The sequence below is a fragment of the Methylobacterium sp. Gmos3 genome, from assembly GCF_056430985.1.
Map to the genome: position 1 here is coordinate 333,533 of NZ_JBWJYL010000003.1, position 56,981 is coordinate 390,513.

The following is a 56,981-nucleotide window of genomic DNA, read 5'->3' on the forward strand; positions in this document are numbered from 1 at the left end:
GGCACACCTTGTGCGCCTCCTGCACCAGACGCTCGGCGTCGGCCTTGTCGAGGCCCGGCAGGCTGACCTTGAGGTCGGTGGTGATGCCGAAGCCGCCCTCGGAGCGCGGACCGATGCCGACATTGGCCGTGACGGTCGTGTCGGCCGGAACCTTCAGCGAGAGCTGCGGCGCCACGAACTTCATCGCCCCGAGGAAACAGGCGGAATAGCCAGCCGCGAACAGCTGCTCGGGATTGTTGCCCTCGCCGCCGGCGCCGCCCAGCTCCTTCGGGGTGGAGAGCTTCACGGAGAGCGAACCGTCCTCGGTCTTCGCGGCGCCGTCGCGGCCCCCGGTGGCGGTGGCGGTGGTGCGGTACTTCACATCAACGGACATTGTCATCTCCCCAGCGCAATGGCGGTGCGCCTTAGATGGCGGACGTTTGCGAGATAGCCAGAATATAGATTGTGCGCAATCGAAAATCGCGCAGCCCCGCCATGCACGGCTCACGCATCGACCAGGGCGAAACGATCCACATCCACCAGGCCCCGATCCGTGATCTTGAGGTGCGGAATCACGGGCAGCGGCAGGAAGGCGACCTGCAGGAACGGCTCCGGCAGCACTACACCGAGTCCCTTCGCGGCCTCGCGCAGGCGGCGCAACGAGGCGGCGATGGCGGGATGGGCGTCGAGGCTCATCAGCCCGGCGAGCGGCAGGGCGATCTCGGCGAGCACCCGCCCGCCCTCGGCCACGACGAAGCCGCCCTCGATCTCCGCGAGGCGGTTCACGGCCACCGCCATGTCGGCCTCGTCGGCGCCGACGACGGTGATGTTGTGGCAATCGTGCCCGACCGAGGAGGCGATGGCCCCGCGCTTCAGCCCGAACCCCTTCACGAAGGCGACGCCGATGCCCCGTTCCCCCGGTCGGCTGCGCCCATGGCGCTCCACCACGGCGACCTTCACCGCGTCCTGGCCGAGGTCGATCCGCCGTTCGCCGCCCGAATAGGGCAGGGTGAGGTCGTGACGGAGGGTGATGATCTTGCCCGGTACCACGCCGATGACCGGCGTCGAGGGGCCGGAGCCCGGCGCGGCGAAGTCGGAAGCCGTCACCCGCCGGTTGCGGATGCTGGCCCGGCCGATGGGCGCCACCTGGGCACGGCTCGCGAAGAGCGAATCGTCCACCACGCGCCCGGCGCTGATCACACCCGAGACCGCGCAATCGAGCAGGTCGTCGAGGATCACGAGGTCGGCGCGCTGGCCGGGGGCGACGAGGCCCCGGTCGCGCAGGCCGAAGGCCCGCGCCGCCGACCACGAGATCGCGCGGTAGACCGCGAGCGGAGGACAGCCGAGGCGGATCGCCGTGCGCACCACGTAGTCGAGATGCCCCTCCTCGGCGATGTCGAGGGGGTTCCGGTCATCGGTGCAGAAGGCGAGGAACGGCGCGGTGCGGTCATCGAGGATCGGCGCCAGGGCGTGCAGGTCCTTTGAGACCGAGCCCTCTCGGATCAAGACGGTCATGCCCTTGGAGAGCTTCTCCATCGCCTCCTCGGGCGTGGTCGCTTCGTGCTCGGTGCGGATGCCGGCGGCGATGTAGCCGTTGAGCGCCGCGCCCCGCAGCAGTGGCGCGTGCCCGTCGATGGGGCGGCCCTGGAAGGCTGCGAGCTTGGCGAGCGCGCCCTCGTCCCCGGCCAGCACGCCGGGGAAGTTCATGAACTCCGCGAGGCCGAGCACCTTCGGGTGATTGGCGAAGGGCATCAAGTCGGCGGCCTCGATGCAGGCGCCCGAGGTTTCGAGATGCGCCGCCGCCGGCACGCAGGAGGACAATTGCACCCGCAGGTCCATCACCGTCGCCTCGGCGGAATCGAGGAACCACGTGAAGGCCGGCGTGCCCAGCACGTTCGCCATCTCGTGCGGATCGCAGATGCCGGTGGTGACGCCGCGCGGCAGAACGCAGCGCTCAAAGGCGAGCGGGGTCATCAGCGACGACTCGACGTGGAAATGCGTGTCGATGAAGCCCGGCACCACCATTCGGCCGGCGATGTCGATCTCCCGCGCGCCGCGATACTGGCCGTAGGTGCCCACGATCCTGTCGCCGCAGAGGGCGATGTCCGAGGCGACGAGGTCGCCGGTCACGAGGTCGAGGAACCGCCCGTTCTTGAGCACGAGGTCGGCTTCGCCGCGCCCGGCCCCCTGTAGGATCGCCCGCCTGAGGAAGTCCGTGGTCATGTGAATGCCTCCCGTACCGTCATTGCGAGTGAAGCGAAGCAATCCAGGGACCCGCGACGACTGGCAACGTCCCGCGGCCTTGGATCGCTTCGCGTCGCTCGCGATGACGAACTTGGTGCTCGCTGCCGCACCGGAGATTTTGCCCCTTGCGCGCCGTGAAATCGGCGGGCACTGTCAAGCAATGTTGACACTCGCGGCCAGACCGGAGTCGAGGGACACGAGCGATCCACGGCCGCACGCCGTGGTGATTGGCTCGGGCTTCGGTGGGCTGGCCGCTGCCGTGCGGCTCGGCGCGCGGGGCTACCGGGTGACGGTGCTGGAACGGCTGGAGCAGCCCGGCGGACGCGCCCGCGTCCACCGCCGCGACGGCTTCACCTTCGATGCCGGGCCGACCATCGTCACCGCGCCGTTCCTGTTCGAGGAGCTGTGGCAGCTCGCGGGCAAGCGCATCGCCGACGACGTGACTATGGTGCCGATGGACCCGTTCTACCGGATCCGCTTCAGCGACGGCGCGACCTTCGATTACAGCGGCGACCCGGAGCGGATGCGCGCCGAGGTCGCCCGGTTCTCCCCCGACGACGTGGCGGGCTACGAGCGCTTCATGGCCCATGCCCGCAAGGTCTGCGCGCTGGGCTTCGAACAACTCGGGGATGTCCCCTTCGGCTCGGTGCGGGCGATGCTGAAGATCGCGCCGGATCTCCTGCGCCTCTCCGGCCACCGGAGTGTGCATGCGGTGGTGTCGCGCTTCATCCGCGATGATCGGCTGCGCACGGTGTTCAGTTTCCACCCCCTGCTCATCGGCGGAAACCCGTTCAAGGCGAGCGGGGTCTATTGCCTGATCGCCGATCTCGAACGGCGCTGGGGCGTGCATTTCGTCATGGGCGGCACCGGCAAGCTCGTGGACGGGCTGGTGCGGCTGATCCGGGGGCAGGGCGGCCGGGTACGCCTCGGCGCCGACGTGGCCGAGATCGTCGTGGAGGGCGGCGCGGCACGGGGCGTGCGCCTCGCGGGCGGCGAGACGATCCCCGCCGACGTCGTCGTGTCCAACGCCGATTCGGCGATCACCCAGGGCAAGCTCCTGCCCAAGGCCCTGCGCTGGAGCCCCGGCCGCATGAAGCGGGCGCGCTCCTCCATGGGGCTATTCGTCTGGTATTTCGGCACCCGTCGCCGCTACCCGGACGTCGCCCACCACACGATCCTGCTCGGGCCGCGCTACCGCGAATTGCTGGCCGACATCTTCGACCGGAAGGTGCTCGCGGAGGATGCGAGCCTCTACCTCCACCGGCCGACCGCCACCGACGACAGCCTCGCCCCGCCGGGCCAGGATTGCTTCTACGTGCTGGCCCCCGTGCCGAACCTCGCGGGCGGGCAGGATTGGGCGGCGCTGGGGGAAACCTATCGCCGCCGGATCGAGGCGATGCTGGAGGAGAGCGTGCTGCCGGGGCTTGGCGCCGAACTCGTCACCAGCTTCTTCACGACGCCGCAGGACTTCCAGGACGACTTCCTGAGCTATCGTGGCTCCGGCTTCGGCTTGGAGCCGGTGCTGACGCAATCCGCGTGGTTCCGGCCGCACAATCGCTCCTCGGTGCAAAATCTCTATCTCGTCGGTGCCGGCACCCATCCGGGGGCCGGGCTGCCCGGCGTGCTCTCCTCCGCCCGTATTCTCGACCGCGTGGTGCCGGATGCCCGTGTCACGGCCTGAACCGATCCGCCTGGACGATTGCGCCGCCTGCGCGACGGCGATTCGCGCCGGCTCGAAGAGCTTCCACGCCGCCGGCCTGCTGCTGCCGCAGGCGGTGCGGGAGCCCGCGCACGCGCTCTACGCCTTCTGCCGGCTGGCGGACGATCTCGTGGACGAAGCCGGTGGCGCGCGCGACCGGCATCTCGCCGTCGCCCGTCTGCGCGAGCGCATCCGCCTCGCCTATGCCGGCCAGCCCACGGATCATCCGGCCGACCGCGCCTTCGCCGCCACGGTCACGGCCCACGCCATCCCCGATGCGCTGCCCCTCGCCCTGGTCGAGGGGCTGGAATGGGATGCGCAGGGGCGGTTCTACGCCGACCTGGGCGAACTGCACGCCTACGCCGCCCGCGTCGCCGGGTCGGTGGGCGCGATGATGGCGCTCATCATGGGCGTGCGCGATGCGGATGCGCTGGCCCGCGCCTGCGATCTCGGTGCCGCGATGCAGCTCACCAACATCGCCCGCGACGTGGGTGAGGACGCGCGGATGGGGCGCCTCTACCTGCCCCTCGATTGGATGGCGGAAGCCGGTCTCGACGCGGATGAGTTCCTCGCCGATCCGCGCCCATCGCCGGCCCTGGCGCAGGTCGTGGAGCGCTTGCTCGCCGAGGCCGATGGCCTTTACGCCCGCGCCGAATCCGGTATCGCCGCCCTGCCGCCGCGCTGTCGTCCGGCGATCCGTGCCGCCTCGCGGATCTATGCGCAGATCGGCTTCGCCGTGCGCCGTAACGGGCATGACAGCGTGACCCGCCGGGCGCGGATCGGTGGCTTGGCCAAGCTCGGTCACGCCCTGAATGCCGCGCTGCCGCGCTCGATGGGGCCGGGTCTCGCCCTGCCGCCCCTGGCGCAGACGGCGTTCCTCGTGGCGGCGGTGGAAGCCCATCCGGCGCCGCGCAAACCGCGCGGCCTCCCCTCGTGGTGGGACCTGCGCGGCCGTGTGCTCCACGTCCTCGACCTGATCGAGCGCCTGCGCGAGCGCGAGGCCTTCGCCCGCGCCGCGCAATCGGAGATCGCGCGGTAAGTCTCACCTTCGTCTTCGAGAGCGAAGCGATCCAGGGCAGCGTGGCGCTGCTGGATTGCTTCACTGCGTTCGCAATGACGGTGGGATGGCCTCTATTTCAGGTGCTTCGTGTAGGTGTCACCGGCCTGCGCCTTCAGCGCGGCGCCGGCCTCGCGGCCGATGCGCTCGGCCTCTTCCACCGGCCCCTCGCCGGAGGCGGCCCAGTGCCGGCTCCCGTCCGGCAGGAACAGCAGCCCGTCCAAACGCAGGCGCCCGCCGTCGATCCGCGCCAGGGCGGCGATGGGCGTGCGGCAGGACCCGTCGAGCTCGGCGAGCAGCGCCCGCTCTGCGGCGACGGCAGTGGTCGTGGTCTTGCAGGCGATGGGGGCGAGCAGCGCGCGGATGTCCGCATCGTCCGCCCGGCACTCGATGCCCAGCGCGCCCTGGGCCACGGCGGGCAGCATGGTTTCCACCGGGAGGATACTGCGGGCCATGGCTTCGAGGCTGAGGCGCTGAAGCCCGGCCAGCGCCAGGAGCGTCGCATCGCACTCGCCGGATTCGAGCTTGCGCATCCGGGTATTCGCGTTGCCGCGTAGGGGCACGACCTTCAGGTCCGGCCGGTGCATCAGCACCTGCGCCGCCCGGCGCAGCGACGAGGTGCCGACCCGCGCGCCCTCTGGCAGGTCCATCAGCGTCTCGGCATGGGGGGAGAGGAAGGCGTCGCGCGGGTCGTCGCGCTCGAGGATGCAGGCGATGGCGAGGCCCTCGGGCAGCCACGTCTCCACGTCCTTCATCGAGTGGACGGCGACATCCACCTCGTTGGCGTAGAGCGCCTGTTCCAGTTCCTTGGTGAACAGGCCCTTGCCGCCGATCTCGGAGAGCGGCCGGTCGAGGATCTTGTCGGCCACGGTGGTGACGACGACCAGTTCGGTCTCCAGGCCGGGATTGGCGGCGACGATGCGGTCGCGGACCATGCCCGTCTGGGCCAGGGCCATCGGGCTGCCGCGGGTGCCGATGCGCAGGGGGCGGTTCAGCATGGGTCTGATGTGTCGCTTCTCACGGACGGGGCGGCGGCAAGACCTTACAGAAGCCCACGCCACGCTTCCATCACCTTGAGCGATCCGGTTCAGCCGCCGTCAACCGAAGGCCGTGTATGGAAACGGGTCATCGCAAGGGAGACGCGCACCCCATGGGACGGGACGGACAGCTGTCATGGTGATCCTGCCGAGCCGGCGTCAGGTTCTCACCGGTCTCGGTGCGACCGCCGGCCTCATCGGCGCGACGGGCGTCTACGGGTTCGGAATCGAGCCGCTGCACCGCCTCGTGGTGACGCGCTACGCGCCGAACCTGCCCAATTGGAAGGACGGCCCGGCGCTGCGCATCGCCGTGCTGGCGGATTTTCACGTCTGCGAGCCGTTCATGCCCTTCGACCGGGTGGCGGAGATCGTGGATACGACCAACGCGCTGCGCCCCGACCTCATCCTGATGCTGGGCGATTACCCAGCCGGGAAGGTCGCGTGGCAGAAGCTCCCCCTCTCGGACTTCGCCAAGCTCGTGGAGGGCCTGCGCGCGCCGCTCGGCACCTATTCGATCCTCGGGAATCACGATTGGTGGGAGGATCCCACGGTCCAGTCGGATCTCCGCGGTACGCCCCGCGTCCGCAAGATTCTCGAAGCGCGGGGTCTTCCCGTTCTCGAAAACGATGTGCTGCGCCTGACGAAGGACGGCAAGTCGTTCTGGCTTGCCGGCCTCGGCGATCAGGAGCCGTTCGAAGGCCTCTACCACCTGCGCGCGGACGACCTTACCGGCACGCTCGCCAAGGTCACGGACGACGCGCCCGTCCTGTTGATGGCGCATGAGCCGAACATCTTCCACCGGGTGCCTTCGCGAGTGGCGCTGACCCTGTCGGGCCACACCCATGGCGGACAGATCCGCCTGTTCGGCCGCTCACCGGCCATCCGCCGGGTGCATGGACACGACTTGGCCTATGGCCACCGCGTCATCGATGGGCGCCACATCATCGTCTCGGGCGGGTTCGGCGTGAGCCGCATCCCGGTGCGCATCGGCGTGCCGCCGGAAATCGTACTGCTCGAACTGGGACAATCCGCGCCGGAGCCGGGCACCGCTTAGGGGCGCCGAGGCGATCCCCTTTTCGCGGGCGTGCGCTAGATTGAGCCGATGCGCACGCTCCTTCTCCTTCCGATCCTCTGCCTCGCGGCCGGGTCCGCGCGGGCAGACGAATGCGACACCCTGGTCGGCAAGGTGACGACCGAGACCGGCGCGAAGACCGACCAGAAGCAAACTGATTACGCGACCTTCACGGTCACTCCGGACATGACGCTGACGCTCGCCTGCGGTGCTCCGGCGCTCTCCTCGGTGGGCGCGCAGTATCGCGGGGCGAACCCGCCGGAGGAGTATTTCACCACCTTCGGCAAGGCGGGCCACGCCGTCACCGGCATCGATGCGAAAACGATCACCGAGGCGGCGCACAAGGCCAAGGACACGGCGAGCCGCATGCGCCACAGCAACGTCGACCTCGGCGGGGCGCTCGTCACCTGTTCGGCGATGGTCTCCCCCGACAAGGGACCCCTGACGCTGTGCGCGGTGATCGAGCACAGCGACAGAAGTTGATCGCACACCTCTGACCGGAACCCTGCTCCTAACCCTCGCCCTCATCTTGAGGTACTCGCCTTGGCGGGCCTCGAAGGAGGAGGGTGGAAGGCGCTCCGCTTACAGCGGGATGTTGTCGTGCTTCTTCCAGGGCTGCTCCATTTTCTTCGTACGGAGCATGCCGAGCGCGCGGGCGATCCGGCGGCGGGTGGAGTGGGGCATGATCACCTCGTCGATGTAGCCGCGCTCGGCGGCCACGAACGGCGAGAGGAAGCGGTCCTCGTATTCCTTGGTGCGCTCGGCGATCTTGTCCGGGTCGCCGATCTCGTTGCGGAAGATGATCTCCACCGCGCCCTTGGCGCCCATCACCGCGATCTGCGCCGTCGGCCACGCGTAGTTCACGTCCGCGCCCACATGCTTCGAGGCCATGACGTCATAGGCGCCGCCGAAGGCCTTGCGGGTGATGATCGTCACCAGCGGCACCGTCGCCTGGTTGTAGGCGAAGAGCAGCTTGGCGCCGTGCTTGATGAGGCCGCCGTATTCCTGGGCGGTGCCCGGCAGGAAGCCCGGCACGTCCACGAAGGTCACGATCGGGATCGAGAAGGCGTTGCAGTAGCGCACGAAGCGCGCGGCCTTCCGCGAGGCGTCCGAATCGAGCACGCCCGCCAGCACCAGCGGCTGGTTCGCCACGAAGCCGACCGTGCGGCCCTCGACGCGGCCGAAGCCGGTGATGATGTTGCGGGCGTAGGCCGCCTGGATCTCGAAGAAATCGCCCTCGTCGACCACCCGGCGGATCAACTCGCCCATGTCGTAGGGCTTGTTCGGGTTGTCGGGGATCAGCGTATCGAGCGACATGTCGAGACGGTTCACGTCGTCGAAGGACTCGATCTCCGGCACGCCGTCGGTGTTGTTGGCGGGGAGGAAGTCGAGGAGGCGGCGGATCTGGAGGATCGCCTCGACATCGTTCTCGAACGCGCCGTCCGCGATGGACGACTTGGTGGTGTGGACCTTGGCGCCGCCGAGTTCTTCGGCGGTGACGACCTCGTTGGTCACGGTCTTCACCACGTCCGGGCCGGTCACGAACATGTAGCTCGTGTCGCGGACCATGAAGATAAAGTCGGTCATGGCCGGCGAGTAGACGTCGCCGCCCGCGCAGGGGCCCATGATCACCGAGATCTGCGGGATCACGCCCGAGGCCATGACGTTGCGGCGGAACACCTCGCCGTAGCCGCCGAGCGCGGCCACGCCCTCCTGGATGCGGGCGCCGCCGGCATCGAAGATGCCGATGATCGGGGCGCGCATCTTCAGCGCCATGTCCTGCACCTTCACGATCTTGGCGGCGTGCGTCTCCGAGAGGGAGCCGCCGAACACCGTGAAGTCCTTCGAGAACAGGAAGACGGTGCGGCCGTTGATGGTGCCCCAGCCGGTGACGACGCCGTCGCCGGGGACCTTCTGCTTCTCCATGCCGAAATCGGTGGAGCGGTGCTGCACGAACATGTCGAACTCTTCGAACGACCCGTGGTCGAGCAGGAGTTCGATGCGCTCGCGCGCCGTGAGCTTGCCGCGATTGTGCTGGGCCTCGACACGCTTCTCGCCACCGCCGAGGCGCGCCTGGTCCCGGCGCTCGGCGAGTTTGTCGAGGATGTCCTTCATGGTCGTCGTCCGCCCCTGGCTTGCCCAGCCGCCCGGTAGTCCCGGATCGATCTCGAGCGTTTGCTGTCGAGCCGGCTCTAGCACGCGTCTACGGCGTGGCAAACAGATCCGAAATCGGTCTTACGGGGGAGAGGAAAGTGGTGGACGGTGCAGGGATCGAACCTGCGACCTTTCCCGTGTGAAGGGAACGCACTACCGCTGTGCTAACCGTCCGTTCCGCAGCCCGTGAACACGGACGCTGCGCGGAGGCGGGGGCCAGGGGCCTCCCGCGACCGGGTGAGCGGCTTCTAGGGTGCTCGCCCCCGCTCCGTCAAGCCGGGATCCGCCGATTGCCGGCCGTGGTTGACTTTCGTCGCCGGCGCGTGCGCTGTGGAACCATGGATCAGGGTCAAGCGGGTCCGGTGCCAGGGGAGGGCGCCACTGAGCGTGTGACGCGTCGGCCGCGCGTGGCCATCACCTATTGTGTCCAGTGCAATTGGCTCCTCCGCTCCGCGTGGATGGCGCAGGAACTCCTCTCCACCTTCAAGGACGACCTGTCCGAGGTCGCGCTCCTCCCCGGGCGGGGCGGCGTGTTCCGCATCGAGGTCGATGGCGATCTTCTGTGGGAACGCGTGCAGGACGGTGGGTTTCCGGACGTGAAGGCCCTCAAGCAGCGAGTACGCGACCGGCTCGACCCGGATCGCGATCTCGGCCATATCGACAGGTGATGATGGTTCCGCACGCGCAACGGCGCCTTGGCCGCCGGAGGCCGGGAGCGCGCGGCTGGTGAGCCCGCGACACGACCGGGAACTCACTTCGCCGGCAGCCCCGCCTCCGCGGCGCGGCTCCTGGGTCGCCCGTCGACTCCACCGGTTCGGCCGGAACGGGTTCTCCACCCAGGTCTATCTGGTGGCGCTCGTCGTCGCGCTGATCGGACCCGGCCTGCTGTTCACCGCCATCCTGCTCATGCGCTACGCCTCCGCCGAGCGGGCGCGGTTCGAGCAGGACGCGCGCGAGAACGTGCGCGGCATCAGCCTCTCCCTCGACAGGGACACGGCGGGCCTCGTCTCCGTGCTTCAGACGCTGGCCACCTCGCCGCGCCTGAAGGACGGCGATTTCTCCGCCTTCGATGCGCAGGCGCGGCTCGTGCGCAGCTCCCTCGACCTCGACGTGCTCCTGCGCCGGCCCAACGGGCAGGAAGTGGTGAACACCGGGGTTCCGCGCGGCGCTCCCCTCCCCGTGGCACCCCTGCCGATCGACGGGGAACTCACCAAGGGGCAGGTCCGCGCGCTGGTGAGCGGCTACGTCCCGGCGGTGATCGCGGAGGATGCGAGCTACGCGGTCGGCGTGCCGGTGAACGTGGATGGCGAGGTCGCCTACATCCTGAGCTTCACCGTGCCGCTCTCGCGGCTCCAGGGCATCCTGGCGCGCGAGGTGGTCCAGGGCTGGACGACAGGCATCTCGGACCGCAACGGGACCGTGCTGGCGCGCCTGCCGGATCCGACCTCGGTGGTGGGCAAGCCCCGCCTCGCCACCCTCCGGCAGACCCAAACCGGCACGTCCGGCGTCTGGGAGGGCCAGGACAGGCAGCGGCGGCCGGTCGTGGTGATCGAGGCGCGCTCACGCCTCACCGGCTGGACGGTGGCAACCAGCATCCCGCAGACCATCGTGGATGCACGGGTGCGGCGCTGGGTGTGGGCCTTCGCCGGTTTCGGTCTTCTCGTATTGGCGACCTCCTCGGTGCTGGCGGTGAGCCTGTGGTCACGAGTGACGCGACCCCTGCGCCATCTCGCGGCCTCCGGCCCGGCGCTGGCGCGCGGCGAGGCGATCCCGCGCGTCGCCTCGCCCGTCCACGAGATCCAGCGCCTCGCGACGGTTCTCTCGGATGCGTCCCTGCGCATCCGCACGCGTGAGGAGGAGCGCGACCGCGCCCTCGAAGAGACGCGGCGCGGTCTCTCCGCCCTTAAGGAGAGCGAGGCGCGGTTCCGGCACATGGCGGATTCGGCCCCGGCCCTGATCTGGATGACCGACGAGACCGGCGAGGTCAGCTTCGCCAACCTGCATTTCGACCATCTGTTCGGGATGCCAGCGGCCGCGCTCGCCGATGCAGGCTGGGAACGGATCATCCACCCGGACGACCTCGACGTGTTCCGGGCGGGCTTCCAGGACGCCTTCGCGGCGCGCGGGCCGTTCCGCATGGAGACGCGCATCATCGACCGGACCGGCGCCGTCCGCTGGCTGCGCTGCGAGGGCGTGCCGCGCCTCGACGACGCACAGCGTTTCCTCGGCTACACCGGCTGCAACGTCGACATCACCGACGCCAAGTCGGCGGAGGAGCACCTGCTCCTGCTGATCCACGAATTGAATCACCGGGTGAAGAATACGCTCGCGACGGTGCAATCCATCGCGACGCAATCCCTGCGCGGCCTCGACGGGCCGGAGGCCGAGACCGCCCGCGCCGCCTTCGAGGCGCGGCTGCTGGCGCTCGCCCGCGTCCACGACGTGCTCACCAAGGAAAGCTGGGACGGCGCCGAACTCTCGGCGGTGGTGGCGGACGCGATCCGCCCCCTCGACGGAGGCGGCACCGGGCCGTCGCGCTTCAAGGTCCAGGGTCCGCCGCTCCGCCTGCCGCCGCGGCTCGCCCTGTCCATCGCCATGGCCCTGCACGAACTCGGCACCAATGCGGTGAAGTACGGCGCGCTCTCGAACGATGCCGGCACCATCGCCATCGAGTGGGCCGTGCGGCGCGGCGAGGAGACCATGCTCCTCCTGTGCTGGCGCGAGAGCGGCGGTCCGGCCGTGAAGAAGCCGACCCGGACCGGCTTCGGTTCACGGCTCATCGAGCGCAGCCTTGCCCGCGAGCTCGCCGGGGAGGTCCATCTCTCCTTCGAGCCGGGCGGCGTCGTCTGCACCATCGAGGCGCCCGTCCCGCCGCCGGGACTCGTGGAGCGCAAGAATGTCGCCGCGCCGACGCGGATCGCACCGCTGCCGCTGGCTGGGTGAAGTGAAGGGAGCGAATAGGGAGTAGCGAATAGCGAATAGTTTGCCGTTGCAGGTGCCTGCGACGCGTGAAACGCTATTCGCTATTCGCTATTCGCTATTCGCTATTCGCTCAATTATACGGATCGGCGGCGTCGCGCAGGCCGTCGCCGACGAAGTTGAAGGCCAGCACCGTCACCAGCACCGGCACCACCGGCAGGAGCAGCCACGGGTAGAGCTGCACCGCCGCGAGATTCTGCGCCTCGTTGAGGAGCACGCCCCAGCTCGTCACGGGCGGGCGCAGGCCGAGGCCGAGGAAGGACAGGGCGGTCTCGCCGAGGATCATCGTCGGGATCGAGAGGGTCGCCGAGGCGATAAGGTGGCTCATGAAATTCGGGATCAGGTGCCGGCCGATGAGCCGGGCGGGCGAGGCCCCCATCAGTTCGGCCGCCTGGACGAAATCCTCCTCGCGCAGCGCCAGCAGCTTGCCGCGCACCGCGCGGGCGAGGCCCGGCCAGTCGAGCAGGCCGAGGATCACCGTGATGCCGAAGAAGATGAGGAGCGGGCTCCAATTCGCGGGGAGTGCCGCCGAGAGGGCGAGCCAGAGCGGCAATTCGGGAATCGAGCGGACGATCTCGATCAGCCTTTGCACGGCGGCGTCGGCGAGGCCGCCGAAATAGCCGGCAATGCCCCCGAAGAAGAGGCCGAGCACGAACGAGATCGCCACGCCCACGAGGCCGATCGTGAGCGAGACGCGGGTGCCGTAGACGATCCGCGAGAACAGGTCCCGCCCGAGCCGGTCGGTGCCGAGCAGGAACAGGGTCCCACCCTCCGGCGCGCAGGCGAGGTGGAAATCGGAGCGGACGAGCCCGAACCAATCGTAGCCGTCGCCCCGGCACAGGAAGCGCAGGGGCTGCGGCTTGGCCGCGTCGCTCACGTAGTCCCGGCGGAAGGTGTCCGGGTCGAGGTGCGAGCGGTACGGGTAGACGAACGGACCGACGAAGCGTCCCTCGTGAAACAGGTGCACCCCCTGCGGCGGCGCGTAGAGGAAATCGCCGTCCCGCCGCGCCTGCCCATAGGGCGCGATCATCTCCACGAAGGGGATCAGCGCGTAGAGCACGAGCAGGATCAGCGCGAAGAACACCGCCAGCCGGTGGCGCAGGAATTTGCGCGCGATGAGCCGCCATGCGGAGGCCGAGCCGGCGGGCGTCTCGGCCCGCTCGTCGGGGGCGAAGGGCGCCGGATCGACGAAGTGAGTGGGTTGCAGGGCGCCGCTCATCGCAGGCCCATGCGGATGCGGGGGTCGAGCCAGACCAGGGCGAGGTCGGAGATCAGCATCCCCACGAGGGTCAGCGCCGCCACGAACATCAGGATGAAGCCCGCCATGAACTGGTCCTGGTTGCGCAGGCTCTCCAACAGCAACGGCCCGACGGTCGGCAGGCTCAGCACCAGCGAGACCAGCACCGAACCCGAGACCAGATGCGGCAGCAGGTTGCCGATATCCGCGACGAACGGGTTCAGGGACATGCGGAACGGATATTTCAGCAGCGCCCGCGTCGGCGGGAGACCCTTGGCGCGGGCCGTCACTGTGTAGGGCTTGGCGAGTTCGTCCAAGAGGTTCGCCCGCATCCGGCGGATCATCGCCGCCGTGCCCCCGAGGCCGATCACCAGGGTCGGCACGATGAGGTGGGCGGCGAGCGAGCGGATCTTCTCCCCGTCCCAGGGCCGGTTGGTGAGGGCGGCGTCGTAGAGCCCGCCGATGGAGAGGCCGAACCAGCGGTTGGCATAAAACAGCAGGATCAGCGCCAGCAGGAAGCCCGGCATCGCGAGGCCGACATAGCCGAGTATGGTGACGACGGAATCGCCCCAGGTGTAGCGCCGCGTCGCCGAGTAGATTGCCGCCGGGATCGCCACGAGATGGACGAAGATCACGGCGGTGACGTTCACGAGCAGCGTCAGCCACAGGGCGTCGCCGACCACGTCGGCCACCGGCTTGTCGTATTCGAACGACCAGCCCCAATCGCCCTGCAGCAGGCCGGAAAAGCCGGCGGGGCCCGGCATCAGCCCGACCCAGATCAGGTATTGCTCCCAGACCGGCCGGTCGAGCCCGTATTGACGGATCAACAGTTCCGCCTTGGCCACGGAGCCCGCCTCGCCGGTGGCGCGCAACTCCATGATGCGGTTCGTCAGGTAATCCCCCGGCGGGAGCTTGATGACGAAGAAGACAAGGGCGGAGATGACGAGCAGCGTCACCGCCATGGTCAGGAGCCGCCGGAGGATGACGCCGATCATCGCGCCTCGACCCGCTTGTCCGTGGCCTCGTCCCAGAACACCTCGTCCAGGCGCTGCACGCCGATCATCGCGGTGGGCTCCCAGGAATAGAGCGCCTTGGCCGGCAGGTTCACCAGCCTGTCGGCGGTGACGACCGGTTGCAGCGCCCCGGCCACCGTGCCGATGACCCAGGTGTTGCGCGCGTGGTTCATCAGCATCTCGCGCCAGATCGCCGCCTGCCGGGCCGCATCGTCCGTCTGGCGCCATTCCCGGTCGAGATCGATGAGGCGCTGCACCTCCGGCACGTCGCAGGCTTCGCCGCTGCGGCCCCGGCTTTCGAGGTTCATCGACCAGCGCGGCCAGGAATAATGGTCGGGCTGGGCCGGGCTCAGTTCGGTCGGCGGCATGATCGCGGTGGGCACCGCGAGGTCGAGCCCCTGCGCCGCCACCATCACCGTCAGGCCGCCGATGGAGCGGCGGCGCAGGTTGGTGCGCTCCTGCGGCTTGGTGACGAGGCGGATGCCGACCTCCCGCCAGAACTCCGCGATGAGGGTGAGGGCGTCGAGGATCTCGCCGGCCTCCCCGTCGCTCTCCACCACGATCTCCAGCGGGCGCCCGTCCGAGAGGAGCCGGATGCCCGACCCGTCGCGACGGTCGAGCCCGGCCTCGTCCAGAAGCCGGTTCGCCTGGGCGGGATCGTAGCCCGCGTTCAAGGTCCGCATCTCCGGTGCGTAGAGGGGCGAATCGGGGATGATGGTGTCGTTGCCCTCGGTGCCGAGGCCGAAGAGCAGGGTGTTGTTGAGCGTGCGCCGGTCGGTCGCCAGCGAGAGCGCGTGGCGGTAGCGGATGTCGCGGTTGAGGGCGCGCCAGACCGGATCGACCGTCGTCAGGTTCGGGTAGAGGGCGATCTCCGAGCCCCGGGCCACCGGCCAGAGATTGGTGCGGTAATGGTGGGCCTTCTCGCCCTCCTTGAGGCTCGGGATGTCCGGCATCATCAGGCCGCGGAACATCAGGTCGGCCTCGCCTGCGTTGGTCTTGGCGACGAGCAGGCCGGAGGAGGCCACGTCCATCACGATGCGGTCGACATAGGGCAATTGCGTGCCGGCCGTGTCGACCCGGTGATAGGAGCGGTTGCGTTCGAAGGCGAAGCGCGTCGCCGGGGATCGGGTGAGCGGCACCCAGGCCTGCAAGGTCGGGCAATCCGGGTTCATCAGCTCGTAATTGTCGTCGAGCCGGTTGTGCAGGGCGGCCCAGCCGCGCAGCTTCAGGGCCTTCGCCTTGGCCTCGGCCGCCTCCTTGCCGACATAGCGCGGGTGATACGGCTTCAGGTAATGCGCCGGCCGGTAGATCAGCGGATCGCGGGGGGCGGCCAGCGCCGGCAGGAACATCGGGTTCGGCCGGGGCCAGGTGTAGCGGACGGTCCGTGCGTCCGGGAACTCGACCTGCGGCGGCTGGCCGTCCACCAGGAAGAAGACAGGCGGCCCCTCGGGGCTCAGCTCCTTCTGGTTGGCGACGTCTTCCCAGTAATAGCGAAAGTCCTCGCTGGTGAAGGGATGTCCGTCCGACCAGCGATGCCCATCCCGCAGGGTGAAGGTGAAGCGCCCGCCCTGGACATCGACCCGCTCCAGCACGTCGGGCCGGAGCGTGAGAGCGGCATCGTAGCCGACGAGGCGGGTGTAGCCGTAGACCGACAGGTAGCGCACATCCCGCGCCTTCGCGATCAGGGTGCGGATCGTCCCCCCCTGCTTGCCGAGACGCCTTCCCTTGGCGGCGAGGTCCGCGACGAAGGGTTTGGCGGGCGGGGCCGGGGCGTCCTCGGCGAGGGCGCGGCGGGGGAGGAGCGCGGCGCCGGCGAGGGCCGCCATCACGGCGCGGCGTGAGATTCCCGCCGATCCGATCCATTCCCTCATCCTGAGGTGCGGCGAAGCCGCGTCGAAGGAGGGCTCCAGGGTTCGCGGCGATGTCTGAAGGGATCCTTCGAGGCCCGCCGAGGCGGGCACCTCAGGATGAGGGACAGGGTTGGAGAAGGCTGGCTTTCTTCCCGTCACGGCCCGCCTCCGTGCAGTTCCACGTAGGTCAGCCGGGCCGGCGAGTAGCCGGTGGCGCGGTGCATGTCGTCGAAGGCATGGGCGCGGCGGATCAGGTCGCCGGCCTGCCGCGCCTCCGCGTCCCCGGCGGGCTGCTCGAAGGGGCGGCCGTTGCGGGTCCAGCGGATCGGCTCCGGGTTCGCGTCCAGGGCGGTGATCATCGCGATGGTCGGATGGGCCGGGCCGCCATGGGCGTGGATGCGGTGCGCCGCCACGTCGTCGTCGAACAGCAGGCGGGTCAGGCCGCGCACATGCGCCTCTACCACCCGGCGGGCCTGCGAGACGTGATCGTCGAAGAAGGCTACCGTCCGCGCCGGATCGAGGATCGACCAATCGGCGCGGGACCAATCCTCGCGGCTGTAGCGCGCCCCGGCGTCACGGTATTGCAGGCCCGACAGGTCGGGGTCGTGGCAGAAGATCCGCGCCTCGGGGCAGGCCTGCCGGATCACCCAGGTGGTCAGGCCCCGGAACACGCCGGATTCGATCACGAAAGCCGGCCGCAGGACCCTCATCGCCACGTAGAGCTGAAGCGCCCCGTTGAACCCGCTGCCGCCGCGCCGCTGGCGCACGGGCGCTTCGGGGATCAGGTGCCAGAACCGTTCCACGAGGGCGCGGACATCCTCGTCCGGCTTCAGGCCGGAGGCGCGCAGATCGCCGTGCAGGATCTCCGCCGCCGCGTCGAGAAGCCGGGCGACCTCGCGGGGAGAGGTCGGGCGGTGGGTCCAATCGGGGGCGGCGGGCACGAGGTCGTAGCCGAGGCGATCGAACAGCGGGCCGAGGACCTTGCGGCGCAGGCGTTCGAGAACGATGGGCGGACGCGGCTGCATCAGGCGGCATTCCGCTCGTCGAGGGACCGGTAACGGGCGAAATGCCCGGGTTCCACTTCCATCATGATCCCGAATTCATGGGGAGCAAGGGCGAAGGATTCCGGCCAGCGGGCGGGGTCGGAGGCCTCCCCCGTCACCTTCGCGAAATCGAGGGGATGGTCGAGGCTCGGGTCGGGAACCGCCGCAAGCAGCGCCTTCGTGTAGGGATGGACCGGATCGCGGAACAGGGTGGCCCTGTCGGCTTCTTCGACGATGCGTCCCCGGCACATCACGCTGATCGTGTCGGCCATGTAGTCCACCACCGCGAGGTTGTGAGACACGATGAGGTAGGACAGGCCGAGCGCCTGCTGCAGATCCTTCAGCAGGTTCAGGATCTGCGCCTGCACCGAGACGTCCAGCGCCGAGACCGGCTCGTCCAGCACGAGGAGGCGCGGTTCGAGGCTGAGCGCGCGGGCGATGCCGATGCGCTGGCGCTGGCCGCCGGAAAAGGCGTGTGGGTAGCGGCCGAGGGCGGAATCCTCCAGGCCGACCATCGCCATCAGCTCGCGGCACCGCTCCCGCCGCCGGGTCTGGGGCACGCCGTGGATCTCCATCGGCTCGGAGAGGATCTGCCGCACAGTCATGCGCGGATCGAGGGAGGCGTAGGGGTCCTGGAAGACGAACTGGACGTTGCGGCGGTAGGCGAACAGCGCGTCGCCCTTCAGCTTGTGCACGTCCTTCGGGCCGTCGCCGCCGTCGAACAGGATGCGCCCGCCATCCGGCGGCATGGCCCGCATGACCATCTTGGCGACGGTGGTCTTGCCCGAGCCGGATTCGCCCACGAGCCCGAGGGTCTGGCCGCCGTTCAGGGCGAGGGACACGTCCGCCACCGCCCGCACCGTGCGCGGGCTCGCGAAGAGGCGGCCGGCGCGCAGGGTGAAGGTCTTGCTGACCTTCTCCACCTGAAGAACGGGGCCGGCGAGGCGCGGCGCCTCCCGCGCGGGCGGGATCGTCGCGCGGGCGGGGCGGATCGGGGTCAGGCGCTCGCCCGGCGCCATGTCGAAGCGCGGCACCGCCTCGATCAGCGCCTTGAGGTAGGCATGGCCGGGCCGGCGCATCACCTCTTCCTTGGGGCCTGCCTCGACCAGCCGGCCCCGGTAGAGCACGGCCACGTCGTGGGCGATGTTGGCCACCACTCCGAGATCGTGGGTGATGAGCAGGATCGCCATGCCGGTCTCGTCCTGCAACCGGCCGAGCAGGGCGAGGATCTGCGCCTGGGTCGTGACGTCCAGCGCGGTGGTCGGCTCGTCCGCCACGAGGAGCGCCGGGCGCATGATGAGCGCCATGGCGATCATCGCACGCTGGCGCAGGCCGCCGGACAGCTCGAACGGATAGGTCTTCAACGCCCGCTTCGGATCGGGGAAGCCGACCTTCGCCAGCGCTTCCTCGGTGCGCGCATCCGCTTCCCGCCGGTCGGCGCCGGTATGGACGCGCAGCGCCTCGCCGATCTGGTCGCCGACCGTGTGGAGTGGCGACAGGCAGGTCATCGGCTCCTGAAAGATCATCGCGATCTGCCGGCCCCGGATGTCCCGGATCGCCGCGCCGTCCGCCGGCAGCCGCGCGAGGTCGACCGTGTCGTCGCCCCTGGCGAACAGCATCTGACCGCGTGAGATTTCGGCGGCGCGGGGCAGGATGCGCAGGATCGCCTGCGCCGTCACCGACTTGCCGGAGCCGGATTCGCCCACCAGCGCGAGGGTCTTGCCCCGGGCAATGTCGAGCGACAGGCCGTGAAGAGCCTCGAACCGGCCCGTATCGGTGTGAAAGGCGACAGCGAGGTCGCGGATCGACAGGAGCACGCTCACCCGGTCCTCGGCCGTTCGCCAGCACTGCACATAGGCGCGCGAATCGGCGCGTCCACAGGGGAATGGAACAGGTCGCGCGGATCGCACCAGCACATTGCCGGGTGGTCGAGGCAGGCGATCAATTCGGCGAGGAAATCCCAGACCGCCTCGTCATGGGCGAGGTGGTGGGTGAGGAGGCCGAGCGGTTCCGTGCTCCCGCTCTCGACATGGGCGATAATGCTCTCGAGCAGCGCGACGGGCTCGCGCAGCGAACGGGTGCCGCGCCAGTCGATCACGTCGAGCGAGGCGCCGTGGCTTCCCTTCGCGGTCGAGAGGCCGAGATAGCCGAGCGCCGGCAGCTCGGCCGCGAGGGCCGGATCGATCCGGTTCCAGGGCGGCACGAAGACCGGCAACAGGCGCCCGCCCGGCACCCTCTCCCGCGCGAGGGTGAGGGCGCGCCTCGCTTCGTCCCGGAGGACGGCGAGCGGCCGGTGCGGACCGAACTCGGCGGGCTTCGCCTCCGGCGGCGCATGGTTGTCGTGGGCGAGGCCATGCACGCCGATGCTGACGTTGGGCGCGGGGCTCAGGCTGCGCGCGAGCGATGGCTCGATCCGCGCCGGGATGGCGGCGATCAGGATCGGGCGCGGCCCCGCGAGGGCGAGCAACCGGTCGAGCGCCGGGGTCGCCGCCACGGCGTCGTCGTCGCGCCACCAGAAGCGGACATCGCCCGCCCCATCGAGGGCTTTGCGCAGGAGGGCGAAGGCGCGCTCGCGGCGCATCCGTTCCACCAGGGCGACCGTGCGGGCGGCGCCATCGAGGGCGGGAGGCGGCCCCGTGGGGGGCGGTGGCGCATCCATCACCGCCGCCAGCAACGTCTCCGGCGAAAGGGCATCCTCCGGCACGATCCGGGCACGGCCCATGCCGGCGAGTCGTTCGGCGCGCAGGCGCTGCTCGGTCTCGCGGCCCGCCTCGAAGGGCACGAGCACGGCGGGTGTGCCCGTCACCATGAGGTCCACGGCGGTGTTGTAGCCGCACTGGCTCACCGAGACGCGCGCGCCTGCCAGCAGCGCCCGGTAATCGGCCCGCGCCCGCATCACTGTGCCGGGGGCTAATCCGTCCGAGAGCGAGGCGAGCGTCGCGTCGGGGATGCCGTGCCCCACGAGGAGGCGCCAGCCGAGATCGGGCCGCTTCCGCGCCGCGCCGATGGCCGCGCGGAACAGGCCGAGCCCCGCCGCGCTCGACCCTGCGGCGACGGCGATGCCCTCGCGCTGGTCCGCCGGCGGGATCGGAGCGCCCTCGTCCACGTATCCGGTGTAGCGGAGCGTGGAGCGGATCGCGTCATCGACGGGCCAGGAGGCGTCGAGGGGCGCCATCGCTTCGTCGCCGTGGACCAGCACCGCGTCGTAGAGGGTGGCCACGCGGGCGTGAGCCTCCGCGACTTTGGCCGGACGGTCTGGCGGCACGAGGATGTCGCGCACCGAGGCGAGGATCAGCGGCGGCCGGGCGAGGGCGCGGGCCGCTTTAACCAGGGCGAGGAATTCGGGCGCGAGCCCCCGCCGTCCGAAGGGGAAGAGTTCCGTGATGACCGCATCCGGCGCCGTCTCGTGGAGGGTCGCGAGCAGGGCTTTGCGCCGCGCGGCGAAGATCTCTTCGCCGGCCGGCAGGCCATCCGGGCCGATGAGCCGGCCGAAATCGAAGCCCTCGATCCGCAGCGGTGGCAACTGCACGAGGCGCACGCCGTCGAGCCGCACCAGGGGCGCCGGGCTCCCGCCCGAGACCAGCACGGTCTCGTGCCCGGCTTCGGCGAAAGCGCGGGCGAGGGCGGCGGCGCGGGTGAGATGCCCCGCCCCGAGGAGATGCGTGACCGCGATGAGGATCCTCACGCGGCTTCCTCGCGGTGGGGCAGGGCGATCCCGGCCGAGCGGGAGAGCGCTTCGGCGATGAGGGCGATACCCGCATCCTCGGAGAAGTCCTGCACCAGCCTCGCCCGCGCCGCGCGGCCGAGGCGCCGCCGTCGCTCGGGATCGGCGAAGAGGGTGCGCATCGCCTCCGCGAGGGCATCGGGCTCGCCCGGTGGGACGAGGATCCCGTGGATGCCGTCGGTGAGGAATTCGGGCGTTCCGGCGAAGGCGCTGGCCAGGATCGGCAGTTCCTGGCTGGCGGCTTCCATCAGGACGTTCGGCAGCCCGTCGCGGTCTCCCCCGGCGGCCGGTTTCGTCGGCAGCACGAACAGGTCCGACTCGCGCATCGCCGTGATGATGGCCGGCTGCGGCAGGGCGCCCCGGAACGCGACGCGCCCCTGAAGCCCGCGCTCCATGGCGAGCCGTTCGAGTTCGGCGCGCAACTCGCCGCCGCCGATCAGGTCGAGCCGCCAGTGCAGATCGGCGGGAAGGGCAGCGAGCGCCGCGAACAGGTCGTCGTGGCCCTTCTTCGCGACGAGGCGCCCGACGCAGAGCAGCCGCACCGGCGCCTCTGGGTCGCGCCCGTCGCGGGCGGGCCGGGGCGGGGGCGGGGCGGGAAAGCGCGTCAGGTCGAGCCCGTGATAGGCGAGCCGCGTGCGGCCGGGGCCGAGGGCATCGAGGCGCGCGAGCCCGTCGCGGGTGCAGGTGACGCCCCATGCGGCGTCCGCGAGCTTCTCGGACAGCTCCCAATCCGGCGTGGTCCAGATGTCCTTGGCGTGGGCCGAGAAGCTCCAGCGACGCCCGGTCAGCAGGGCAGCGTAGCGGGCGACGCTGCCGGGCGTGTGCAGGAAGTGGACATGAAGATGCGCCACCTCCGGCCCGACCTCGCGGGCGAGGACCAGAGCCTGCCCGAGCCGCCGCAGCCGTGAGGCGGTCGGGTCCCGCCGCAGGTCGCGGAGGACTATCCCGACGAGCTTCGGAAAGGCCCGCTGGCGGCAGGCCCAGGCCAGTGCGCGCAGCACCCGGCGCGGATCGTCGCGAAGATACTCGGGCAGGTAGGCCACGGGCGCGCGGATCGCGTCATGCATTGGGTGCCGGAAGCGGTCGGTGGGCCTGCGCAGGGACCAGATGTCGAGGGCAAGGCCCCGCTTTTCGAGAGCCAGGATTTCCTGCGCGATGAAGGTCTCGGAGAGGCGCGGATAGCCCTTCAGCACCACCGCGATACGCGGGCCGCTCACGAGATCGCCCGGTACGGCGTGGCGGTTTCCTCGAGCGCGAGGCCGTGCAGGCGGCTCACCACCGCGTCGAGCCCGTCGAGAAGGCCGGGCACGACGACCCGCGAAGGTTCGGGCTGGGCGGGCAAGGCGCGCAGCGCCGCCGCCATCCGGTGAGGCGCGCGCCCATCCTCTTCCATCAGCACCCGGACGAGGCCGAGCCGTTCGGCGGCCAGGGCGCGGATCGCCTGTTCCCGCCGCGGTTCGGTGCGCGGCACCAGCACGGCCGGGCGGTCGAAGGAGAGGATCTCGCAGAAGGTGTTGTAGCCGCCCATGGCGACGACGCCCGCCGCCTTGCGCATCAGGAACTCGATCTCGCTGTCGAAAGTGATGGCCGAGACCTTGCCGCCGAGGGCGGCGATGCGCCGGTCGAATCCCTCGCGAATGTCGCTCGCCAGGAACGGCCCAAACGCGACGAGGCAGGGCAGGGGAAGGCCGGGATCGGCCTCGTAGGCCGCGATGACCCAGTCGATCAGCCCCGCGCCGTCGCCCCCGCCGCCGGGCGTCACGAGGAGGAAGGGGCCAGCCGCCATCGCCGGTTCGCGGCGGCCCGCCCGCGTCTCCGGCAGATCGCGGCGCAGGTAGCCGGTATAGACGAGGCGGCTCTCGATCCGCCGCGCGAGATCCGGCGCCAGGGCGAGCCCGGCCAGGGGCTCATGGATGCGTCCGAGCCCGTAGACCCAGATCTCGTCGTAGAAACGGTCCATCGCCTCGACGGCGCCCTTGCGCTCCCATTCGGGGGCGAGCCGGTCGGCCTCGTCGAGGACGTCGCGCAGGCCCAGAACTAGCTTGGTGCCGCGCGCCGCCTCACGCTCCAGGACGGGCAGCATCTCGCCATGGAAGCCGGAGGGCTCCTTGTCGACGATCACCACATGGGGCTGGAACGCCTCGGCGGTGCGCGCCAGGGCTGCCGTGCGAGCTTCCACCGTATGGGCGAGGGTCGTGGGGCCGGCGCTGGCATAGCTGCCGTCCGACAACTTCGTCACCGGGGGCAGGCGGACGGTGCGCACCCCGCGGGCGAAAGCGTAGCGGTCCACCACGGGCGAGCCGGACACGATCACCGCCCGCGCGTCCGGGGAGGCGGCGACGAGGGCATGGGCAATCGCCCGCGAGCGCCGCAGGTGGCCAAGGCCGAACGTGTCGTGGCTGTAGATCAGGACGCGCAAGGCGGACGATGACCTCATTCCCCTGCCCGTCGGCACGCGCCCCAACCCACACTGTGTCAGACCATCGCAGCCACAACCATGCTGCACAAGTGTGACGGTGCCCGGATTCCCATCGTTAACGGCCCCGGAACGGTTCTCGTCCTACGCTCGCGGCCCCGCCTTTCCGATCGCCCGTTCCCGGGACTGACCATGCACGCCAGCGCTCCGCATTCCGGTCGGGCCATCCTCGGCGGCCTGCGCGCGGACATGGCGGATCTCATTTTCAACGACGCGCGGTTCCTGGCCTTCGGGCGGCTGGCCGCGATCTTCCTCCTGCCGATCACCGCCGCGATCATCATCGTGCTGTTCGGCTCGGGACCGGAGCCCCGCCGCAATTGGTACGGCGAAATCCTCGGCAACGATTTCACACAGGTATGGGTGGCCGGTCGCGCCGCCCTGGAGGGACGCGCCGCCGAATCCTACGACCTCGCACGCCACCTCGCGAACCTGCGGGAGGCGTTCGGGCCGGATTGCCGTTTCGCATGGCACTACCCGCCGATCTTCCTGATGCCGGCGGCGGGGCTGGCGTGGATGGACCCACGGGCGGCCTACCTCGCGTGGTGCGCCCTTTCGGCCGCGTTCTTCTTCCTCGTCCTGCGGCGGGCGGCCGGGCGCACAGACATCGCCCTGATCGCCTTCGCCCACCCCCTGGTGTTCTGCAACCTCTCCTACGGGCAGAACGGGCTGTTCACCGCCGGGCTGATGACGCTGGGCCTCTTCATCCTCGACAGGCGCCCGCGCCTCGCCGGCCTGTGCTTCGGCCTCCTCGCCTTCAAGCCGCATTTCGCACTACTGGCGCCGCTGCTGCTCATCGCCACCGGACGCTGGCCCCCGCTCCTCGCCTGCGCGGCGACGGTGCTCGCCTCCTGTCTCGCCTCGGTGGCCCTGTTCGGCATCGAGCCGTGGATCGGCTTCATCCACTCGCTCTCCAGCACCAACCGCATCATCCTTCAGGAGGCGGCGGCGGGGCTCGACCTCAACGCCAGCGCTTTCGGCGCGGTGCGCCTGCTCGGCGGCTCCGTCGCCCTGTCCTGGATAGTCCAGGGTGCGGTCGCCCTGGCGGCCCTCGCCTTCGTCCTGCGGGTCTGGCGCTCGGAAACCCCGCCGGAATTGCGTGCCGCCGCGTGTCTCTGCGTGACGCCGCTGCTCTCGCCCTACGTGCCGGTCTACGACCTCGTGCCGCTGCTGCCCGCGACCCTGTTCCTCGGGCTCGCCGCCGTGAAGGAGGGTGGGCTCGTCGCCCATGAGCGGATGCTGATCGCCCTCAGCCCCCTCACGGCCCTGATCAGGATCGCGGCCGGCGAGACCGGCTTCTCCTTCGGCCTCGCGCTCGCGCTGGCGACCTTGGCCTGCGTCGCGTGGCGCATCGGGCTGAAGGCGCTCATACCGCAGGGCGGCTTCGCCTTCACCCGCCGAGCGGTCGCGGGATCCTGAAGGGCAGCATCAGCTGCACCAGCGGATTGCGGAACCGGTCGAGGGACAGGCTCTCGTGGACCGCCCGCACCGGCTCCCCCGCCAGCGTCGAGGCCAGCAGCGAGCGCGAATAGAACGGCGTGTCCTCGAAGGTGGTGATCACCCGCGCGCGGCCGTCGTCGCTGCGGGTCTCGCGCGGCATCCGCCAGAACCCGGTGGGCGGCAGCTTGGCGGGGAGCGGCGGGCGTATGTCCCGCCGCGTGCCGTCGAAGGCGAAGCCCAGCGAGAGGTTGCGCCCGCCGCCGTCGCGGTGCGCCACGTCGTAGAGGATCGCCGCCCCGTCCGGCAGTTCGGCCCGGCACCAGGTCCAGCGGGTGAAGGCGTCGGCCAGCGGCTCGTCGCCGTCGTTGGTGTCGAAATAGCCGCTGCCCTGCCAGGACAGGCCGGGCTCGGCGAGCGAGACCTCCACCCGCGAGGCCGGCGCCATCGGCCACCAGCGGTGCCGCCCGGCCGGATCGAGGTGGAACGGCCCCGCCGTGATGCCGGAGGGCCGCAGGCGTACCGTGCCCCGGATGCGCCGGGGCAGCGGCGCCCCGCGCTCGTCGATGCGCACGGTGAGTTCGGTGCCGTCCCATTCCATGGCGCTCGGGCCGATGGCGATGTGGTCCGCCCCACGGGAGAGGGCGGCCTCCTTCCGCTCGGTCATGGCGAAGCGGCTCGGGCGGCCGTAGAGCACGACGTTCATCGCGCAATGGTCGAAGGGGTTCTTGTCCCGGCTCCAGCCGTAATAGGGCGAGAACACGCTGCCGATGAAGGCGATGATGGTGAGGCCCTGGGTGCCGTCGTCGCTCACCGCATCGACGTACCACCAGACATAGCCGTTGCGCCCGACCGGCCCGTCGAACCGAGGTCGGCGAGGATCGCTGCCGCCGCGAGCCTCCCCGATTGCGCCGCCATCGGCACGCCCGGCCCCGGATGGACCGAGCCCCCCGCGAGGTAGAGCCCCGCCACCTTGGTCCGCGCCCCCGGGCGCTTGAACGTCGCCGCCCACCCCTGCGACGCCCGTCCGTACAGGGCGCCCTGGCTCCCCGGGAACAGGCCCGCGAACGCCTCCGGCGTCGTCACCGTGGCCGCCGATTCCCGCGTCAGGGACAAGCCGCAGGCGTGCAGCCGCGCCTTCAGGTTGGTCTCGCATCGGGCGATCTCCGTGGCAGGCAGGGGGCGCTCCGTGCCATCGGCCGGGGCGTTGACGAGCATCAGCAGCCGCTCCGGCCCGCCCGCGAAGGCGCCCTCGGCGCTGCGGTCCTGGGCGCAGATGTAGACCGTGGGGTCGGTGGGCAGGCGGCGGTCGCGCAGGATCGTGTCGAACTCGGCGCGGTAGTCGCGGGAGAAGAACACCGTGTGGTGGGCCAGCGGAAAGCCGGCCGTCTCGGCGCGCGCACAGAATGTCACTGCGGACAGCGAGCGCTCGGCACGAGCGATCCGGTCGCCGGCCGGCGCCGCCGCGCGGCCCAGCAGCCCCGCGCCCAAGGCCGCCACGTCGCCGTTGCAGACCACGACATCCGCCGGGATGCGCCCGCCCCCCTTCAGCCGCACGCCCGTCACCTTGCCGGCGGCGATGTCGATCTCCTCGACATGGGCGCCGTAGCGGAACTCCGCGCCGTTCTCGACGGCGAGGCCGGCGATGGAAGCGGCGAGCGCGCTCAAGCCCCCCTGAACCGTCCAGACGCCCGCCTGCTCCACATGCGCCACCAGCATCAGCGTCGCCGGGGCGGTGAAGGGCGAGGCGCCGCAATAGGTGGCGTAGCGCCCGAACAGCTGCAGCAGGCGCGGATCGCGGAAATACTCCTTCAGCGCAGACCATAGGGTCGCGAAGGGCTGGATGCGCCACAGGTCGCCGATCCCCGAGATCCCGACCCTTTTCGCGAGCCCCGTCGGCCCCGTCCGGCCGGAGCGGATGAAGGGGCCTTCCAGCGTGCGGTAGACTTCCGCCGCGCGGGCGCAGAAGCGCCGGTAGCCCTCCGCCTCGCCTGCTCCCGCGAAGGCCTGGATCGCCGCCGCCGAGGCATCGATGTCGGCGAAGAGGTCGAGACGTTCGTCGCGGCTCCATGCGTGGCGGGCGAGCAGGCTCGCGTCCCGCAAGGTGACGCGCTCGGCGAGGCTGGCGCCGCACTCGGCCAGAAGCTCATCGAACACCCAGCGCATGGTGAAGACGGTCGGCCCCGCCTCGATGCGGGTGCCGTCCACCGGCACCGCGCGCATCTTCCCGCCGGGTGCCTCGGCCCGCTCCACGACCGTGACCGACAGGCCGGCACGGGCGAGCCTGAGGGCGGCGGCGAGCCCGCCGATCCCAGCTCCGATCACGACGACGCGTGTGGCCGACACGGTTGCGGAGCCTCCCGGTTCGGGATTGATCTTCTCGTCCGTGAGTGTCAATTATAAGTGACACATGGCGATGGCAACCCGCCATGACAGGGAGGGCGGCATGGAGCCCGGCTCGCGGATCGAAACGGCTCTCGACAGGGCTGTCGCCTACTCCGAGGCGCCCGGTGCGCCGCCCCGTCTGGCGGAGGCCATGCGCTACGCCGTCTTCCCCGGCGGGCATCGCATCCGGCCCCGGCTCTGCCTCTCCGTGGCGCGGGCCTGCGGCGACGACGATCCCAACGGCGCCGATTCGGCGGCGGCGGCGATCGAGCTTCTGCACTGCGCCTCCCTCGTCCACGACGATCTGCCCTGTTTCGACGACGCGCCGATGCGCCGCCAGAAGGACACGGTCCACATCGCCTTCGGCACGCCGATCGCCGTGCTGACCGGGGACGCGCTGATCGTACTGGCCTTCGAGACCCTGGCGCGGGGCGCGTGGCGGCATCCGCGCCGGCTCGCGCGGCTCGTGAGCCTCCTTGGCCGGGCGGCGGGCTCGCCCTGCGGCATCGCAGCCGGTCAGGCCTGGGAATCCGAGGAGCATGTGGACCTGAGCGCCTACCAGCAGGCCAAGACCGGCGCGCTCTTCGCGGCGGCGACGGTGGCCGGCGCGGCGGCGGCGGGGGCCGAGCCGGAACCGTGGCGGCGCCTCGGCGAAGCCCTGGGCGAGGCCTATCAGGTGGCCGACGATCTGCGCGACGTCGCCTGCCGCCAGGAGGAGATCGGCAAGCCCGCCGGGCGCGACGCGACCCTCGGGCGGCCCAATGCGGCGACGCTGCTCGGCACGGGCGGCGCCCTCGACAGGCTGAAGCGCCTCACCCGCGAGGCCATCGCGGCGGTGCCGGATTGCCCCGGCGCGAAGGGGCTGACGGCGGAGATCGAGGCGCAGGCCCGGCTGTTCCTGCCGGCGAGCCTGCGGGCGGTGTCGGCCTGAGCCGGGGCGCGGCCCTGTCGGACCCTCCGGTGGCGCGCCCGCGCCCGCTCTCCGAGCGCTGGCTGGCGCTGCGCAACCGCCTCGTGGCGAGCCCGCGCTTCCAGCGCTGGGCGGCGGGTTTTCCGCTGACGCGGCGCATCGCGCAAGGAAACACGCGAACGCTCTTCGATCTCTGTGCCGGCTTCGTCTACGCGCAGGTGCTCACGGCCTGCATCCGGCTCGACCTGTTCGACATCCTGGCCGAGGGGCCGATGACGGGCGACGCCCTTGCCGTGCGCCTCGGCCTGTCGCCGGAGAAGGCGCGGACGCTGCTCCTCGCCGCCCGCTCCCTCGACCTGATTCGCGCCCTGCCGGACGGGCGCTTCGCCCTGGCCGATCTCGGCGCTGCCGTCACCGGCAATCCCGGCATCGCCGCGATGGTCGAGCACCACGCCCTGCTCTACGCCGACCTCGCCGATCCGGTCGCCCTGCTGCAGGGCCGCACCGAGCGCACGCGGCTTTCCTCCTACTGGCCCTATGCCGAGGGCGGCGCCGTCGCGCCGGGCGAGGCCGCGCCCTACGGCGCGCTGATGGGCACGTCCCAGGCGATGATCGCGCAGGACATCATCGAGGCCTGCGACCTGCGGGGCATCCGCCACTGGATGGATGTCGGCGGCGGGGAGGGGGCCTTCCTCGAAGCCGCCGCGCCGCATCTGCCGGGGCGACGACTCACCCTGTTCGACCTGCCCGCCGTGGCGGAACGGGCCGGCGCGCGCCTCGGCCGGGCCGGGCTCGGCGATCGGATCGCGTGCGTCGGCGGCGACTTCCATACCGGCCTGCCGGCGGGCGCCGACGCGATCTCCCTCGTGCGCGTCCTCCACGACCATGACGATGCGCCGGTGCGGGCGCTCCTGCGCGCCGTCCACGCGGCGCTCTCTCCCGGAGGCCGGCTCGTCATCGCCGAACCGATGGCGGGGACGCCCGGCGCGGAGCCGGTGGGGGACGCCTATTTCGGCTTCTACCTGCTGGCCATGGGCTCCGGGCGTCCTCGTACGGCAGACGAACTGTCACGTCTGGCCCAGGAAGCCGGATTCGCGGCGGTGAAAGAGCGCAAAACCCGTCGTCCGCTGCTCGCTCGCGTGCTGGTCGCACACAAAACTGGCAGCTGACTGTTAAGACAGGTTGACGCGAGAAAGTGTCTATCTAGAATGACACTCCGGCGACCCGCCCCTGCGGTGTCACCTTTGAGTCGGGCGGAAATTCCAGTCATGGACGCTCTCGCCGTTATCCTCGAACAACCGGAAAGGCTGGCGCTGCGGCGGCTGACCCTGACGGGCGCGGGTGCGGGCGACGCGGTGGTGGATGTCGCCTGGAGCGGCATCAGCACCGGCACCGAGCGCCTGCTGTGGTCCGGCCGGATGCCGGCCTTCCCCGGCATGGGCTATCCGCTGGTGCCGGGCTACGAGACCGTTGGCCAAGTCGCTGAGGCCGCCGCCGACGCCCCCGTCCGCGTGGGGCAATGGGTGTTCGTCCCCGGTGCGCGCTGCTTCGGTCCCGTGCGCGGCCTGTTCGGCGGCGCCGCCTCCCGCCTCGTCGCCCCCGCCGACAAGCTGCTTCCCGTCGATGGGGCGCTGGGCGAGCGCGCCTGCCTGCTGGCTTTGGCCGCCACCGCCCACCGCGCGGCCGGCGGTATCGCGGAGGGCGAGCGTCCCCTGATCGTCGGGCACGGCGTGCTCGGCCGGTTGCTGGCCCGCGTCGCCGTGGCGATGGGGGCCGAGCCGACCGCGTGGGAGACGAACCCCGCCCGCCGGGACGGCGCCGAGGGCTATGCCATCCTGGCCCCCGAGGACGATGCGCGACGCGACTACACCCGCATCCTCGACGTGAGCGGCGATTCCGCCGGCCTCGACGGGCTGATCGGGCGCCTCGCTCCCGGCGGCGAGATCGTGCTCGCGGGTTTCTACGAGGCGCCGCTCTCCTTCGCCTTCCCGCCCGCCTTCATGCGGGAGGCGCGCCTGCGCATCTCCGCCGAGTTCCGGCCGGGCGACCTCGCCGCCGTCACCCGCCTCATCGAGGCGGGGCGGCTGTCCCTCGACGGCCTGATCACCCACCGCGTGCCCGCCGCGCGGGCCGAGGAGGCTTACCGGACGGCCTTCGCCGATCCGGCCTGCCTCAAGATGGTCCTGGATTGGAGGGACGCCGCATGAACGTTCAACTGAACAAGGCGGCCCTGGCCCAGGCGACGCAGCTGCGCGACGAAGCCGCCATCGAGCCCGATCCCGTCTCCACCGCCCCGGCGAAGAAAGAGACGCAGATCATCGCGATCTACGGCAAGGGCGGCATCGGCAAGTCGTTCACGCTGGCGAACCTCAGCTACATGATGGCCCAGCAGGGCAAGAAGGTGCTGCTCATCGGCTGCGATCCGAAGAGCGACACCACCTCCCTTCTGTTCGGCGGCAAGGCCTGCCCGACCATCATCGAGACCTCCACGAAGAAGAAGCTCGCGGGCGAGCAGGTCGCCATCGGCGATGTCTGCTTCAAGCGGGATGGCGTCTACGCGATGGAGCTCGGCGGGCCGGAGGTCGGGCGCGGCTGCGGCGGGCGCGGGATCATCCACGGCTTCGAGCTTCTGGAGAAGCTCGGCTTCCACGAGTGGGGCTTCGATTTCGTCCTGCTCGACTTCCTCGGCGATGTGGTCTGCGGCGGCTTCGGCCTGCCGATCGCCCGCGACATGTGCCAGAAGGTCATCGTCGTCGGCTCGAACGACCTGCAATCGCTCTACGTCGCCAACAACGTCTGCTCAGCGGTCGAATACTTCCGCAAGATGGGCGGCAACGTCGGCGTCGGCGGGCTCGTCATCAACAAGGATGACGGCACCGGCGAGGCGCAGGCCTTCGCGGAGGCCGCCGGCATCCCGGTGCTCGCCTCGATCCCGGCCGACGACGACATCCGCAAGAAGAGCGCGAATTACGAGATCATCGGCAAGCCGGACGGCCGCTGGGGCGACCTGTTCTCCGAACTCGCCGCCAACGTGGCCGGCGCGGCGCCGCACCGCCCGACGCCCCTGACCCAGGACGGCTTGCTCGGCCTGTTTTCCAGCGAGACCACCGGCCGCGACGTGGTGCTCGTCCCCGCGACGCAAGAGGACATGTGCGGGGTCGCCGAGGTGACCAAGCCGTCCCTCGAAGTCGTGTACGACGAGGTCTGACGCGCATGGCCGTCTCCCTCGACATCGCCGAACTGCGGGCCCGCAAGGCGGCCCCCGCCATCGACCTCGCCGCCACCAAGGGCGACGGGCTCGGCTGCCACGCCGGCAAGGACGCGATGCGGGAGGCCGCCGAGGCGGCGGGGATGTCCGAGACCCTGGCGCAGCTGCGCGAGGATTACCCGCAGGGTCCGCACGACCAGCCGCAGAGCATGTGCCCGGCCTTCGGGTCGCTCCGCGTCGGCCTGCGGATGCGTCGCACCGCGACGATCCTGTCGGGTTCGGCCTGCTGCGTCTACGGCCTGACCTTTACCTCGCATTTCTACGGTGCCCGCCGCAGCGTCGGCTACGTGCCGTTCAACTCCGAGACGCTCGTCACCGGCAAGCTGTTCGAGGACATTCGCGAGGCGGTCCACGCCACCGCGAAGCCTGAGGATTACGACGCCGTCGTCGTCATCAACCTCTGCGTTCCCACGGCGTCGGGCGTGCCGCTGCGGCTGCTGCCGAAGGAGATCGACGGGGTCCGCGTCATCGGCATCGACGTGCCGGGCTTCGGCGTGCCGACCCATGCCGAGGCCAAGGACGTGCTCGCCGGTGCCATGCTGAAGGTCGCCCGCGCCGAGGCCGAGCAGGGTCCGGTCCAGGCGCCGAAGGGCGGCCGCTCCGAGCGCCCGACCGTGGCGCTGCTCGGCGAGATGTTCCCCGCCGACCCGATGGTGATCGGCGGCCTGCTGGCGCCCCTCGGCCTCGCCGCCGGGCCGGTGGTGCCGACGCGCGAATGGCGCGAATTGTACGGCGCCCTCGACTGTTCGGTCGTGGCCGCGATCCACCCGTTCTACACGGCGAGCATCCGCGAGTTCGAGGCGGCCGGGCGGCCCATCGTCGGGTCGGCCCCCGTGGGCGTCGAGGGCACGGCCGCATGGCTGGAGCGGATCGGCGCCGCCTGCAACGTTTCCGCCGAGACCATCGATGCGGCCAAGGCCGGCATCCTCGCCGGCATTCGCGGCGCGCTCTCGGCCTCGCCGATCAAGGGCCGGATCACGCTCTCCGGTTACGAGGGCTCGGAGCTTCTGGTCGCCCGCCTGCTCATCGAGAGCGGCGCCGAGGTGCCCTATGTCGGCACGGCCTGCCCGCGCACGCCGTGGTCCGAGGCGGATCGCGACTGGCTCGAAGCCCATGGCTGCGAGGTCCGCTACCGGGCCTCCCTCGAAGACGACCTCTACGCCTTCCACCACTTCCGGCCGGACCTCGCCATCGGCACGACGCCCGTGGTGCAGAAGGCCAAGGAGGCCGCGACGCCGGCCCTCTACTTCACGAACCTCATTTCGGCCCGCCCGCTGATGGGCGCGGCCGGCGCCGGCTCGCTGGCGACGGTGGTGAACGCGGCACTCGCCAACAAGCCGCGCTTCGATGCGATGCGCGACTTCTTCGAGGGCGTCGGCACCGGTCATGCGGCCGGCGTCTGGCAGGAAATTCCGCAGAAGAAGCTCTCTCCGAAGGCCGAAGGCCCGAAGAAGCCGATTGGGGAGATGGCATAATGCTGATCCTCGATCACGACAGGGCCGGCGGATACTGGGGCGCGGTCTACGTCTTCACGGCGATCAAGGGGCTGCAGGTGGTCATCGATGGCCCGGTGGGCTGCGAGAACCTGCCCGTCACCTCGGTGCTGCACTACACCGACGCCCTGCCGCCGCACGAACTCCCCATCGTGGTGACGGGTCTGGCCGAGGAAGAACTCGGCCGCCACGGCACCGAGGGCGCGATGAAGCGCGCCCATTCGACCCTCGATCCGGGGCTGCCCAGCGTCGTCGTCACCGGCTCCATCGCGGAGATGATCGGCGGCGGCGTCACCCCGGAGGGCACCGGCCTCCAGCGGTTCCTGCCGCGCACCATCGACGAGGACCAATGGCAGGCCGCCGACCGGGCGATCACCTGGCTCTGGCAGGAATACGGGGCGCGCAAGTTCGCCAAGAAGGGCATCCCGGCCCGGCCCGCCCGCAAGGAGGGCGAGAAGCCCCGCGTCAACCTGATCGGCCCGGCCTACGGCACCTTCAACATGCCGAGCGACCTCGCCGAGATCCGGCGGCTGGTGGAAGGCATCGGCGCCGAGGTGAACTTGACCTTCCCGCTGGGCTCGCACCTCGCGGACGTGCCGAAGCTCGTCAACGCCGACGCCAATATCTGCCTCTATCGGGAATTCGGCCGGGGGCTCTGCGAGGCGCTGGAGCGCCCGTATCTGCAAGCGCCCATCGGCGTGCTCTCGACCACCAAGTTCCTGCGGGCGCTGGGCGAGATTCTGGGCGTCGATCCCGAGCCGTTCATCGAGCGCGAGCGCCACACCACGATCAAGCCGGTCTGGGACCTGTGGCGGTCGGTGACGCAGGACTTCTTCGGCACGGCGAGCTTCGGCATCGTCGCCACTGAGACCTATGCACGGGGCGTCCGCCATTTCCTCGAGGAGGAGATGGGCCTGCCCTGCCACTTCGCCTTCGGCCGGTCCGCCGGGCTCAAGCCCGACAACGCCAAGGTGCGGGACGCCATCGCCAAGAACCCGCCGCTGGTGCTGTTCGGCTCGTTCAACGAGCGGATGTACCTCGCGGAGGCCGGCGGCCGGGCGACCTACGTGCCCGCCTCGTTCCCCGGCGCGATCATCCGGCGGCACACCGGCACGCCGTTCATGGGCTACGCGGGCGCGACCTACCTCGTGCAGGAAGTCTGCAACGCCCTGTTCGACACGCTCTTCCACATCCTGCCGCTCGCCCGCGACATGGACAAGGTCGAGCCGACCCCGGCCCGCACCCACCGCGAGCTGCCCTGGGATGCCGAGGCGCTGTCCGCCCTCGACCGCGCCGTGGAGGCGCAGCCCGTCCTCGCCCGAATCTCCGCCGCCAAGCGCCTGCGCGACGCGGCCGAGCGCGCCGCCCGCACGGCCGGCGCCGACACCGTTGCCGCCGGTCACGTGACCGGCGCGCGCTCCACACTCAGCGCGGGAATCCCCGCATGAGCCGCCTTCCACGAGAGGAGACCTGAGGATGCGTACGATGGCCCCGACCGCGCGCCTGCATCAGGAGGAACTCCAGTTCCGGCTGATCCTGGCCGCGACCTACCCCTTCTTCCTCGCCGCCGCCGCCCTCGGCCGGATGTCGCCCGCCCGCAAGCCCGTCCATGCGGGCCTGCCGACGCCGCACCGTTCGGTCTTCGGCGAGGCCCGGGCGATGGCCGTCCAGGCCATTCCCTTCGCCTTCATGGGCTGAGCGTTCGCGCTTCAGCCCAAACACGAGACGCTTCCGTCCGGTCACGCGGGGGAAGTGAGGCCGCGCCACACGCGGCAGCACCCGTCGCGCCTCGCAAGGGACGCGGCCAACACACGGAGGTCTTAAACCATGGCTGGTGGACCCATCACGACTGAAAGACCGAGCAGCCTGTCCGGGCTGACGGAACCGGAGGCCAAGGAGTTCCACGCGATCTTCCTGACGAGCTTCCTCATCTTCACGGCGATCGCCGTGGTCGCCCACATCCTCGTCTGGCTGTGGCGCCCGTGGCTTCCTGGACCGCAGGGCTACGCCTCGCTCGAAGGCGTGACCGACACGGCCCGCGCCCTCGTTTCCATGATCGGCTGAGGAGGATCGGATGCACAAGGTTTGGTTGCTTTTCGATCCGCGGCGCACGCTGGTGGCTTTGTTCACCTTCCTCTTCATCCTGGCGCTGCTGATCCACTTCATCCTGCTCTCGACCGACCGGTTCAACTGGCTGGAAGGTCCGAAGGCGAACAAGGCCGCGAACGCCATCACGCTCGCGCTGCCGGAAATGCCGGCCTGACAACAATGCGCGGAGGGGCGGACCTCGCCGCCCGCCCCTCCGAATGACGAACGGGAGGTCTTCGCCATGGCGATGCTGAGCTACGAGCGCAAATACCGGGTCCGCGGCGGCACCTTGCTCGGCGGCGACCTCTTCGATTTCTGGATCGGCCCCTATTTCGTCGGGTTCTTCGGCGTGACGGGGATCTTCTTCACCGTGCTGGGCACGGCCCTGGTGATCTACGGCGCGGCCCTCGGCCCGACCTGGAACATCTGGCAGATCAACATCGCCCCGCCGGACATCAGCTACGGCCTGAAGCTCGCGCCCCTGAAGGAGGGCGGGCTTTGGCAGATCATCACCATGTGCGCGCTGGGCTCGTTCGTGTCCTGGGCGCTGCGCGAGGTCGAGATCTGCCGCAAGCTCGGCATCGGCTACCATGTGCCGATCGCCTTCGGCATGGCGATCTTCGCCTATTTCACCCTGGTGGTGATCCGCCCGTTCCTGATGGGCGCCTGGGGCTACGGCTTCCCCTACGGCATCCTCTCGCACCTCGATTGGGTGTCGAACACGGGATACCAGTATCTCCACTTCCACTATAACCCGGCGCACATGCTCGCGGTGACGTTCTTCTTTACCACGACGCTGGCGCTCGCCATGCACGGCGGCCTGATCCTGTCCTCCACCAATCCGCCGAAGGGCGAGGTGGTGAAGACCCCCGAGCACGAGGACACCTTCTTCCGCGATACGATCGGCTACTCGATCGGCACCCTCGGCGTGCACCGGCTCGGCTGGTACCTGGCGCTGTCCGCCGGGTTCTGGAGCGCGGTCTGCATCGTGATCAGCGGTCCGTTCTGGACCCAGGGCTGGCCCGAATGGTGGGGCTGGTGGCTCAACCTGCCCGTGTGGCGCTGATTAATATCCCGCAGTCCGCGCGGGGCGTGTCGCGGACGCTGCGAGCCGGGTCGGGTCGACCGACCGGCCTCCTGGGGATCGGACGATGGCCTATTACCAGAATTTCTTCACGCAGGTTCAGGTCCGGCCCCTTGAGCCGGAAATGGGCATCCCCGTCGCGGTCAACGACCGCGTCGGCAAGCCGTTCAACAGTTACCTGTTCGGCCTCATCGGCAACAGCCAGGTCGGGCCGATCTATATCGGCTACATCGCGGCCCTCTCGATGGTCTGCGGGCTGATCGCCTTCGAGATCATTGGCCTCAACATGTGGGCCTCGGTGAACTGGGATCCGGTGCAGTTCGTGCGCCAGCTGCCCTGGCTCGCCCTGGAGCCGCCGCTGCCGAAATACGGCCTGCGCATCCTGCCGCCGCTGGCGGAAGGCGGCTGGTGGCTGATCGCCGGCTTCTTCCTGACCACCTCGATCCTGCTTTGGTGGGTCCACCTGTATCGCCGCGCCAAGGCGCTGGGTCTCGGCACGCACGTGCCGTGGGCTTTCGCCAGCGCCATCTGGCTCTATCTCGTGCTCGGCTTCATCCGGCCGATCATGATGGGCTCGTGGTCCGAGGCGGTGCCCTTCGGCATCTTCCCGCACCTCGATTGGACGGCGGCGTTCTCGCTCCGCTACGGCAACCTGTTCTACAACCCGTTCCACATGCTCTCGATCACCTTCCTCTACGGGTCGGTGCTGCTCTTCGCGATGCATGGCGGGACGATCCTGGCCTGCTCGCGCTACGGGGCGGATCGCGAGATCGACCAGATCGTGGATCGCGGCACGGCGACCGAGCGCGCCGCCCTGTTCTGGCGCTGGACCATGGGCTTCAACGCCACGATGGAATCGATCCACCGCTGGGCGTGGTGGTTCGCGGTGCTCACCACCCTCACGGGCGGCATCGGCATCCTCCTCACCGGCACGGTGGTGGACAACTGGTACCTCTGGGCGGTCAAGCACGGCGTCGCGCCGTCCTACCCGCAAGTCTACGGGCCGATCGTCGATCCGGCCCATCTCAGCCCCGTCGTGAAGCCGTGAGGAGGGCGCCATGAAAACCGTTCTCTCCGTGGCGGGGGCCGCCCTGGCCCTCTTCCTCACCATCGCGATGTTCGGCGGGGCGGGCTGGACCCACCCCCCGATGGCCAACAAGCAGACCGGCTTCCGCGGCACCGGCATGGACCTCATCCGCACGAGGGCGGGCAACGAGGAACTGGCCGACGCCAACCGGGCACCGGCTCCGGCCGACCCCGCCGACGCCTCCGGCGACAAGGCGTCGGCCGTCTACGAGAACGTGCAGGTGCTGGGCGATCTCTCCGCCGAGCAGTTCAACCGGGTGATGGTGTCGATCACGGAATGGGTCGCGCCGCAGCAGGGCTGCACCTACTGCCACAGCACCGAGAACATGGCCTCCGACGAGCTCTACCAGAAGCGCGTCGCCCGCCGCATGTTGCAGATGACCCAGTACATCAACTCGACGTGGAAGGAGAAGCACGTCCACGAGGCGGGTGTGACCTGCTACACCTGCCACCGGGGCAATCCCGTGCCGGCCAACGTCTGGTTCGACACGCCCCCGCCCTCGGCCGGCGCCAAGTTCATCCCGCGCAACAACGGCCAGAACCGCGCCTCGGCCAATGTCGGCCTGACCTCGCTGCCCTACGCCGTTTTCGACGAGTATTACGCCAAGAAGGACCTGCCGGAATCCTTCGTGCGGGTGAACGCGACGACGGCCCTGCCCGAATCGAAGAGCAAGCCGATCCAGGACGCGGAGCGCACCTTCGCGATCATGATCACGATGTCCCAGGCGCTGGGGGTGAATTGCACCTTCTGCCACAACACCCGCTCGGTGGCGCAATGGGAGACCAGCACCCCGAACCGGGTCCAGGCGTGGTACGGCGTGCACATGGTTCGCGAGCTGAACCAGGACTTCATGCACCCGCTGACCACGACGTTCCCCGAGGCGCGCCTCGGGCCGACCAACGACGTCGCCAAGATCAGCTGCGCCACTTGCCACAACGGCGCGAACAAGCCGCTGAACGGCGCCAAGGTGATCGAGCCCTACCCGGAACTCGCCCACCCGACGACTCAGGTGAGCCTGCCCACCGGCGAGGCCAAGGACCCGATCCCGGGGACCACGACGCCGGCGGTGAAGCCGCCGATGTAGAGGCGGGATGACGTCGCTGATGGTGAGGATGAAGGAGGGCGGTGCCCTCCTTTTTCTGTTTTGCACTGCGGAACCCGTCGCCGCTGCACGACGTCTCTCGGAGACGGCCGAGCTTCACCGGAGGGTTGATCATGACCATCACGATCTCGCACCTGCAGCCGATCATCGCCATCGTGGCCGGCATCCTGATCCTCGTGATGCCGCGCCTGCTGAATTACATCGTGGCGATCTATCTCATCGCGGTCGGCGTCATCGGGCTTGGCCTGTTCCGCGGCCTGTCCTGAGTCGGGCCGGACGCGGCGCCTCCAGGGGCCGTCTCCCCCCACCTTTCAGGGAATGGACTTCAAGGTTCCGATTTCGTCACAGAAGCCTGACGTGACCCGCTGCGCGTTCATCTTGCGTTGCGGTGCCGAATGGTTCACCCCGCCGTGAAGGGCTTTCACGGCCCAACGGCGAGCGACGAGCGGTATAGAGATGGCTGGCGACGCGAAGTGGGTCTACGCCTTCGGTGACGGCAAGGCCGAAGGCAAATCGCAGATGCGCGATCTGCTGGGCGGCAAGGGCGCGAATCTGGCGGAGATGTCGAATCTCGGCCTGCCGGTGCCCCCCGGCTTCACCATCACCACCGAGGTCTGTACGTATTACTACGACCACGGGAAGAGCTATCCGCCGGAACTGAAGGATCAGGTCACCGCCGCCCTGGCGCAGGTCGGCAAGCTCACCGGCCGTGCCTTCGGCGATGCGAAGGCCCCGCTCCTCGTCTCGGTCCGCTCCGGCGCCCGCGCTTCCATGCCCGGCATGATGGACACGGTGCTGAACCTCGGCCTCAACGACGAGACCGTGACGGCGCTCGCCAAGGAAGCCGACGACGAGCGCTTCGCCTACGATTCCTACCGCCGCTTCATCACGATGTACTCGAACGTCGTTCTCGACGTGGAGCACCACGCCTTCGAGGAGGCGCTGGAACAGTACAAGGAAACGAAGGGCTTCGAACTCGACACCGAACTCGGCGCCGAGGACTGGAAGACCCTGATCAAGACCTACAAGGAGATCGTGCGCAAGGAGCACGGCTCCGACTTCCCGCAGGGCGCCGACGACCAGCTCTGGGGCGCCATCGGCGCCGTGTTCAATTCGTGGATGATTCCGCGCGCGAAAAAGTACCGCGAGCTGAACAACATCCCCGAGAGCTGGGGCACCGCCGTCAACGTGCAGGCGATGGTGTTCGGCAACATGGGTGACACGTCGGCGACCGGCGTGGCCTTCACCCGCAACCCGTCCACCGGCGAGAGCGCTCTCTACGGCGAGTTCCTCATCAACGCCCAGGGCGAGGACGTGGTGGCGGGCATCCGCACCCCGCAGAACATCACCGAGAAGGCCAGGACAGAGGCCGGCAGCGACAAGCCTTCGATGGAGAAGGCCATGCCCGAAAGCTTCGCGGAGCTGACCCGGATCTACGGGATCCTGGAAGGCCATTACCGCGACATGCAGGACATGGAGTTCACCATCGAGAAGGGGAAGCTCTGGATGCTCCAGACCCGCAACGGCAAGCGCACCGCCAAGGCGGCCCTGCGCATCGCCGTGGATCTGGCGGCCGAGGGGCTGATCTCCCGTGAGGAAGCCATCGGCCGCGTCGAGCCCTCCGCCCTCGACCAGCTGCTGCACCCGACCATCGACCCGAAGGCCGAGCGCAAGGTGATCGCCACCGGCCTGCCGGCCTCGCCGGGCGCCGCCACGGGCGAGATCGTGTTCAACTCGGAGGATGCCGAGGCGCATCGCAAGGCCGAGCGGAAGTGCATCCTCGTGCGCGTCGAGACCTCGCCCGAGGACATCCACGGCATGCACGCCGCCGAGGGCATTCTCACCACGCGCGGCGGCATGACCAGCCACGCGGCGGTGGTGGCGCGCGGCATGGGCAAGCCCTGCGTCTCCGGCGTCGGCACGATCCGCATCGACTACAAGGCCCAGACGATGACCGTCGGCGGCCAGATGCTGAAGGCGGGCGACAAGATCACTATCGACGGCTCGACCGGCCAGGTGATCCTCGGCGAGGTGGCGATGCTGGAGCCGGAGCTCTCCGGCGACTTCGCGACGCTCATGGAATGGGCCGACGGCATCCGCACCATGAAGGTGCGCACCAACGCCGACACGCCCACCGACGCCCGTACCGCGCGCAACTTCGGCGCCGAGGGCATCGGCCTCTGCCGCACCGAGCACATGTTCTTCGAGGGGGACCGGATCATCGCCGTCCGCGAGATGATCCTGGCCGACGATTCCGAGGGCCGTAAGGCGGCGCTCGCGAAGATCCTGCCCTACCAGCGGCAGGACTTCATCGAGCTGTTCAAGATCATGTCCGGCCTGCCGGTGACGATCCGCCTGCTCGATCCGCCGCTGCACGAGTTCCTGCCGCACACCGATCAGGAGGTGGCGGAGGTCGTGAAGGCGACGGGGGTCTCGGAGGACAAGATCCGCCACCGGATGCGCGAACTCTCCGAACATAACCCGATGCTCGGCTTCCGCGGCTGCCGCCTCGCCATCGCCTTCCCGGAGATCGCCGAGATGCAGGCCCGCGCCATCTTCGAGGCCGCCATCCAGGCCGCCGAGGAGACCGGCAAGCCGGTGACGTCGGAGGTGATGGTGCCGCTGGTCTTCACCCGCGCCGAGTTCGACCTCGTGAAGGCCCGCATCGACGCCACGGCGAAGGCCGTCGAGCAGGAGAAGTTGGCCAAGCTCGACTATCAGGTCGGCACGATGATCGAGCTGCCCCGCGCCGCTCTGATGGCGGGCCAGATCGCCGAGACGGCGGAGTTCTTCTCCTTCGGCACGAACGACCTGACCCAGACGGCGCTCGGCATCTCCCGCGACGACGCGGCGACCTTCCTCGGGCCCTACACCCAGAAGGGCATCCTGCCGGCGGATCCGTTCATCACCATCGACCAGGAAGGCGTGGGCGAGTTGGTGCGGATCGGCTGCGAGCGCGGCCGGGCGACCCGCCCGGGCATCAAGCTCGGCATCTGCGGCGAGCATGGCGGCGATCCCGCCTCCATCGGCTTCTGCCAGGAGGTCGGGCTCGATTACGTGTCGTGCTCGCCCTATCGCGTGCCGATCGCCCGCCTCGCCGCCGCCCAGGCGGCCTTGGGCAAGGCCCACGCAGGCGAGGGTTGAGAATCCGTTGCGGCGCCCCGTTCAGGGGCGCCGCGACACGCGCGGCAAACTGCGCGGTGTAAAAAAGTACGCAACTGGTGATCGCCGCAGTTGAACCTCTGCCGTTACGGCACGTTGCATGCTAGCGAGCCGTGACGTCCGCAAGAGCGTCGCCGGATCGTCCGGCCGATGGCGTCGCGGGTGAAGCTAGCCCCCATGAGCGACAGCAGAACGTCCCCGCTGGTCCTTGGCCCCTGCGCCGCCGAGACCATCGTTCCGCGCGCCGCCGTGCGCGCCTATTTGGCGCTCTCCGCCGGACTCGGCGCCATCGTCACCGGCTTGATGCTGACCATGTCGGTCGCTGCCAACAGCGGCGGCGAGGCCGAGCGCATCACCGATACGCGGGAGGACGGCTACGCCCTCACGCTGGTTTCTGCCCTGGCCGTGAACCTGGCGAAGCCTTTGCGCTGAAGGGCCCGGCACAGTCACAGCCGTCATTGCGAGCAAAGCGAAGCAATCCAGGGAGCCGCTACGTCCTCGGATGGACCGCTGCCCTGGATTGCTTCGCTGCGCTCGCAATGACGGCGCGGATGGGGGAAGCGCGGAGAACAGGGGAGGGGAGCGACGGACCTGCCGCCCGCGCCCCCCGTCGCCCCGTTAGTCCTGGCCTTCCATCGCTTCCAGCTCGGCGATCATGCCCTCGATCATCCCGAGGCCGACCTGCCAGAAGCCGGGGTCGCGCGCATCGAGCCCGAACGGCGCCAGCAATTCGCCGTAGGGCTTCGCGCCGCCGGCCGCCAGCAGCGCCATGTAGCGCTCCGCGAAGCCGTCGCCGGAGGTCTGGTAGACCCCATAAAGCGAGTTCACGAGGCAATCACCGAACGCATAGGCGTAGACGTAGAACGGCGAGTGGATGAAGTGCGGGATGTAGGCCCAGAAGGGCTCGTAGCCCGCATCCAGCGTGATCGCCGGGCCGAGGGATTCCGCCTGCACCGAGAGCCACAGGGCGTTGATCTGCTCGGTGGTCAATTCGCCCTTGGCGCGGGCGAGGTGGACCTTCCGCTCGAACAGGTAGAACGCGATCTGGCGCACCACCGTGTTGATCATGTCCTCGACCTTCGCCGCGAGCATCGCCCGGCGCTGGGTCGTGTTCTGGGTCGCGGCGAGGAGCTTGCGGAAGGTCAGCATCTCGCCGAACACGCTGGCCGTCTCGGCGAGCGTCAGCGGGGTCGGCGCCATGAGGGCGCCGTTCGGGCCGGCCAGCACCTGATGTACCCCGTGCCCGAGTTCGTGGGCCAGCGTCATCACGTCCCGCGGCTTGCCCTGGTAGTTCACCAGCACGTAGGGGTGCACGGAGGGCACGGTCGGGTGCGCGAAGGCGCCCGGCGCCTTGCCCGGCCGGGTCGGCGCGTCGATCCAGTTGCGGTCGAAGAAGCGCTTGGCGATGCCGGCCATGTCTGGTGAGAACGCCTCGTAGGCGGTCAGCACCGTGTCGCGGGCCTCGGTCCAGGGGATCGTGCGCTGATCGACCTTCGGCAGGGGCGCGTTGCGATCCCAATAGGGCAGGGTCTCCTGCCCGAACCACTTCGCCTTCAGCTTGTAATAGCGGTGCGACAGGCGCGGATAGGCCGCCTGCACGGCATCGACCAGCGCTGCCACGACCTCGGGCTCGACCCGGTTGGAGAGATGGCGGGCGTCGGCCACGTCCCGGAAGCCGCGCCAGCGGTCGGAGATCTCCTTGTCCTTGGCCAGCGTGTTGGTGATGAGCGTGAACACGCGCAGGTTCGTGCGCAGCACCTCGCTGATCGCTCCGGCGGCCTCCTTGCGGACGGTCCCGTCAGGGTCCTGCAGCTTGTTGAGGGTCGGCTCCAGGGACAGGCGCTCGCCCTGCACGGTGAAGCGCAGGCCGGCGATGGTCTCGTCGAACAGGCGGTCCCAGGCGGCATTGGCCGTCACCGACTTTTCGAGGAACAGCTTCTCGATCCGGTCCTCGAGCTGGAACGGCTTTTCCCGGCGGAGGTCGTCGATCCATGGGGCATAGCGCGCGAGCGGCGCCTGCGTCTTGGCCGCGTCCATGGTCGCGTCGTCCACGCGGTTCAGTTCCAGGCCGAAGAATAGCAGGTCGCCGGAGGCGTTGGTCAGGCGTTCGCGGGTGTCGCCGTAGAACTTGGCGCGGGTTTCGTCCGTGGTGTCGCTGGAATAGACGAGCCCGGCATAGGACATCAGCTTGCCGAGAAGATCCTCGATCCGCTCGTAGGCGGCGACGGCTTCGGCGAGACGCGAGGGAGCATCCGGCCCGGTGGCGAGACCGACGATCTTGCCGGCGTAGTCATCGCTGAACTGGCGGCACTCCTCCTCGGCACGGGTGAGGTCGGTGGAAAAGTTCGGATCGTCCAGGCCGGCATAGAGATCGGTCAGGTCCCATTCGGGCAGCGGGCCGAGGATCTGGCCGAGATCGGCCGCCTTCGCGGCGGCGCGGGCGGCGTCGGCTCCTTCTGCCATCGCGGCGGGCAGCGGGGCGGCGGGGCTCACTCTCATCGGATTTTCAGTCCTCGGGGGCGCGTTGAAGGCAGCGTGCGCTCAGGGGGGATATCGAGCGAAGCCCGCTGCGGTTCAACGCAAGCCTCAATGTCATGCTCCTAGGCGTCATCCGCCGGGAAGACAAAACGTCGTTAAGTGCGACTTTACGGATCTGGGCGAGGGTACGGCTCGAAACGAAACAGCCGCCGAATCGGATGCGCGCCGGAGACTTGGCGCGGACCCGGTTGGTGCGGCCTCAAGGGTGCCGCCATGTCGACCGCCGTCCTCATCGTCGACGACGATCCCGTGCAGCGCCGCCTGACCGAGGCCGCGGTCCGCCGGTTCGGTTTCGAGGCGCGCGTGGCCGAGAGCGGCATGGACGGCCTCGCCATGCTGCGGGCCGAGGGCGCCGATGTGGTTCTCCTCGACATGGTGATGCCGGGCCTCGACGGTCTCGGCGTGCTGGCCGAGATGCGCCGCACCGGCCTCGACACGCCGGTCATCGTGCAGACCTCGAACGGCTCCATCGACGCCGTCGTGAACGCCATGCGGGCGGGCGCGGTGGATTTCGTGGTGAAGCCGGCGGGGGCCGAGCGGCTTCAGGTCTCGATCAAGAACGCCCTCCGGGTGGATCACCTCGAAGAGGAAGTCCGCCGGATGCGCCGCCGGGCCTCGGGGGCGCTGACCTTCAAGGACCTCGCGTCCCGCAGCCCGGACATGGAGCGGGTGATCCGCCTGGCCGAGCGCGCGGCCAAATCCACGATTCCCGTTCTGATCGAAGGCGAATCGGGCGTCGGCAAGGAAGTGCTGGCCCGCGCGATCCAGGGATCGGGCGACCGCAAGGGCAAGCCGTTTGTGACCGTGAATTGCGGTGCGATCCCCGAGAACCTCGTGGAATCGACCCTGTTCGGGCACGAGAAGGGCGCCTTCACGGGCGCCACCGAGAAGCATGCCGGCAAGTTCGTGGAGGCTTCGGGCGGGACGCTGTTCCTGGACGAGATCGGCGAGTTGCCCCTCGACGCGCAGGTGAAGCTCCTGCGCGCCCTCCAGGAGGGCGAGGTCGATCCCGTGGGCGGCAAGCGCTCGGTGCGGGTGGATATCCGGCTCATCTCGGCCACCAACCGCTCGCTCCTCGACCTCGTGAAGCAGGGCAAGTTCCGCGAGGATCTGTTCTACCGGCTGAACGTGTTCCCGATGACGCTGCCTCCCCTGCGGGCACGGCGCGAGGACGTGGCCGAGCTGGCGCGCTCATTCTGTGCGCGCTTTGCCGCCGAGGAAGGCAAGCGCGTCCGGGGCATCAGCCAGGAGGCGATGGCGCTGCTCACCCGCTATCCCTGGCCCGGCAACGTCCGACAGTTGGAAAACGCCCTGTTCCGCGCTGTGGTGCTGGCGGATGGCGACGAACTCACGCTGGCCGAATTCCCGCAGATCGCGGCGCAGGTCGAGGGCTTCGACGTCCGCATTCCCCCGGCGCCGAACCAGCCGGTGATGCCGGCCTACGCGCCGGAGCCGGTGCGCGAGATCGTGCGGGTGGAGGTGCGCGACCCGCACGCCCTGTCGCTGGTCACGGAGGAGACCGGCGAGATCAAGACGATGGAGACCCTGGAGGCGGACATCATCCGCTTCGCCCTGCAATTCTACCGGGGGCGGATGTCCGAGGTGTCCCGGCGGCTCGGGATCGGCCGCTCGACCCTCTACCGCAAGCTGAAGGATCTCGGCCTCGAAGGCGAAGAGAAGGCCGACGACGCGGCGTGAGCCGTTCGAATCGTTCACGCGGAGCAAAATCGCTCCGAGGCAACCGCACTTTGGTCTGGGAAAGGTCCTGTCGAAGGCCCTCTTTGACGGGTCTTCGGGCAATTGCGACGATTGAGCCCGTGGGCTAGATAAGCTAACAACGAAAAAACAGTTGCGCCCAAGGGATCCGCTTCAGATGGCCGAGAGTCAAACCGTGTCGGGGCACGCCTATAGCCCGGCAATGGATGGGTCCACTCACGAGCAGACCTATCGCGGCTTTGTCCGCTTCGTGGAAATCGGCACCGGCGTCGTGCTCTGCTGGGTCCTCGCCTTGGCCGTGGGCGGTGTCCGCGAGGCGTGGATGCTTGCCATCGTCGGCGTGATCGCCTCGGGTGCGGCCGGCGCCGTCGGCGCGCTCGCCCCGGCCATCGGCTGGCGGGCTCCGCTCGTGGTCGGCGTGCTTCTTGCTCTCTACCTCGCGTTCGCCTGAGGTCGCGCCGAGCGGCCCGGTCGAACCGGGGGCCGGTCGGTCTTGCGGGATCACTCGGCGGCAGGCTTGCCGTCGAGTTACATCCGCTTCGAAACTCCTATCGCAACCTGACGTGATCTCTCGAAATGTTGCCGAGCTTGGCGCATTCGGGGAATCACATGCTTATGTCTGAGGGTCGACGCATGCGCATCGCTGTGCTGTCCGAAACGGACTCCGCGGAACCGCGGGTCGCGGCGGTGCCGGAGACGGTGAAGAAATTCAAGGCGCTCGGCGCCGATGTCGTCGTTCAGTCCGGCGCGGGCACCCGTGCCGGCATCCTCGACAGCGAGTACGAAGCCGCCGGCGCCACCGTCGCATCGAGCGCCGGAGAGGCTGCCCGTGACGCCGACCTGATCCTGAAGGTCCGCCGTCCCGCCAAGGACGAGCTTCCCAACCTCAAGCGCGGCGCCACCGTCGTCGCCATCATGGACCCCTACGGCAACGAGGCGGCCCTGAAGGACATGGCTGACGCGGGCGTCGACGCCTTCGCCATGGAGCTGATGCCCCGCATCACCCGCGCGCAGGTGATGGACGTGCTGTCCTCGCAGGCGAACCTCGCCGGCTACCGCGCCGTTGTGGACGGCGCCTCGGAATACGGCCGCGCCATGCCGATGATGATGACGGCGGCGGGCACCGTCCCGGCGGCCCGCGTCTTCGTGATGGGCGTCGGCGTCGCCGGCCTTCAGGCCATCGCCACCGCCCGCCGCATGGGCGCGGTCGTGACCGCCACCGACGTCCGCCCCGCCACCAAGGAACAGGTCGAATCCCTCGGCGCGAAGTTCGTCGCCGTCGAGGACGACGAGTTCAAGCAGGCCGAGACGGCTGGCGGCTACGCCAAGGAGATGTCGGCCGAGTACCAGAAGAAGCAGGCCGAGCTGGTGAAGGGCCACATCGCCAAGCAGGACATCGTCATCACCACGGCCCTCATCCCGGGCCGCCCGGCGCCGAAGCTCGTCTCCGAGGAGATGGTGGCCTCGATGAAGCCGGGCTCGGTGCTGGTGGACCTCGCGGTGGAGCGCGGCGGCAACGTCGTCGGCGCGAAGCCGGGCGAGGTCGTCGTCACCGACAAGGGCGTGAAGATCGTCGGCCACCTTAACGTGCCGGGACGCCTCGCCGCCACGGCGTCGAGCCTCTACGCGCGCAACCTCTACGCCTTCATCGAGACCCTGGTCGACAAGGAGTCCAAGGCTCTGGCGATCAAGTGGGACGACGAGCTGGTGAAGGCCACCAATCTCACCCGCGACGGGTCCGTCGTCCACGCCTCCTTCCAGCCGAAGACCGACGGCGCCGCCTCCGAGGCCGGCGCGGTCGGTTTGGCCAAGTCCGAGCCGGGCAAGTCCCCGGCTGCCGGCGCCGCCTGATCCGTCGAGGGGATTCCTGTCATGGCAAACGTTGTCGTCGTTCCTCCCGACCAGGCGGCCGATCAGGCCCGCGTCCTGGCCGATGCGGCCCGCGCCGCCGCCGCCGTCGCCCGTAACGCCGCCGATCAGGCGCAGGTCATCGCCGACGGCATGGGCCACGGCGTGGCCGCCGCCACCGGCGGCGCGGTCGATCCCACCGTCTTCCGGCTCGCGATCTTCGTGCTGGCGATCTTCGTCGGCTACTACGTCGTATGGTCGGTGACCCCGGCGCTCCACACGCCGCTCATGTCGGTCACCAACGCGATCTCGTCGGTGATCATCGTCGGCGCGCTCCTCGCCGTGGGCGTGCCGCTCATCGAGAAGGGCACGGGCGTCGCCCGCTTCTTCGGCTTCATCGGCATCGTGCTCGCCAGCGTGAACATCTTCGGGGGCTTCCTCGTCACGCAGCGCATGCTCGGCATGTACAAGAAGAAGGGCTGAGCCGGTGTCCGAGAACGTCTCCTCACTCCTCTACATCGTCGCCGGCGTCCTGTTCATCATGGCGCTGCGGGGGCTCTCGCACCCGACCACCTCCCGCCAGGGCAACATGTACGGCATGGTCGGCATGGGGCTGGCCATCCTGACCACCCTGGTCGGCCACCCGCCGGCCGGGATCGGCGCGTGGTTCCTCGTGCTGCTCGGTCTCGGCATCGGCGGCGGCGCGGGTGCGGTGATCGCCAAGCGCGTGCCGATGACCGCCATGCCGCAGCTCGTCGCGGCCTTCCACTCGCTGGTCGGCCTCGCGGCGGTGTTCGTGGCGGCGGGCGCCCTCTACGCCCCGCAGGCCTTCGGCATTATCGAGAACGGCCACTTCCACAAGCAGTCGCTGTTCGAAATGGGCCTCGGTGTCGCCATCGGCGCCATCACCTTCACCGGCTCGGTCATCGCCTTCGCGAAGCTCGACGGCCGCATGTCCGGCAAGCCGATCATGCTGCCGCAGCGCCACCTCATCAACGCGCTGCTCGCCGCCGGCCTCGTGCTGCTGATCGCCCTGTTCATCGGCACCGAGTCGAAGGCCATCTTCTGGCTGATCATCCTCGCCTCGCTGGTGCTCGGCGGCCTGATCATCATCCCGATCGGCGGCGCCGACATGCCCGTCGTCGTGTCGATGCTCAACTCCTACTCGGGTTGGGCGGCGGCCGGCATCGGCTTCACCCTGGGCAACCTCGCGCTCATCATCACGGGCTCTCTGGTCGGCTCCTCGGGCGCGATCCTGTCGTACATCATGTGCCACGCGATGAACCGCTCGTTCATCTCGGTCATCCTCGGCGGGTTCGGCGGTGATTCCGCCGCGGCGGCCGGCGGTGGGCAGGTCGAGACGCGCCCCGTGAAGCAGGGCTCGTCGGACGACGCAGCCTACATCATGAAGAATGCCGAGCGCGTCATCATCGTCCCCGGCTACGGCATGGCGGTCGCCCAGGCGCAGCACAGCCTGCGCGAGATGGCCGACATGCTGAAGAAGGAAGGCGTCGACGTGAAATACGCCATCCACCCGGTGGCGGGCCGGATGCCGGGCCACATGAACGTGCTGCTCGCCGAGGCGAACGTGCCCTACGACGAGGTGTTCGAGTTGGAAGACATCAACGGCGAGTTCCCGCAGGCGGACGTCGCCTTCGTGATCGGCGCCAACGACGTCACCAACCCGGCCGCCAAGACGGACAAGGCCTCGCCGATCTACGGCATGCCGATCCTCGACGTGGAGAAAGCCAAGACCGTGCTCTTCATCAAGCGCGGCATGGGCTCGGGCTACGCCGGCGTGGAGAACGAGGTGTTCTTCCGCGACAACACGATGATGCTGTTCGGCGACGCCAAGAAGGTGGTGGACCAGATCCTCAAGGCGTTCTGATCGCAGCGGCTTCGCGAGGACGTATCGCGGCGAGGGCGGGGGGCTTCGGGCCCTCCGCCTTTTTCTTATGGAGCAGGGCCTGCTTCCCCTCTCCCCGCCTGCGGGGAGAGGCCCACGGACACCTTGTCGTGTCCGTGGGAAGCGAAGGCGCAGCCGGAGCGGCGGTGAGGGGGCTCACCGGATGAGACTCATCCGGTAGCCCCCCTCACCTTCGGCTGCCGCCTCGCCGCGCCGACGACGGGGTCGTCGCGGCCCTCTCCCCACAAGCGGGGAGAGGGGGCAGGTCGGAACGATGCGTTTTGCACCGATGCCGCATCGGACTTCCGCCCTTTTTCCCGCCCATGCGGCGATGCCACAGCATTGCCTCCCCTGGCGGTGTAGGATGCGTCCGTGTCTGCCGCCTCAGCCCTGATCGAACCCGCCTCCCTCCTCGGCGTCGACTGCTCCGTCACGGGGCGGCGCTGGGCGACACGCTGCGCGGGCCTCGACAGCGATCTCGCCATCGCGCGCATGGTGCAGGCCCACGGCCTGCCGGAACTGCTGGCTCGTGTGCTGGCCGGGCGCGGCGTGCGCCCCGACGCGGCCGACGCCTTCCTGGCTCCGCGCCTGCGCGACCTGATGCCGGACCCCGACACCATCCTCGACATGCAGCCGGCGGTGCGCCGCCTCGCCCGCGCCGTGCGCGAGGGCGAGCGCGTCGCGGTGTTCGGCGATTACGACGTGGACGGCGCGGCGAGCGCGGCGATGCTGGCGGAATACCTGCGCGGCCTCGGGCTGACCGTGCCCGTCCACATCCCCGACCGGATCGCGGAGGGTTACGGCCCGAACGAGGGCGCCATCGCGGCGCTGGCCGCCGAGGGCGCGCGGGTGCTCGTCTGCGTCGATTGCGGCACGAGCGGCCACGGACCCCTGGAACAGGCGGCGCGCAACGGCCTCGACGTGATCGTCCTCGATCACCACGCCGCCTCGGAGATCTTGCCGCAGGTCCATGCGGTGGTGAATCCTAACCGGCAGGACGACCTGTCCGGCCTCGGCCATCTCTGCGCGGCGGGGGTGGTGTTCCTCACCCTCGTGGCCCTGAACCGCATCTTGCGGATCGAGGGCTACTTCACGCCCGAGCGGCCGGAGCCGTGCCTCACCGATTGCCTCGACCTCGTGGCCCTGGCCACGGTGGCCGACGTGGTGCCCCTGCGCGATCTGAACCGCGCCTTTGTGGTGCAGGGCCTGTCGGTGATGCGCCATCGCGGGCGCACCGGCCTCGCGGCGCTGCTCGATGCGTCGTCGCTGTCGGAGCCGCCGGAGGCGTGGCATCTCGGCTTTGTGCTCGGGCCGCGCATCAACGCGGGCGGCCGGATCGGCGATGCCGGGCTCGGCGCACGGCTGCTTTCCACCCGCGATGCGGCCGAGGCGGCGCGGATCGCCGTCGATCTCGACCGGCTGAACCGCGAGCGTCAGGCCATCGAAGCGCAGGCCGTCGCGGAGGCCGAGGCCGAGATGGACAAGGCGCTCACCGAGGATCCGACCCTGCCGGTCCTCGTCATCGGCAAGAGCGAGTGGCACCCCGGCATCGTCGGCCTCGTCGCGGCGCGGCTCAAGGAGCGGTTCGGCCGGCCGGCCTTCGCCTTCGCGATCCGGCCGGACGGCAGCGCCACGGGGTCCGGGCGCTCGGTGCCGGGGGTCGATCTGGGGCAGGCGGTGCGCGCCTGCGTCGAGGCCGGCACCGCACGCAAGGGCGGCGGTCACGCCATGGCGGCGGGCGTCACCCTCGACGGCGATGCGATCGGCGCCTTCGGCCGGCATCTCTCGACCCATCTCGGGGCGGCGGTGGAGAAGGCCCGCGCGGCGGACGCCCTGCTCATCGACGGCACCCTCAGCGCCGGGGGCGCCACGGCCGAGACCGTGCGGCTGCTCCAGCGGGCGGGTCCGTTCGGGCAGGGCGCACCGGAGCCGCTCTTCGCCCTGGCGCGGCACCGGATCGTGGATGCCGGCATCGTCGGGACGGGCCATGTCCGCGCGCGGCTGCGCAGCCGCGACGGGCAGGCGGTGGGCGCCATCTGCTTCCGCGCCGCCGAGCGCCCCCTCGGCCGGGCGATCCTCGACAGCATCGGCCGCGAGGTCCACGTCGTGGGGACGCTCTCGCGCGACCAGTGGCGCGGCGCCGAGCGGGCGCAGCTCCGCATCGTCGATCTCGCTCCAGCGGATTGACCCCTCCCGTGGATTTGAGCCCGCCCCCCGCCCTCGTGCGTCCGGCGCCGGATTGCGACGCTGCGACCCGCGCCCGCATCCTCGCCCCCCGCCGGCCGGGGGACGACGTGGCGAACCTCACCTGCTCCCTGCGCCTCGGCCCGGGGGAGCGGGTGACGAAGCGCCTGCTCCTCGAAGGATCGGCGGCCTCAGGCGTCACCGTCGCGTGCGACGGCGGTGCCATCGGGCCGGGGGAGGCGGGCACCGGCCTCCTCGACTTCGCGGTGGAGATCCGATCTTGGCCGCCCGCGCCGGGCTCCTCCCGCTGGGACCGGCCGGAGGGCATCACCCTCCGGGGCTGCGCCATCCTCGGCCATGTCCGCATCTGGGGCATGGGCATGAACGGGCAGGGCGAGCGGGTGCGCGACTCGTCCCACAGCCTCGGCCATACCGAGCGGGCTCAGGCCGCCGCACCGACCCGAGTGAGCATCCTCGACGCGACGATCACCGCCTTCGGGCGCATTCCGGTCTATCTCGGGCCGGGGGTGACGGGCTTCACCCTGCGCGGCTCGACGATCACCGGCACGTCATCCGCGACGGCGGTCTATCTCGATGCCGAGAGCGCGGACAACGTGATCGCGGACAATATCTTCGACATCCGCACCGGCCGCGAGATCGTCGCGGTCGATGGTTCGGCCCGCAACCGGATCACCGGCAACCGCTTCGCCCTGCACGGGGAGGGCGGGGTGCGCCTTTACCGGAACTGCGGGGAGGGCGGCACGGTGCGGCATCAGACCCCGTCCGATAACGTCGTTACCGGCAACACCTTCAGCGGAGCGGGCTTCTTCGCTGCGCCGATCGTCGTGAATTCCCGCAATGGGTGGGACATCCATTGCTGGGCGGATTCGGGCTATCCGTTCGGCAGCAGCATCGACAACCGCGACAACGGCACCGGCAACATCGTGGAGCCAAACCGGGTCGAGTGAGCGGGCTACAGCATTCTCGGGGGAACTCGGCTCACACCGTGTTCCCCGTCTTTGCGAGCGGAGCGAAGCAATCCAGGGATCCGCTACGTTCGGTCAAGTCCCGCAGCCCTGGATTGCTTCGCTGTCGCTCGCAAAGACGGTTGAGCGAGTGATCCCAGTCAAGTCGAAACCGAACTAGCTGCCCGCCATCACCAGTGCCCAGAACCGCTTGTAGCGAGTATCCGGCGCGTCGACGCGGGCGATGCCGATCCGGCGGATCTGCGGGATCAGCATGTTCTTGTTGTGCTCCGGCGAATTCTTCCAGCGGGCGAAGACCTGCTCGAAGGTTTCCGATCCGGCGCTCAGGTTCTCGGCGGCGTAGGACCGTGCGAGACCCGCCGCGCCCATGCGCGAGGTGAAGCTGCCGCCGACATCGTGGCTGAGCTGCCCGTGCCGGGCATTGTTGCCGGCCTGGAAGGCGGCAGCTTTCACGAGACCGGGGTCGACCACGACCGGACTCAAGCCGTGCTGCACCCGGTAGGTCGAGATCGCGGCGGCGGCGGCGACCTCGTCGAGCACCGTGGTCTTGGTCGGATAGCGCGCGGATGGCTCGTCGGTGAGGGGCAGGCTGCCGCAGCCGGCCAGCGGCAGCAGGGCGAGGGCGAGGGTCAGGAAGCGGGTCGGCGTCACGGGTTCGACTGCTGATGCGATGCGATGCGCGTCCCTCTCGGCCCGATGCGGCGAAAGCGCGGCAGGCCCCGCTTCCAGACGCGCGAGCCGGCCGGGCGTGGCGCGCGGGCCACGGCCCGTCAGGCCACGAAGGGTTCGCAGGCGAGCATGGAGGGGGCGAAGGCCGCCAACAGCGCCGGATCGAGATGGCCCGGTGTGTCGACCATGATGGCGAGCGCTTCCGCAGGCTTCGACGGTTGGCGGTAGGCGCGCCGCTCCGTCAGCGCGGAGAACACGTCGCAGATCGCGACGATGCGAACGAGGTCGGTGATCTCCCGGCCCTTGAGTTTGTCGGGATACCCGGTGCCGTCGAGCCGCTCGTGGTGGTGCCGGACCACGTCGATAATCTCGTCGTCGAAGCCGCCCTGGGCGATGAGGAGCGAAGCGCCGATCTCCGGATGACGGCGCATCAGCCGCAATTCGTTGGCGTCGAGGCGGCCCGGCTTGTCGAGGATCTCCTTCGGGATGCGCGCCTTGCCCACATCGTGCAGCAGGCTCGCCCGCGCCAGCCGGGCGAGGTCCGCCCGCGAAAGGCCGATGCGCCCGCCGAACGCGGCGCAAAGCCCCGCGACGCTCAGCGTGTGCTCGTAGACCCCCGCGTCGTAGCGCCACAATTCCGCGAGCCAAGCCGAGATGCCGGCCTCCGACACCGCCGCCAGCACCATCTCGGTGCCCCGGTCCACATCGGACAGCGCGATACTGCCGCCGATGGCGGCGCAATCGAACAGGTCGGTGACGATGCTCTTGGCCGCCTGTGCCCGTTCGTTCAGGCGGCGGGCCCGGGCCGTCGCCGCGCGTCCGGCGGCCTCGATCAGGGCGAAGGCCTTCGACAGGATCACCTCCCGCGAGGCGCCGGCCGGCAGGACGAGGGTGTTGCCATCACGCTTCACGCCTTCGCCGCGCGCGAGGACGATGCGCGGGATGGCAGGCGTGAAGGCGTCGAGCCGGGCGATCCACTCGGTCAGGGCACGAGGGGCGAGGTCGAGCAGCGCGAAGACGGGCCGTCCCGGCGGGGCGGGCTCGCTCGGCCCCTGCGCGCGGCAGGCCGTGACGAACGCGATGGCCCGTGCCAGCGCGGCCCGTTCGGTGGGCCGGTCGGAGACCAGAAGGACGAGCGCGTCACTCCGCGGAGGAAGCGGTCTGTCCGGAGACGACGACACGCGAACCTCGTGAGTCAGAAAAAGGCCGCCGGTTGCTCACCATAGGCAGTCTCGCCCTATCGAAACGTTAACCATCTTCCGACTTCGGGAAAAAGGGAAGTATGTCGCTGCGATGACAGTGAGGAACTGTCCGACGCGTGCTTTCCTCCCGACCGGCGGTGAAACTCTAAAACGGCCGATTATTACGGGGGTTATAGCGGCTTATAAAAAATCCGCGAACCTTCACAGTTATTGCGCGCAACAGTTGCCGATTCCTTCAGCGACGTCGGCGGCCTTAACAGCTGATCCAGATCCGAACCTAGAGCCACACCCGAACCACTTGGTTCAGCCAGCCTTCTCCAAGTCTTCCCCCTCATCCTGAGGTGCCTGCGTCAGCGGGCCTCGAAGGAGGGCTCCAGCCTGCCGCGCGATCCCTGGAGCCCTCCTTCTAGGCGGCTTCGCCGCACCTCAGGATGAGGGGAGAGAGTGGGGGCCGCCTCGACGTGGTCGGTCGCGGCTCTAGCTGAGGTAATCTCCGTACTGGTCCACATGCCTGGCGAGGCCGAGGCCGTGTTCGCGGACCAGCCGCTCGGCGAGATCCACGTCACGCGCCTGCAAGGCGGCGATGATTGCCACATGCTCGCGGATCGACCGTTCGGCGCGTTCGCCCTGGCGGAGCGCGGCGCTCCGGATCGCCCGCACATGCACCAGCAGGTTTCCGGTCAGCTCCGTGATCGCCTCGCAATGGCCGAGGCCGATGATGGTCTGGTGGAAGCGGATGTTGGCGTCCGAATACTCGTCGATATGCTCGGCCGGCTTGCCGGAGAAGAATTCCGGGAAGTCGTTCCGCAGATCCTGAAGCTGGGCGTCGCTGGCTCGCGTGCAGGCGAGCCGGGCGGCCATGCTTTCCAGCGCCGCCCAGGCCTGAATCATCCCGACGATCTCGCGCTTGCTCTTGCGGATGACGAAGACCCCGCGCCGCGCCTCCGAGCGGACGAAGCCTTCCTGTTCCAGCACGGTCAGGGCCTCGCGCACGGGCGTGCGGCTCACCCCGAGATTCTGCGAGAGCTTGCGCTCGTCCAGGCGGACCTCGTCCGGCCGCCCGTAGATGTCCATGTTGGTGATCGCTGTCTTCAGCGCTTCATAGGCGAGGGTTCGAAGGCTCGAACTGGCGGCGATCGGCTTCACGCCCAGCGGTTCAGAATTCGCCATGCCTCGTCCGGCCGTCCCAGGGTCATGTCTCATATTGAGCGCGACGTGATCCGGCCTAGACCAAAGCCGCCTGCCGGAATAGGCGGTTCAACGAAGTTTCACAGGCCGTGGCAGGGTCGCAGCACTTCGTGCAGGCGCGCCCGCACTGGAGGGCCCGAATGGACGCACAGGAGAGGCAGGCACGGGAGGGCGTGGTCGCGGCCGCGCGGGAACTCGATGCGTTGGGGCTGAACCGGGGCACCTCGGGCAACGTGTCCTGCCGCTTCGGCGACGGCCTGCTCATCACGCCCTCGGGCGTGCCCACGGCCGACCTCACGCCCGAGGCGATCGTGCCGATGGGGCTCGACGGCACGTCTCCGCCGGGCACCAAGCCCTCCTCGGAATGGCGCTTCCATCGCGACATCCTCGCCGCGCGGCCGGAGATCGGCGCCGTGGTCCACGCGCATCCGGTCTACTGCACCGCCTTCGCCATCTGCGGGAAGGCGATCCCGGCGGTGCATTACATGATCGCGGCCTTCGGGGGGCCGGATGTCCGGTGCGCGCCCTACGCGCCCTACGGAACGGAAGCCCTGTCGACGCTGGCCCTGGACGCGCTGGAGGGCCGGTCCTGTTGCCTGCTCGCCAACCACGGCATGATCGCCGCCGGCTCGGACCTGCGCCGTGCCCTGTGGCTGGCGCAGGAACTCGAGACCCTGTGCCAGCAATATGCGGTGGCCCTTCAGCTCGGCACGCCGCAGGTTCTGGCGGATGCCGAGATCGCCGAAACGGTGGAGCGCTTCCGGGGCTACGGGTTGAACTCCGGTGCCGGGGCAAAGAGCGCGACTTGATTGGGCATCGGCATGCCGCCAGAGTGCCCACGCGCCGGGCATCCGAAACCGGCATCCTGACTGCATGAGCAAGACCGACAGATGGCCGCGCGCGATACACGCGATACCCAGTACAGGCCGCTCTCTAAGCCTGGAATCTACCTGGCGCGGATGGTGATCTTCCTCGCCCTCGTCGGATTTCTCGCCTTTATCCTGTTCAAGCAGATCACGCCGGCCTTCCTCGCCAATCCCGGGCTGAACGGTCTGATCCTCGGCGTATTGCTCATCGCGGTGATCATCGCCTTCGGGCAGGTGATGCGGCTCTCGCGGGAGGTCGCCTTCGTCAACGCGGCGGCCGCGGGCGAGACCGCGCGCAAGC

At 69.7% G+C, this 56,981-nt stretch carries 49 protein-coding genes and 1 tRNA gene (2 of these 50 running past the window's edge); 31 read left to right on the top strand and 19 right to left on the bottom strand.

Annotated features, from left to right (window positions below; genetic code table 11):
• Both ACS5Q7_RS07920 and ade read right to left on the bottom strand, forming a co-directional pair.
• Nucleotides 1-373, bottom strand: the 5' portion of a protein-coding gene (locus tag ACS5Q7_RS07920; RefSeq protein ID WP_478338784.1) for an organic hydroperoxide resistance protein. It extends 53 nt beyond the left edge of the window; only the first 373 of its 426 coding nucleotides appear in the window; the start codon lies at nt 371-373; its stop codon lies off the left edge, out of view.
• A gap of 110 nt (nt 374-483) precedes the next feature.
• The gene (gene ade / locus ACS5Q7_RS07925) at nt 484-2,202 is read right to left on the bottom strand and encodes an adenine deaminase (RefSeq protein ID WP_478338785.1); all 1,719 of its coding nucleotides are present in this window, start codon (nt 2,200-2,202) and stop codon (nt 484-486) included.
• Nucleotides 2,203-2,383: 181 nt separating this feature from the next.
• On the opposite strand from ade, the gene ACS5Q7_RS07930 reads away from it, so the two are divergent.
• A complete protein-coding gene (locus ACS5Q7_RS07930) occupies nt 2,384-3,904 on the top strand; it encodes a phytoene desaturase (protein ID WP_478338786.1) in 1,521 nt (506 codons plus the stop codon).
• Nucleotides 3,885-4,961: a phytoene/squalene synthase family protein gene (locus ACS5Q7_RS07935; RefSeq protein WP_478338787.1), complete on the top strand. Its 1,077-nt coding sequence runs from the start codon at nt 3,885-3,887 to the stop codon at nt 4,959-4,961. The genes ACS5Q7_RS07930 and ACS5Q7_RS07935 overlap by 20 nt, the downstream gene beginning before the upstream one ends.
• A gap of 92 nt (nt 4,962-5,053) precedes the next feature.
• Here the strand turns inward: ACS5Q7_RS07935 and hemC are convergent, their stop codons facing one another.
• Nucleotides 5,054-5,977 (bottom strand): hydroxymethylbilane synthase, encoded by a 924-nt coding sequence (gene hemC / locus ACS5Q7_RS07940; protein WP_478338788.1) that lies wholly within the window; start codon nt 5,975-5,977, stop codon nt 5,054-5,056.
• Nucleotides 5,978-6,152: 175 nt separating this feature from the next.
• Here hemC and ACS5Q7_RS07945 point away from each other — a divergent pair, with 175 nt between their 5' ends.
• Both ACS5Q7_RS07945 and ACS5Q7_RS07950 read left to right on the top strand, forming a co-directional pair.
• The gene (locus ACS5Q7_RS07945) at nt 6,153-7,070 is read left to right on the top strand and encodes a metallophosphoesterase (RefSeq protein WP_478338789.1); all 918 of its coding nucleotides are present in this window, start codon (nt 6,153-6,155) and stop codon (nt 7,068-7,070) included.
• 48 nt (nt 7,071-7,118) lie between these two features.
• Nucleotides 7,119-7,571, top strand: a complete 453-nt coding sequence (locus ACS5Q7_RS07950; RefSeq protein ID WP_478338790.1) for an ABC transporter ATPase — start codon at nt 7,119-7,121, stop codon at nt 7,569-7,571.
• A 99-nt stretch (nt 7,572-7,670) separates the two neighbouring features.
• On the opposite strand, the gene ACS5Q7_RS07955 is transcribed toward ACS5Q7_RS07950, so the two are convergent.
• Complete coding sequence (locus tag ACS5Q7_RS07955; RefSeq protein ID WP_478338791.1) at nt 7,671-9,203, bottom strand: acyl-CoA carboxylase subunit beta; 1,533 nt, start codon at nt 9,201-9,203, stop codon at nt 7,671-7,673.
• A gap of 138 nt (nt 9,204-9,341) precedes the next feature.
• Nucleotides 9,342-9,416 (bottom strand) — tRNA-Val (locus ACS5Q7_RS07960).
• 164 nt (nt 9,417-9,580) lie between these two features.
• Here ACS5Q7_RS07960 and ACS5Q7_RS07965 point away from each other — a divergent pair.
• Both ACS5Q7_RS07965 and ACS5Q7_RS07970 read left to right on the top strand, forming a co-directional pair.
• A complete protein-coding gene (locus ACS5Q7_RS07965; protein ID WP_478338792.1) occupies nt 9,581-9,910 on the top strand; it encodes an Rdx family protein in 330 nt (109 codons plus the stop codon).
• Between the two features lie 58 nt (nt 9,911-9,968).
• Nucleotides 9,969-12,185 (top strand): sensor histidine kinase, encoded by a 2,217-nt coding sequence (locus ACS5Q7_RS07970; protein WP_478338793.1) that lies wholly within the window; start codon nt 9,969-9,971, stop codon nt 12,183-12,185.
• A gap of 109 nt (nt 12,186-12,294) precedes the next feature.
• Here the strand turns inward: ACS5Q7_RS07970 and ACS5Q7_RS07975 are convergent, their stop codons facing one another.
• The 8 genes from ACS5Q7_RS07975 to ACS5Q7_RS08010 form a co-directional block, all read right to left on the bottom strand.
• Nucleotides 12,295-13,440 carry an ABC transporter permease gene (locus ACS5Q7_RS07975; RefSeq protein WP_478338794.1) on the bottom strand — a complete coding sequence of 382 codons (1,146 nt, stop codon included), beginning with the start codon at nt 13,438-13,440 and terminating at the stop codon, nt 12,295-12,297.
• A complete protein-coding gene (locus ACS5Q7_RS07980; RefSeq protein ID WP_478338795.1) occupies nt 13,437-14,453 on the bottom strand; it encodes an ABC transporter permease in 1,017 nt (338 codons plus the stop codon). Before ACS5Q7_RS07980 ends, ACS5Q7_RS07975 begins: the two co-directional genes overlap by 4 nt.
• On the bottom strand, nt 14,450-16,297 hold the full coding sequence (locus tag ACS5Q7_RS07985) for an ABC transporter substrate-binding protein (RefSeq protein ID WP_478338796.1): 1,848 nt from the start codon (nt 16,295-16,297) through the stop codon (nt 14,450-14,452). Before ACS5Q7_RS07985 ends, ACS5Q7_RS07980 begins: the two co-directional genes overlap by 4 nt.
• Before the next feature lie 179 nt (nt 16,298-16,476).
• Entirely contained in the window at nt 16,477-17,346 is an 870-nt protein-coding gene (locus tag ACS5Q7_RS07990; protein ID WP_478338797.1) for a hypothetical protein, read from the bottom strand.
• Entirely contained in the window at nt 17,346-19,187 is a 1,842-nt protein-coding gene (locus ACS5Q7_RS07995; RefSeq protein ID WP_478338798.1) for an ABC transporter ATP-binding protein, read from the bottom strand. Before ACS5Q7_RS07995 ends, ACS5Q7_RS07990 begins: the two co-directional genes overlap by 1 nt.
• Entirely contained in the window at nt 19,184-21,049 is a 1,866-nt protein-coding gene (locus ACS5Q7_RS08000; RefSeq protein ID WP_478338799.1) for a glycosyltransferase, read from the bottom strand. The genes ACS5Q7_RS07995 and ACS5Q7_RS08000 overlap by 4 nt, the downstream gene beginning before the upstream one ends.
• A complete protein-coding gene (locus ACS5Q7_RS08005; protein ID WP_478338800.1) occupies nt 21,046-22,305 on the bottom strand; it encodes a glycosyltransferase in 1,260 nt (419 codons plus the stop codon). The genes ACS5Q7_RS08000 and ACS5Q7_RS08005 overlap by 4 nt, the downstream gene beginning before the upstream one ends.
• Nucleotides 22,302-23,525 carry a glycosyltransferase family protein gene (locus ACS5Q7_RS08010; protein WP_478338801.1) on the bottom strand — a complete coding sequence of 408 codons (1,224 nt, stop codon included), beginning with the start codon at nt 23,523-23,525 and terminating at the stop codon, nt 22,302-22,304. Before ACS5Q7_RS08010 ends, ACS5Q7_RS08005 begins: the two co-directional genes overlap by 4 nt.
• Nucleotides 23,526-23,696: 171 nt before the next feature.
• Here ACS5Q7_RS08010 and ACS5Q7_RS08015 point away from each other — a divergent pair, with 171 nt between their 5' ends.
• On the top strand, nt 23,697-24,980 hold the full coding sequence (locus tag ACS5Q7_RS08015) for a glycosyltransferase family 87 protein (protein WP_478338802.1): 1,284 nt from the start codon (nt 23,697-23,699) through the stop codon (nt 24,978-24,980).
• Here the strand turns inward: ACS5Q7_RS08015 and ACS5Q7_RS08020 are convergent.
• Nucleotides 24,952-25,812, bottom strand: a complete 861-nt coding sequence (locus ACS5Q7_RS08020; RefSeq protein WP_478338803.1) for a carotenoid 1,2-hydratase — start codon at nt 25,810-25,812, stop codon at nt 24,952-24,954. The two genes, ACS5Q7_RS08015 and ACS5Q7_RS08020, sit on opposite strands and share 29 nt — an antisense overlap.
• Nucleotides 25,809-27,344, bottom strand: a complete 1,536-nt coding sequence (gene crtD / locus ACS5Q7_RS08025; protein ID WP_478338804.1) for a 1-hydroxycarotenoid 3,4-desaturase CrtD — start codon at nt 27,342-27,344, stop codon at nt 25,809-25,811. The genes ACS5Q7_RS08020 and crtD overlap by 4 nt, the downstream gene beginning before the upstream one ends.
• Nucleotides 27,345-27,444: 100 nt before the next feature.
• Between crtD and ACS5Q7_RS08030 the strand changes: the two genes are divergently transcribed.
• The 15 genes from ACS5Q7_RS08030 to ACS5Q7_RS08100 all read left to right on the top strand — a co-directional run bounded on the left by ACS5Q7_RS08030 (nt 27,445) and on the right by ACS5Q7_RS08100 (nt 42,009).
• A complete protein-coding gene (locus ACS5Q7_RS08030; protein WP_478338966.1) occupies nt 27,445-28,314 on the top strand; it encodes a polyprenyl synthetase family protein in 870 nt (289 codons plus the stop codon).
• 29 nt (nt 28,315-28,343) lie between these two features.
• The gene (locus tag ACS5Q7_RS08035) at nt 28,344-29,462 is read left to right on the top strand and encodes a methyltransferase (protein WP_478338805.1); all 1,119 of its coding nucleotides are present in this window, start codon (nt 28,344-28,346) and stop codon (nt 29,460-29,462) included.
• Nucleotides 29,463-29,561: 99 nt separating this feature from the next.
• Nucleotides 29,562-30,500, top strand: coding sequence for a chlorophyll synthesis pathway protein BchC (gene bchC / locus ACS5Q7_RS08040; RefSeq protein ID WP_478338806.1), 939 nt, complete (start codon nt 29,562-29,564; stop codon nt 30,498-30,500).
• A complete protein-coding gene (locus ACS5Q7_RS08045) occupies nt 30,497-31,501 on the top strand; it encodes a chlorophyllide a reductase iron protein subunit X (protein WP_478338807.1) in 1,005 nt (334 codons plus the stop codon). The genes bchC and ACS5Q7_RS08045 overlap by 4 nt, the downstream gene beginning before the upstream one ends.
• A gap of 5 nt (nt 31,502-31,506) precedes the next feature.
• Nucleotides 31,507-33,036, top strand: coding sequence for a chlorophyllide a reductase subunit Y (bchY, locus tag ACS5Q7_RS08050; RefSeq protein WP_478338808.1), 1,530 nt, complete (start codon nt 31,507-31,509; stop codon nt 33,034-33,036).
• The gene (gene bchZ, locus ACS5Q7_RS08055; protein ID WP_478338809.1) at nt 33,036-34,502 is read left to right on the top strand and encodes a chlorophyllide a reductase subunit Z; all 1,467 of its coding nucleotides are present in this window, start codon (nt 33,036-33,038) and stop codon (nt 34,500-34,502) included. The genes bchY and bchZ overlap by 1 nt, the downstream gene beginning before the upstream one ends.
• A gap of 28 nt (nt 34,503-34,530) precedes the next feature.
• Complete coding sequence (locus ACS5Q7_RS08060; protein WP_478338810.1) at nt 34,531-34,752, top strand: hypothetical protein; 222 nt, start codon at nt 34,531-34,533, stop codon at nt 34,750-34,752.
• Nucleotides 34,753-34,881: 129 nt separating this feature from the next.
• Nucleotides 34,882-35,118, top strand: a complete 237-nt coding sequence (pufB, locus tag ACS5Q7_RS08065) for a light-harvesting antenna LH1, beta subunit (protein ID WP_238204760.1) — start codon at nt 34,882-34,884, stop codon at nt 35,116-35,118.
• A gap of 10 nt (nt 35,119-35,128) precedes the next feature.
• A complete protein-coding gene (gene pufA / locus ACS5Q7_RS08070; protein ID WP_243958276.1) occupies nt 35,129-35,317 on the top strand; it encodes a light-harvesting antenna LH1, alpha subunit in 189 nt (62 codons plus the stop codon).
• A 66-nt stretch (nt 35,318-35,383) separates the two neighbouring features.
• A complete protein-coding gene (gene pufL / locus ACS5Q7_RS08075) occupies nt 35,384-36,208 on the top strand; it encodes a photosynthetic reaction center subunit L (protein WP_478338811.1) in 825 nt (274 codons plus the stop codon).
• An 85-nt stretch (nt 36,209-36,293) separates the two neighbouring features.
• Nucleotides 36,294-37,274: a photosynthetic reaction center subunit M gene (gene pufM / locus ACS5Q7_RS08080; protein WP_478338812.1), complete on the top strand. Its 981-nt coding sequence runs from the start codon at nt 36,294-36,296 to the stop codon at nt 37,272-37,274.
• Nucleotides 37,275-37,284: 10 nt separating this feature from the next.
• Nucleotides 37,285-38,397, top strand: a complete 1,113-nt coding sequence (gene pufC / locus ACS5Q7_RS08085) for a photosynthetic reaction center cytochrome PufC (protein WP_478338813.1) — start codon at nt 37,285-37,287, stop codon at nt 38,395-38,397.
• 131 nt (nt 38,398-38,528) lie between these two features.
• Nucleotides 38,529-38,681, top strand: coding sequence for a DUF3096 domain-containing protein (locus tag ACS5Q7_RS08090; RefSeq protein ID WP_478338814.1), 153 nt, complete (start codon nt 38,529-38,531; stop codon nt 38,679-38,681).
• Between the two features lie 190 nt (nt 38,682-38,871).
• Nucleotides 38,872-41,559, top strand: a complete 2,688-nt coding sequence (ppdK, locus tag ACS5Q7_RS08095; protein ID WP_478338815.1) for a pyruvate, phosphate dikinase — start codon at nt 38,872-38,874, stop codon at nt 41,557-41,559.
• Between the two features lie 195 nt (nt 41,560-41,754).
• A complete protein-coding gene (locus ACS5Q7_RS08100; RefSeq protein ID WP_478338816.1) occupies nt 41,755-42,009 on the top strand; it encodes a hypothetical protein in 255 nt (84 codons plus the stop codon).
• 186 nt (nt 42,010-42,195) lie between these two features.
• Here the strand turns inward: ACS5Q7_RS08100 and ACS5Q7_RS08105 are convergent, their stop codons facing one another.
• Entirely contained in the window at nt 42,196-44,040 is a 1,845-nt protein-coding gene (locus ACS5Q7_RS08105; protein WP_478338967.1) for a M3 family oligoendopeptidase, read from the bottom strand.
• A gap of 288 nt (nt 44,041-44,328) precedes the next feature.
• Here ACS5Q7_RS08105 and ACS5Q7_RS08110 point away from each other — a divergent pair, with 288 nt between their 5' ends.
• The 7 genes from ACS5Q7_RS08110 to ACS5Q7_RS08140 all read left to right on the top strand — a co-directional run bounded on the left by ACS5Q7_RS08110 (nt 44,329) and on the right by ACS5Q7_RS08140 (nt 52,737).
• Nucleotides 44,329-45,813, top strand: coding sequence for a sigma-54-dependent transcriptional regulator (locus tag ACS5Q7_RS08110; RefSeq protein ID WP_478338817.1), 1,485 nt, complete (start codon nt 44,329-44,331; stop codon nt 45,811-45,813).
• Between the two features lie 175 nt (nt 45,814-45,988).
• Nucleotides 45,989-46,282: an aa3-type cytochrome c oxidase subunit IV gene (locus ACS5Q7_RS08115; RefSeq protein ID WP_478338818.1), complete on the top strand. Its 294-nt coding sequence runs from the start codon at nt 45,989-45,991 to the stop codon at nt 46,280-46,282.
• 182 nt (nt 46,283-46,464) lie between these two features.
• The gene (locus ACS5Q7_RS08120; RefSeq protein WP_478338819.1) at nt 46,465-47,682 is read left to right on the top strand and encodes a Re/Si-specific NAD(P)(+) transhydrogenase subunit alpha; all 1,218 of its coding nucleotides are present in this window, start codon (nt 46,465-46,467) and stop codon (nt 47,680-47,682) included.
• 21 nt (nt 47,683-47,703) lie between these two features.
• Nucleotides 47,704-48,162 (top strand): proton-translocating transhydrogenase family protein, encoded by a 459-nt coding sequence (locus ACS5Q7_RS08125; protein WP_238204817.1) that lies wholly within the window; start codon nt 47,704-47,706, stop codon nt 48,160-48,162.
• A gap of 4 nt (nt 48,163-48,166) precedes the next feature.
• A complete protein-coding gene (locus tag ACS5Q7_RS08130; protein WP_478338820.1) occupies nt 48,167-49,567 on the top strand; it encodes an NAD(P)(+) transhydrogenase (Re/Si-specific) subunit beta in 1,401 nt (466 codons plus the stop codon).
• Nucleotides 49,568-49,957: 390 nt separating this feature from the next.
• A complete protein-coding gene (gene recJ / locus ACS5Q7_RS08135) occupies nt 49,958-51,772 on the top strand; it encodes a single-stranded-DNA-specific exonuclease RecJ (RefSeq protein WP_478338821.1) in 1,815 nt (604 codons plus the stop codon).
• Nucleotides 51,773-51,780: 8 nt separating this feature from the next.
• Complete coding sequence (locus ACS5Q7_RS08140) at nt 51,781-52,737, top strand: right-handed parallel beta-helix repeat-containing protein (RefSeq protein WP_478338822.1); 957 nt, start codon at nt 51,781-51,783, stop codon at nt 52,735-52,737.
• A 174-nt stretch (nt 52,738-52,911) separates the two neighbouring features.
• Here ACS5Q7_RS08140 and ACS5Q7_RS08145 read toward each other — a convergent pair whose 3' ends face one another.
• From ACS5Q7_RS08145 to ACS5Q7_RS08155, 3 genes are all read right to left on the bottom strand, one after another.
• A complete protein-coding gene (locus ACS5Q7_RS08145; RefSeq protein ID WP_478338823.1) occupies nt 52,912-53,406 on the bottom strand; it encodes a CAP domain-containing protein in 495 nt (164 codons plus the stop codon).
• 119 nt (nt 53,407-53,525) lie between these two features.
• Nucleotides 53,526-54,605: an HD-GYP domain-containing protein gene (locus ACS5Q7_RS08150; RefSeq protein ID WP_478338824.1), complete on the bottom strand. Its 1,080-nt coding sequence runs from the start codon at nt 54,603-54,605 to the stop codon at nt 53,526-53,528.
• 498 nt (nt 54,606-55,103) lie between these two features.
• Complete coding sequence (locus ACS5Q7_RS08155) at nt 55,104-55,796, bottom strand: GntR family transcriptional regulator (protein ID WP_478338825.1); 693 nt, start codon at nt 55,794-55,796, stop codon at nt 55,104-55,106.
• Nucleotides 55,797-55,954: 158 nt separating this feature from the next.
• On the opposite strand from ACS5Q7_RS08155, the gene ACS5Q7_RS08160 reads away from it, so the two are divergent.
• Together ACS5Q7_RS08160 and ACS5Q7_RS08165 are read left to right on the top strand one after the other, a co-directional pair.
• Nucleotides 55,955-56,623: a class II aldolase/adducin family protein gene (locus ACS5Q7_RS08160; RefSeq protein ID WP_478338826.1), complete on the top strand. Its 669-nt coding sequence runs from the start codon at nt 55,955-55,957 to the stop codon at nt 56,621-56,623.
• An 81-nt stretch (nt 56,624-56,704) separates the two neighbouring features.
• Nucleotides 56,705-56,981, top strand: partial view of a MotA/TolQ/ExbB proton channel family protein gene (locus ACS5Q7_RS08165; protein WP_478338827.1) — the beginning only. 713 nt of this gene lie beyond the right edge of the window; 277 of the gene's 990 nt are visible here — the first part of the coding sequence; its start codon is at nt 56,705-56,707; its stop codon lies off the right edge, out of view.

Excerpts from the sequence above, each read along its gene's own strand:
- ade (WP_478338785.1), bottom strand. The coding sequence starts at position 2,202 with ATGACCACGGACTTCCTCAGGCGGGCGATCCTACAGGGGGCCGGGCGC.
- ACS5Q7_RS07930 (WP_478338786.1), top strand. The coding sequence starts at position 2,384 with ATGTTGACACTCGCGGCCAGACCGGAGTCGAGGGACACGAGCGATCCA.
- ACS5Q7_RS07935 (WP_478338787.1), top strand. The coding sequence starts at position 3,885 with ATGCCCGTGTCACGGCCTGAACCGATCCGCCTGGACGATTGCGCCGCC.
- hemC (WP_478338788.1), bottom strand. The coding sequence starts at position 5,977 with ATGCTGAACCGCCCCCTGCGCATCGGCACCCGCGGCAGCCCGATGGCC.
- ACS5Q7_RS07945 (WP_478338789.1), top strand. The coding sequence starts at position 6,153 with ATGGTGATCCTGCCGAGCCGGCGTCAGGTTCTCACCGGTCTCGGTGCG.
- ACS5Q7_RS07950 (WP_478338790.1), top strand. The coding sequence starts at position 7,119 with ATGCGCACGCTCCTTCTCCTTCCGATCCTCTGCCTCGCGGCCGGGTCC.
- ACS5Q7_RS07955 (WP_478338791.1), bottom strand. The coding sequence starts at position 9,203 with ATGAAGGACATCCTCGACAAACTCGCCGAGCGCCGGGACCAGGCGCGC.
- ACS5Q7_RS07965 (WP_478338792.1), top strand. The coding sequence starts at position 9,581 with ATGGATCAGGGTCAAGCGGGTCCGGTGCCAGGGGAGGGCGCCACTGAG.
- ACS5Q7_RS07975 (WP_478338794.1), bottom strand. The coding sequence starts at position 13,440 with ATGAGCGGCGCCCTGCAACCCACTCACTTCGTCGATCCGGCGCCCTTC.
- ACS5Q7_RS07980 (WP_478338795.1), bottom strand. The coding sequence starts at position 14,453 with ATGATCGGCGTCATCCTCCGGCGGCTCCTGACCATGGCGGTGACGCTG.
- ACS5Q7_RS07985 (WP_478338796.1), bottom strand. The coding sequence starts at position 16,297 with ATGGCGGCCCTCGCCGGCGCCGCGCTCCTCCCCCGCCGCGCCCTCGCC.
- ACS5Q7_RS07990 (WP_478338797.1), bottom strand. The coding sequence starts at position 17,346 with ATGCAGCCGCGTCCGCCCATCGTTCTCGAACGCCTGCGCCGCAAGGTC.
- ACS5Q7_RS08010 (WP_478338801.1), bottom strand. The coding sequence starts at position 23,525 with ATGAGGTCATCGTCCGCCTTGCGCGTCCTGATCTACAGCCACGACACG.
- ACS5Q7_RS08015 (WP_478338802.1), top strand. The coding sequence starts at position 23,697 with ATGCACGCCAGCGCTCCGCATTCCGGTCGGGCCATCCTCGGCGGCCTG.
- ACS5Q7_RS08030 (WP_478338966.1), top strand. The coding sequence starts at position 27,445 with ATGGAGCCCGGCTCGCGGATCGAAACGGCTCTCGACAGGGCTGTCGCC.
- bchC (WP_478338806.1), top strand. The coding sequence starts at position 29,562 with ATGGACGCTCTCGCCGTTATCCTCGAACAACCGGAAAGGCTGGCGCTG.
- ACS5Q7_RS08045 (WP_478338807.1), top strand. The coding sequence starts at position 30,497 with ATGAACGTTCAACTGAACAAGGCGGCCCTGGCCCAGGCGACGCAGCTG.
- bchY (WP_478338808.1), top strand. The coding sequence starts at position 31,507 with ATGGCCGTCTCCCTCGACATCGCCGAACTGCGGGCCCGCAAGGCGGCC.
- bchZ (WP_478338809.1), top strand. The coding sequence starts at position 33,036 with ATGCTGATCCTCGATCACGACAGGGCCGGCGGATACTGGGGCGCGGTC.
- ACS5Q7_RS08060 (WP_478338810.1), top strand. The coding sequence starts at position 34,531 with ATGCGTACGATGGCCCCGACCGCGCGCCTGCATCAGGAGGAACTCCAG.
- pufB (WP_238204760.1), top strand. The coding sequence starts at position 34,882 with ATGGCTGGTGGACCCATCACGACTGAAAGACCGAGCAGCCTGTCCGGG.
- pufA (WP_243958276.1), top strand. The coding sequence starts at position 35,129 with ATGCACAAGGTTTGGTTGCTTTTCGATCCGCGGCGCACGCTGGTGGCT.
- pufL (WP_478338811.1), top strand. The coding sequence starts at position 35,384 with ATGGCGATGCTGAGCTACGAGCGCAAATACCGGGTCCGCGGCGGCACC.
- pufM (WP_478338812.1), top strand. The coding sequence starts at position 36,294 with ATGGCCTATTACCAGAATTTCTTCACGCAGGTTCAGGTCCGGCCCCTT.
- pufC (WP_478338813.1), top strand. The coding sequence starts at position 37,285 with ATGAAAACCGTTCTCTCCGTGGCGGGGGCCGCCCTGGCCCTCTTCCTC.
- ACS5Q7_RS08090 (WP_478338814.1), top strand. The coding sequence starts at position 38,529 with ATGACCATCACGATCTCGCACCTGCAGCCGATCATCGCCATCGTGGCC.
- ppdK (WP_478338815.1), top strand. The coding sequence starts at position 38,872 with ATGGCTGGCGACGCGAAGTGGGTCTACGCCTTCGGTGACGGCAAGGCC.
- ACS5Q7_RS08100 (WP_478338816.1), top strand. The coding sequence starts at position 41,755 with ATGAGCGACAGCAGAACGTCCCCGCTGGTCCTTGGCCCCTGCGCCGCC.
- ACS5Q7_RS08105 (WP_478338967.1), bottom strand. The coding sequence starts at position 44,040 with ATGGCAGAAGGAGCCGACGCCGCCCGCGCCGCCGCGAAGGCGGCCGAT.
- ACS5Q7_RS08110 (WP_478338817.1), top strand. The coding sequence starts at position 44,329 with ATGTCGACCGCCGTCCTCATCGTCGACGACGATCCCGTGCAGCGCCGC.
- ACS5Q7_RS08115 (WP_478338818.1), top strand. The coding sequence starts at position 45,989 with ATGGCCGAGAGTCAAACCGTGTCGGGGCACGCCTATAGCCCGGCAATG.
- ACS5Q7_RS08120 (WP_478338819.1), top strand. The coding sequence starts at position 46,465 with ATGCGCATCGCTGTGCTGTCCGAAACGGACTCCGCGGAACCGCGGGTC.
- ACS5Q7_RS08125 (WP_238204817.1), top strand. The coding sequence starts at position 47,704 with ATGGCAAACGTTGTCGTCGTTCCTCCCGACCAGGCGGCCGATCAGGCC.
- ACS5Q7_RS08155 (WP_478338825.1), bottom strand. The coding sequence starts at position 55,796 with ATGGCGAATTCTGAACCGCTGGGCGTGAAGCCGATCGCCGCCAGTTCG.
- ACS5Q7_RS08160 (WP_478338826.1), top strand. The coding sequence starts at position 55,955 with ATGGACGCACAGGAGAGGCAGGCACGGGAGGGCGTGGTCGCGGCCGCG.